The organism is Nitrobacter winogradskyi, assembly GCF_006539545.1.
Lineage (GTDB): Bacteria > Pseudomonadota > Alphaproteobacteria > Rhizobiales > Xanthobacteraceae > Nitrobacter > Nitrobacter winogradskyi_A.
Genome location: NZ_BJNF01000010.1, coordinates 1 through 52,356, shown reverse-complemented (window position 1 = coordinate 52,356; position 52,356 = coordinate 1). Strand labels below are relative to the sequence as shown.

General features: G+C 63.7%; 49 protein-coding genes. 21 read left to right on the top strand and 28 right to left on the bottom strand.

Annotation, left to right across the window (positions count from 1 at the left end):
- From pgeF to lgt, 3 genes are all read right to left on the bottom strand, one after another.
- On the bottom strand, positions 1–769 hold a 769-nt coding region (gene pgeF / locus NWI01_RS02355), incomplete at its 3' end, for a peptidoglycan editing factor PgeF (protein ID WP_141382342.1).
- On the bottom strand, positions 766–1,893 hold the full coding sequence (locus tag NWI01_RS02350; protein WP_141382340.1) for a class I SAM-dependent methyltransferase: 1,128 nt from the start codon (positions 1,891–1,893) through the stop codon (positions 766–768). The genes NWI01_RS02350 and pgeF, both read right to left, overlap by 4 nt.
- Positions 1,886–2,761 carry a prolipoprotein diacylglyceryl transferase gene (gene lgt, locus NWI01_RS02345; protein WP_141382338.1) on the bottom strand — a complete coding sequence of 292 codons (876 nt, stop codon included), beginning with the start codon at positions 2,759–2,761 and terminating at the stop codon, positions 1,886–1,888. Before lgt ends, NWI01_RS02350 begins: the two co-directional genes overlap by 8 nt.
- A 344-nt stretch (positions 2,762–3,105) precedes the next feature.
- On the opposite strand from lgt, the gene NWI01_RS02340 reads away from it, so the two are divergent.
- Positions 3,106–3,363 carry an accessory factor UbiK family protein gene (locus tag NWI01_RS02340; RefSeq protein ID WP_141382336.1) on the top strand — a complete coding sequence of 86 codons (258 nt, stop codon included), beginning with the start codon at positions 3,106–3,108 and terminating at the stop codon, positions 3,361–3,363.
- 21 nt (positions 3,364–3,384) lie between these two features.
- Here the strand turns inward: NWI01_RS02340 and NWI01_RS18755 are convergent, their stop codons facing one another.
- The 3 genes from NWI01_RS18755 to NWI01_RS02325 all read right to left on the bottom strand — a co-directional run bounded on the left by NWI01_RS18755 (position 3,385) and on the right by NWI01_RS02325 (position 4,911).
- On the bottom strand, positions 3,385–3,537 hold the full coding sequence (locus NWI01_RS18755) for a hypothetical protein (protein ID WP_181410342.1): 153 nt from the start codon (positions 3,535–3,537) through the stop codon (positions 3,385–3,387).
- Between the two features lie 425 nt (positions 3,538–3,962).
- A complete protein-coding gene (locus tag NWI01_RS02330; RefSeq protein WP_141382332.1) occupies positions 3,963–4,445 on the bottom strand; it encodes a MaoC family dehydratase in 483 nt (160 codons plus the stop codon).
- A 4-nt stretch (positions 4,446–4,449) separates the two neighbouring features.
- Positions 4,450–4,911: a MaoC family dehydratase gene (locus NWI01_RS02325; protein WP_141382330.1), complete on the bottom strand. Its 462-nt coding sequence runs from the start codon at positions 4,909–4,911 to the stop codon at positions 4,450–4,452.
- 148 nt (positions 4,912–5,059) lie between these two features.
- Between NWI01_RS02325 and NWI01_RS02320 the strand changes: the two genes are divergently transcribed.
- The gene (locus NWI01_RS02320) at positions 5,060–5,356 is read left to right on the top strand and encodes a DUF4282 domain-containing protein (RefSeq protein ID WP_141382328.1); all 297 of its coding nucleotides are present in this window, start codon (positions 5,060–5,062) and stop codon (positions 5,354–5,356) included.
- Positions 5,357–5,550: 194 nt separating this feature from the next.
- Here NWI01_RS02320 and ychF read toward each other — a convergent pair whose 3' ends face one another.
- The 3 genes from ychF to NWI01_RS02300 all read right to left on the bottom strand — a co-directional run bounded on the left by ychF (position 5,551) and on the right by NWI01_RS02300 (position 8,139).
- A complete protein-coding gene (ychF, locus tag NWI01_RS02310; protein ID WP_141382348.1) occupies positions 5,551–6,648 on the bottom strand; it encodes a redox-regulated ATPase YchF in 1,098 nt (365 codons plus the stop codon).
- 180 nt (positions 6,649–6,828) lie between these two features.
- Positions 6,829–7,437 (bottom strand): aminoacyl-tRNA hydrolase, encoded by a 609-nt coding sequence (gene pth, locus NWI01_RS02305; protein ID WP_141382326.1) that lies wholly within the window; start codon positions 7,435–7,437, stop codon positions 6,829–6,831.
- 15 nt (positions 7,438–7,452) lie between these two features.
- A complete protein-coding gene (locus NWI01_RS02300; RefSeq protein WP_141382323.1) occupies positions 7,453–8,139 on the bottom strand; it encodes a 50S ribosomal protein L25/general stress protein Ctc in 687 nt (228 codons plus the stop codon).
- 627 nt (positions 8,140–8,766) lie between these two features.
- On the opposite strand from NWI01_RS02300, the gene NWI01_RS02295 reads away from it, so the two are divergent.
- From NWI01_RS02295 to amaB, 3 genes are all read left to right on the top strand, one after another.
- The gene (locus tag NWI01_RS02295) at positions 8,767–9,267 is read left to right on the top strand and encodes a YbjN domain-containing protein (RefSeq protein ID WP_141382321.1); all 501 of its coding nucleotides are present in this window, start codon (positions 8,767–8,769) and stop codon (positions 9,265–9,267) included.
- A gap of 86 nt (positions 9,268–9,353) precedes the next feature.
- Complete coding sequence (proC, locus tag NWI01_RS02290; RefSeq protein WP_141382319.1) at positions 9,354–10,187, top strand: pyrroline-5-carboxylate reductase; 834 nt, start codon at positions 9,354–9,356, stop codon at positions 10,185–10,187.
- A gap of 106 nt (positions 10,188–10,293) precedes the next feature.
- Positions 10,294–11,802: an L-piperidine-6-carboxylate dehydrogenase gene (gene amaB / locus NWI01_RS02285; protein WP_141382317.1), complete on the top strand. Its 1,509-nt coding sequence runs from the start codon at positions 10,294–10,296 to the stop codon at positions 11,800–11,802.
- 210 nt (positions 11,803–12,012) lie between these two features.
- On the opposite strand, the gene rocD is transcribed toward amaB, so the two are convergent.
- From rocD to NWI01_RS02265, 4 genes are all read right to left on the bottom strand, one after another.
- Positions 12,013–13,230, bottom strand: coding sequence for an ornithine--oxo-acid transaminase (rocD, locus tag NWI01_RS02280; protein WP_141382315.1), 1,218 nt, complete (start codon positions 13,228–13,230; stop codon positions 12,013–12,015).
- A 193-nt stretch (positions 13,231–13,423) separates the two neighbouring features.
- Positions 13,424–14,824 carry an ATP-binding protein gene (locus NWI01_RS02275; protein WP_141382314.1) on the bottom strand — a complete coding sequence of 467 codons (1,401 nt, stop codon included), beginning with the start codon at positions 14,822–14,824 and terminating at the stop codon, positions 13,424–13,426.
- Positions 14,821–15,555 (bottom strand): response regulator, encoded by a 735-nt coding sequence (locus tag NWI01_RS02270; protein ID WP_141382312.1) that lies wholly within the window; start codon positions 15,553–15,555, stop codon positions 14,821–14,823. The genes NWI01_RS02275 and NWI01_RS02270 overlap by 4 nt, the downstream gene beginning before the upstream one ends.
- Positions 15,552–16,061 carry a MarR family winged helix-turn-helix transcriptional regulator gene (locus tag NWI01_RS02265; protein ID WP_141382347.1) on the bottom strand — a complete coding sequence of 170 codons (510 nt, stop codon included), beginning with the start codon at positions 16,059–16,061 and terminating at the stop codon, positions 15,552–15,554. Before NWI01_RS02265 ends, NWI01_RS02270 begins: the two co-directional genes overlap by 4 nt.
- Before the next feature lie 404 nt (positions 16,062–16,465).
- On the opposite strand from NWI01_RS02265, the gene NWI01_RS02260 reads away from it, so the two are divergent.
- Positions 16,466–17,578 (top strand): branched-chain amino acid aminotransferase, encoded by a 1,113-nt coding sequence (locus tag NWI01_RS02260; RefSeq protein WP_141382310.1) that lies wholly within the window; start codon positions 16,466–16,468, stop codon positions 17,576–17,578.
- A 39-nt stretch (positions 17,579–17,617) separates the two neighbouring features.
- Here the strand turns inward: NWI01_RS02260 and NWI01_RS02255 are convergent, their stop codons facing one another.
- The 6 genes from NWI01_RS02255 to uvrC all read right to left on the bottom strand — a co-directional run bounded on the left by NWI01_RS02255 (position 17,618) and on the right by uvrC (position 23,843).
- Positions 17,618–19,090: an MATE family efflux transporter gene (locus NWI01_RS02255; protein ID WP_141382346.1), complete on the bottom strand. Its 1,473-nt coding sequence runs from the start codon at positions 19,088–19,090 to the stop codon at positions 17,618–17,620.
- Between the two features lie 164 nt (positions 19,091–19,254).
- On the bottom strand, positions 19,255–20,277 hold the full coding sequence (gene prmB / locus NWI01_RS02250; protein WP_141382308.1) for a 50S ribosomal protein L3 N(5)-glutamine methyltransferase: 1,023 nt from the start codon (positions 20,275–20,277) through the stop codon (positions 19,255–19,257).
- On the bottom strand, positions 20,277–20,744 hold the full coding sequence (locus NWI01_RS02245; RefSeq protein WP_141382306.1) for a molybdenum cofactor biosynthesis protein MoaE: 468 nt from the start codon (positions 20,742–20,744) through the stop codon (positions 20,277–20,279). Before NWI01_RS02245 ends, prmB begins: the two co-directional genes overlap by 1 nt.
- Positions 20,745–20,766: 22 nt before the next feature.
- Positions 20,767–21,018, bottom strand: coding sequence for a molybdopterin converting factor subunit 1 (gene moaD / locus NWI01_RS02240; RefSeq protein WP_141382304.1), 252 nt, complete (start codon positions 21,016–21,018; stop codon positions 20,767–20,769).
- Complete coding sequence (gene pgsA / locus NWI01_RS02235) at positions 21,015–21,632, bottom strand: CDP-diacylglycerol--glycerol-3-phosphate 3-phosphatidyltransferase (RefSeq protein WP_141382302.1); 618 nt, start codon at positions 21,630–21,632, stop codon at positions 21,015–21,017. The genes moaD and pgsA overlap by 4 nt, the downstream gene beginning before the upstream one ends.
- 132 nt (positions 21,633–21,764) lie before the next feature.
- Positions 21,765–23,843 (bottom strand): excinuclease ABC subunit UvrC, encoded by a 2,079-nt coding sequence (gene uvrC / locus NWI01_RS02230; RefSeq protein ID WP_141382300.1) that lies wholly within the window; start codon positions 23,841–23,843, stop codon positions 21,765–21,767.
- Positions 23,844–24,247: 404 nt separating this feature from the next.
- On the opposite strand from uvrC, the gene NWI01_RS02225 reads away from it, so the two are divergent.
- The gene (locus NWI01_RS02225; protein WP_141382298.1) at positions 24,248–24,868 is read left to right on the top strand and encodes an outer membrane protein; all 621 of its coding nucleotides are present in this window, start codon (positions 24,248–24,250) and stop codon (positions 24,866–24,868) included.
- Positions 24,869–24,981: 113 nt separating this feature from the next.
- Here NWI01_RS02225 and NWI01_RS02220 read toward each other — a convergent pair whose 3' ends face one another.
- The 3 genes from NWI01_RS02220 to NWI01_RS02210 form a co-directional block, all read right to left on the bottom strand.
- Positions 24,982–25,836, bottom strand: coding sequence for a 23S rRNA (adenine(2030)-N(6))-methyltransferase RlmJ (locus tag NWI01_RS02220; RefSeq protein ID WP_141382296.1), 855 nt, complete (start codon positions 25,834–25,836; stop codon positions 24,982–24,984).
- 97 nt (positions 25,837–25,933) lie between these two features.
- Entirely contained in the window at positions 25,934–26,626 is a 693-nt protein-coding gene (locus NWI01_RS02215) for a ribonuclease T2 family protein (RefSeq protein WP_141382294.1), read from the bottom strand.
- Positions 26,627–26,987: 361 nt separating this feature from the next.
- Entirely contained in the window at positions 26,988–27,443 is a 456-nt protein-coding gene (locus NWI01_RS02210; RefSeq protein ID WP_141382292.1) for a hypothetical protein, read from the bottom strand.
- A gap of 265 nt (positions 27,444–27,708) precedes the next feature.
- Here NWI01_RS02210 and NWI01_RS02205 point away from each other — a divergent pair, with 265 nt between their 5' ends.
- The gene (locus NWI01_RS02205) at positions 27,709–27,999 is read left to right on the top strand and encodes a hypothetical protein (protein WP_141382290.1); all 291 of its coding nucleotides are present in this window, start codon (positions 27,709–27,711) and stop codon (positions 27,997–27,999) included.
- Positions 28,000–28,025: 26 nt separating this feature from the next.
- Complete coding sequence (locus NWI01_RS02200; RefSeq protein WP_141382288.1) at positions 28,026–28,556, top strand: DUF3617 domain-containing protein; 531 nt, start codon at positions 28,026–28,028, stop codon at positions 28,554–28,556.
- 57 nt (positions 28,557–28,613) lie between these two features.
- Here NWI01_RS02200 and hisS read toward each other — a convergent pair whose 3' ends face one another.
- The 3 genes from hisS to NWI01_RS02185 form a co-directional block, all read right to left on the bottom strand.
- Positions 28,614–30,230 (bottom strand): histidine--tRNA ligase, encoded by a 1,617-nt coding sequence (gene hisS, locus NWI01_RS02195; protein WP_141382286.1) that lies wholly within the window; start codon positions 30,228–30,230, stop codon positions 28,614–28,616.
- Between the two features lie 221 nt (positions 30,231–30,451).
- A complete protein-coding gene (locus tag NWI01_RS02190; protein WP_141382284.1) occupies positions 30,452–32,116 on the bottom strand; it encodes a pilus assembly protein TadG-related protein in 1,665 nt (554 codons plus the stop codon).
- Between the two features lie 11 nt (positions 32,117–32,127).
- Positions 32,128–32,571 (bottom strand): TadE/TadG family type IV pilus assembly protein, encoded by a 444-nt coding sequence (locus NWI01_RS02185; protein WP_181410341.1) that lies wholly within the window; start codon positions 32,569–32,571, stop codon positions 32,128–32,130.
- A gap of 478 nt (positions 32,572–33,049) precedes the next feature.
- Here NWI01_RS02185 and NWI01_RS02180 point away from each other — a divergent pair, with 478 nt between their 5' ends.
- The 3 genes from NWI01_RS02180 (at position 33,050) to NWI01_RS02170 (ending at position 36,816) form a co-directional block, all read left to right on the top strand.
- Positions 33,050–34,387, top strand: coding sequence for an aspartate aminotransferase family protein (locus tag NWI01_RS02180; RefSeq protein WP_141382282.1), 1,338 nt, complete (start codon positions 33,050–33,052; stop codon positions 34,385–34,387).
- Between the two features lie 119 nt (positions 34,388–34,506).
- Positions 34,507–35,946 carry an EAL domain-containing protein gene (locus NWI01_RS02175; protein WP_141382280.1) on the top strand — a complete coding sequence of 480 codons (1,440 nt, stop codon included), beginning with the start codon at positions 34,507–34,509 and terminating at the stop codon, positions 35,944–35,946.
- 15 nt (positions 35,947–35,961) lie between these two features.
- A complete protein-coding gene (locus NWI01_RS02170; RefSeq protein ID WP_141382278.1) occupies positions 35,962–36,816 on the top strand; it encodes a TIGR01459 family HAD-type hydrolase in 855 nt (284 codons plus the stop codon).
- 215 nt (positions 36,817–37,031) lie between these two features.
- Here NWI01_RS02170 and NWI01_RS02165 read toward each other — a convergent pair whose 3' ends face one another.
- Positions 37,032–37,427 carry a response regulator gene (locus NWI01_RS02165; RefSeq protein ID WP_011315744.1) on the bottom strand — a complete coding sequence of 132 codons (396 nt, stop codon included), beginning with the start codon at positions 37,425–37,427 and terminating at the stop codon, positions 37,032–37,034.
- 268 nt (positions 37,428–37,695) lie between these two features.
- Here NWI01_RS02165 and NWI01_RS02160 point away from each other — a divergent pair, with 268 nt between their 5' ends.
- The 9 genes from NWI01_RS02160 (at position 37,696) to mutL (ending at position 49,434) form a co-directional block, all read left to right on the top strand.
- Entirely contained in the window at positions 37,696–38,679 is a 984-nt protein-coding gene (locus NWI01_RS02160) for a bifunctional riboflavin kinase/FAD synthetase (RefSeq protein ID WP_141382276.1), read from the top strand.
- A gap of 20 nt (positions 38,680–38,699) precedes the next feature.
- Positions 38,700–39,236, top strand: a complete 537-nt coding sequence (locus tag NWI01_RS02155) for a sugar O-acetyltransferase (RefSeq protein WP_375782164.1) — start codon at positions 38,700–38,702, stop codon at positions 39,234–39,236.
- Between the two features lie 170 nt (positions 39,237–39,406).
- Positions 39,407–42,478 (top strand): isoleucine--tRNA ligase, encoded by a 3,072-nt coding sequence (gene ileS, locus NWI01_RS02150; protein ID WP_141382272.1) that lies wholly within the window; start codon positions 39,407–39,409, stop codon positions 42,476–42,478.
- The gene (lspA, locus tag NWI01_RS02145) at positions 42,475–42,972 is read left to right on the top strand and encodes a signal peptidase II (protein WP_141382270.1); all 498 of its coding nucleotides are present in this window, start codon (positions 42,475–42,477) and stop codon (positions 42,970–42,972) included. The genes ileS and lspA overlap by 4 nt, the downstream gene beginning before the upstream one ends.
- A gap of 78 nt (positions 42,973–43,050) precedes the next feature.
- Entirely contained in the window at positions 43,051–43,773 is a 723-nt protein-coding gene (locus NWI01_RS02140) for a hypothetical protein (protein WP_141382268.1), read from the top strand.
- A 314-nt stretch (positions 43,774–44,087) separates the two neighbouring features.
- Positions 44,088–45,482, top strand: a complete 1,395-nt coding sequence (locus NWI01_RS02135; RefSeq protein ID WP_141382267.1) for a M16 family metallopeptidase — start codon at positions 44,088–44,090, stop codon at positions 45,480–45,482.
- A gap of 29 nt (positions 45,483–45,511) precedes the next feature.
- Positions 45,512–46,873 carry a M16 family metallopeptidase gene (locus tag NWI01_RS02130; protein WP_244613611.1) on the top strand — a complete coding sequence of 454 codons (1,362 nt, stop codon included), beginning with the start codon at positions 45,512–45,514 and terminating at the stop codon, positions 46,871–46,873.
- 131 nt (positions 46,874–47,004) lie between these two features.
- Entirely contained in the window at positions 47,005–47,424 is a 420-nt protein-coding gene (gene arfB / locus NWI01_RS02125) for an alternative ribosome rescue aminoacyl-tRNA hydrolase ArfB (protein ID WP_141382263.1), read from the top strand.
- 198 nt (positions 47,425–47,622) lie between these two features.
- Entirely contained in the window at positions 47,623–49,434 is a 1,812-nt protein-coding gene (mutL, locus tag NWI01_RS02120) for a DNA mismatch repair endonuclease MutL (RefSeq protein ID WP_141382261.1), read from the top strand.
- Positions 49,435–49,538: 104 nt separating this feature from the next.
- Here mutL and rsmD read toward each other — a convergent pair whose 3' ends face one another.
- A complete protein-coding gene (rsmD, locus tag NWI01_RS02115) occupies positions 49,539–50,093 on the bottom strand; it encodes a 16S rRNA (guanine(966)-N(2))-methyltransferase RsmD (RefSeq protein ID WP_141382259.1) in 555 nt (184 codons plus the stop codon).
- Positions 50,094–50,254: 161 nt separating this feature from the next.
- A complete protein-coding gene (locus NWI01_RS02110) occupies positions 50,255–52,297 on the bottom strand; it encodes a pseudouridine synthase (protein ID WP_141382257.1) in 2,043 nt (680 codons plus the stop codon).
- Positions 52,298–52,356 lie beyond the last annotated feature (59 nt).

Below are 52,356 nucleotides of genomic sequence, written 5' to 3'. Positions count from 1 at the left end.
AGCCGGCCTCCAGCACGATCGCGTGGACATGGCGGCCGAAATCCGGCTCCTTGCGATGCACCGAGCGGCGGTAGCTGAAGAAGCGCTCGCTGGAATAGGTATCAAGGCCGGTGTCGTCGATCGTCCGCACGCCGGCGCGTTCAAGCCGCATCCGGATGAAGCCGCCGAGGTCGAACATGGCATGGCCGTCGTGCTTTGACGGAATAAAGAACCGCGCGTGGCCCGGATCAGCTTCCGTGAAACGGGTCACGAAGTCGGCGCCGACCTCATAGCTTTGCTGGCGGATCAGCGGCCCGATCGCGGCGGCGATGTCACCGCGACGGCCACCGAGAGCTTCCATCGCATCGATGGTCTGTTCCAGCACGCCCGCCAGCGCGCCCTTCGAGCCGGCGTGTGCCGCACCGATGACGCGGGCGTGCGGATCGGCGAACAGGACCGGCCCGCAATCGGCCGCGGTCACGCCGATCGCAAGTCCCGGCGTTCGGGTCACGATGGCGTCCGCGCGTGGCCGCGATGCGACATCCCAGGCCCGGTCGGCGATCACGGCGTCGGGCGAGTGGACCTGGTAGAGCGACAGGAAGCTCGCCGGCTCAACCTCCATCACCTCGGCCATGCGCCGCCGGTTCTCGGCGACGTGGGCAGGATCATCCTGCGAGCCGATACCCGCATTCAGGCTTGCATAGATGCCTTGCGAAACGCCGCCCTCGCGGGTGAAAAAGGCGTGCCGGAGCCCGGAAACCGTCGAAAGCAGGGTGGATGCCAGCGTCATGGCGTCCTGATCCCACCGCCAAGCGCCTGATCGCTCAGTCCCACCAGCACGGTGAGGCTGGGATCGGACACGCCGATCACCTTGAACATCGACCCCATGCCGCCACGTCCACCTTCGGTCAGACGCTTCAGCGCCGTCGCGATGTCATCGGATAATTCAGGCGTTGCTTTCGCCATCAGGTTGACGGCGCGGGCCTCGATGCCAAGCCGGCGCAGAAATTCGCCTTGCTGCACCGGCCCATGCACACGCGCCCCGACATCCTCGGCGGCGCGGGCAAGCGCCTCGAAATCCACATGGGCTGTCACGTCCACCCGGCCGGGATATTTCAGCGGATCGGCGAAGCTGTGTCTTGAGATAGCCTGAAAGGTATCGCCGGCGTCGCTGCGCACATGGCCGTAATCGATGATCAGCGCCGCGCCGCCGTTATCGCGGACACGGGTTGCGATGGACATCATCCCGGCATCCGGACGCCACTCGAAAATGGCCCCGGCCGGCGCCGCGCGCACCAGGGGCGGCAGCAGCAGATCAAAGCGCGGCGTCGGCTCGGCGCTGACGCCGAACACGAGCTGGCCGCTGCCGTCGATGTCGACGACGCGCTCGTGCCAGCCGCCGTCGCGCCTGACCATCTGATGGACCGGAAGCACGTCGAAATATTCGTTGGCGAGAATGATCGCCGGTCCTTGCGGAACCTCGTCAAGGCTCGTGTGCCATTCGATGTTCGGCGCGTCGGACAGCGCCGCCATCTGTTTCTCCACCAGCACCGGATTGATTTCGACCATATGGACGCTGAGCGACTCATACATCGGCGGCAGCACCCGCAGCGCGCGCAGCGCATCCGCCATCAGGGTGCCGCGGCCGGGGCCGAGCTCGATCAGCCGCAGCGGATCCGGAGAGCCCATCATGCGCCACACCGACGCGGCCCACAGTCCGAGCAGTTCGCCGAACATCTGGCTGACCTCGGGCGAGGTGACGAAATCCCCCTCGCGCCCCAGCGGATCGCGCGCGATATAGTAGCCATGCTCGGGATGGGTCAGGCAAAGCTGCATATAGCGCCAGACCGGCAGCGGACCGGACGTCTTGATCAACTTCTTGATGTCGGTCAGCAGCGGAGAAGGTTCAGTCACGATCGACCTTGGTTGAAGCGCCCGGATTCGGGATCGCTTGCGCATCTGACGCCCGCGAGCCGCGGGACCAGGCGGCGTAGACAATGCCAAGTCCGATGATAACCATCGGTATCGACAATAGCATTCCCATGGTCAATCCGCCCCACAGAAATCCGAGCTGCGGATCCGGCTCGCGGAAGAATTCGGCGACGATCCGCGCCATCGCGTACAGCGTGATGAAGCTGCCAAGAATAAGGCCCGGCCGCTTGAGCGCGCCGAGGCGGATCATCAGCGCGAGGACCGTGAACAGCAGGATTCCCTCAAGCGCCGCCTCATAGAGCTGACTCGGATGACGCGGCAGCGGGCCGCCGTTCGGAAACACCATGGCCCAGGGCAGGCTCGGGTCAGCCGGACGCCCCCACAATTCGCTGTTGATGAAATTGGCGATGCGGCCAAGAAACAGGCCGATCGGCCCGACCGCGGTAGCAACGTCACCGAGCGACAGGATCGGCAGGCCATGCCTGCGGCAGAACAGGATGACCGCCGCGACACAGCCCATGAAGCCGCCGTGAAACGACATGCCGCCGTTCCAGAGCTGGAATATCTGGGCGGGATGGCGGATGAAGTAATCCGGATTGTAGAACAGCACATAGCCGACGCGGCCGCCGACGATGATGGCGATCGTCACCCACAGGATGAAGTCGTCGAGTTGCACCACCGAGATCGGCGCCGGGCCGCCCCACAGCTTCTCGCTCCTGAGCAGGGCCCGCGCATAAAGCCAGCCGAGCATGATCCCGCCGATATAGGCCAGCGCATACCAGCGGATCGCGATCGGACCGAGCGAAATGGCGACGGGATCAAAGACGGGATAGGTGATGAGAAGAAACATCGGATTCGTTCTATCTATAGCGTTTTTGAGCGAAGCATGTCCTCGGGCTGGACCCGAGGATGGATGACCTGTTCGCGTGAAGAAAACGCGTCAGAACAACAATCTGAAGATTCGCTTCTGATTCAATCAGAAGCGAATCTTCAGGCGTCATGCCCGCGCTCGCCGCGGACATCAGGTCTCGAACGGTCCCGTGACGATTGCAAGGGAAATCCCGCCCAGGCAAGGCTTATGACAATTCAAGGCTTGCGATGGCTCAGGCGCTCAGGCGGGCTTGAACTGCCGCGCCGGGATCGCCATTCTCTTCCGGTGACGTGGCGATCTTGCCGCCCACCGGAGACAGCAGGATGACGCAGACCAGCAACCGGTTTTTCGATGAGATCGGCCGGCTTATGAACGATACCGCCGGGGTGGCTCAGGGATTCAAGCGCGAGGTCGACGCGGTGGTCCGCCATCAGGCCGAGAAGATCCTGAGCGATCTCGATGTGGTCAAGCGCGAGGAGTTCGAGGCGGTGAAGGAGATGGCGCGGCTTGCGCGCGAGGACAATGAGGCGCTGAAAGCCCGCATCGCGGCGCTTGAAGCCAGACTCGGCCAAACCGGCTGAGCGGATCGCGTTAAGGCGAGATCAGCGAGGGGCGATGTGCGCGACTGCTGCGCTCTCGAATGAATAGACGCCGTCGGCATACCCCTTCACCACGGTCCAGGTTGCCAGCGTAACCACCAGCATCACCGTCGCGAACAGCGCGCCGACGATCTTCAATCCGTTGCGGTCTGCCATAGCGTCCCTTGCCTCATAGAGCATCTTCGAGAGAGCATCTTCGAGAGAGCATCTTCGAGAGAGCGTTTTCCAGCGAAGCATGTCCTCCTCGGGTTAACCCGAGGAATGGATACCGTTTCGCGTGACGAAAACGCGCCAGATCAAAATCCGTCCGATCAAATCATGGAGCCCCGCTTCTGATCCCCATCTGAAACGGATGAGGGCTCCGAGGACTCGACAAGACCTTCCGGCGGTTCATAATCCCTTAAAGGAAGCTCGTTTTCGAGTGAAATCTCGCCGGACTACGTCGATCGGTCAGCAGATCGTGCAATCGGGCAACACCTTTGAGCATGATCCGATCAGGTTGAATCGGCCCATGCTCGGGAAATGATTGTCTGGTCGCGTTTCTTGCGGCGAACAGGTCATCCACTTCGCCTGAGAATGCCCTAACCCCGCGGATGCCGGCGCGGCGCGAAAACCGACCCCAAAAAGGAAAACACCAGTTCGCCGCGCTGGTTCGTACCGGTGTTGCGCACTTGCATGACACCCCATTCCGGACGGGAGCCGGAAGCTCTCAGCGACTCGACTTCGCTGGCATAGCTGATCGTATCGCCCGCCAGCACCGGCTTCAGCCAGCGCATGTCGCGAAATCCGGGCGAGGGTCCCCACATCCCCGGCTTTTCGCCGCGCGCGACCGCTTCCACCGCCTCACGCCGACTGTCCGCAACCATCAGTTTCATCCAGACCGACGCGACATGCCAGCCGGAAGCCGCCAGGCCGCCGAACAGTGATCTGCGGCCTTCGTCCTCGTCGAGGTGAAACGGCTGCGGGTCGAACTGCGACGCGAACGTCTTGATGCGTTCGCCGGTGAAGGTAAACGAACCGAGGTCGCGGCGCAGCCCGACTTCCATGTCCTCGAAATAGCCCATGAGTTCAGTTCTGCGCCGCCCGCTCCGTACGGAGCCTGATCATGATCGGCGACACCGCCTCGAGCAAGACCTGGCCGGAAGCATTGCGCATGCGCATCGCGAAAGTCACGATTCCCATTTCCGGACGGCTGCGCGACACCCGCGCCGCGGCGACATCGACCTCCAGCATCAGATCGTCGCCCGGCCGAAGCGGTGACAGCCAGCGGACTTCATCAACGCCCGGAGAGCCGAGCGAGGCGGTCCGTCCGATATAGCCGTCGAACATCATGCGCATCATGAGCGAACACAGATGCCAGCCCGAACCTGCCAGCCCGCGCAGCATGGTGTGCTTCGCCGCCTCCTCATCGAGATGCATGGGCTGCGGATCGAACTCGGACGCGAATGCGATGATTTCGTCACGGCTGACATGCCGCGGCCCGAAAGTGCCGAACCGGCCGAGCGGAAAATCTTCAAATGTCAGGGTCATGGCGCGACCTGTTGAAAGACGCCCGATTGTGGCCGCTATTTGCAGCAATCTCAAGCCGTACATCAGCATACCGCAACTCAGTCACCCGACCATCTTTTGGGGTCAAGGCCGGCCGGAACGACTGCGCGGCGCGCGAGGGAAACAGCAAATGTTTGAAATCCGGGATCTGTTTCAGTGGGATCGCTTCATCACACCCACGATCATCAAGGTATTCTATTGGCTGGTCATCGTGCTGATCGTGCTGTCCGGATTGTCCGGCATCTTCGCGGGCCTCTCCTCGATGGCCGTCAGCCCCTTCAGCGGCTTCATCACGATACTTCTGAACGTCGCCGGCGTCCTCGTCGGCATCCTGTTTTCGCGGATTGCGGCTGAATCCATCCTGATCGTATTTCGTATCAACGAACATCTCGGCGCTATCCGCGATCAGGGCGCGACACGGCCGTAGCTCACATCCTTAACTTTTTGATCGAGCATGATCCTATCCGAAAACCGGTTCCCACTTTGCGCTGACGCGGCCCTTCGGGTCGGGATCATGCTCTATAGCGTTTTCGAGCGAAGTGGAATCCGGTTCGCGTGAAGAAAACGCCTCAAAATATAAAGGCAGAGTCTTTCACCGTTTCCATGAAGCGGTGAAAAACTCTAAGTATTGAACCGGAAATGCATGACGTCGCCGTCGGCGACGACGTATTCCTTCCCCTCCAGCCGCAGCTTGCCGGCATCGCGCGCGCCGGCTTCGCCACCGAGCGCCGCATAGTCGGCATAAGCGATGGTCTCGGCGCGAATGAAACCCTTTTCAAAGTCGGTGTGAATAACACCCGCCGCGGCCGGCGCCCTGGTGCCGCGGGTGATGGTCCAGGCACGCGCTTCCTTCGGCCCGACCGTGAAATAGGTGATGAGATCAAGCAGCCGGTAGCCGGCACGGATCAGGCGGTCGAGGCCCGCTTCTTCCAGCCCCAGCGTGTCCAGGAAGTCGGCGCGCTCGTCGCGGGACAGCGTCGCGATCTCGGATTCGATTTTCGCGGAAATCACGACCGCGATCGCGCCTTCCTTCGCCGCATGGTCGAACACGGCTTGCGAGAAAGCGTTGCCGCCCGCCGCCGAGCTTTCCTCCACGTTGCAGACGTAGAGCACCGGCTTTGACGTCAGGAGTCCAAGCATCCGGAAATTGCGCTCTTCTTCCGGCTTGCGCTCCATGCCGCGCGTCGGCTGGCCGTCGCGCAGAAGGTTGAGCGCGCGCTCGACCAGATCAAGCTGCTCCCTGGCCTCCTTGTCGTTGCCTTTCGCCTTCTTCGAGAGATTATCGACGCGCTTCTCGAGGCTTTCGAGATCTGCCAGCATAAGCTCGGTCTCGATGGTCTCGATGTCCGCGAGCGGCGCGATCTTGCCCTCGACGTGGGTGATGTCGGAATCCTCGAAACAGCGCACCACATGCGCGACCGCATCGACCTCGCGGATATTGGCAAGGAACTGGTTGCCGAGCCCCTCCCCCTTGGATGCGCCGCGCACCAGCCCCGCGATGTCAACGAACGTCAGTTGCGTCGGAATGATCTGCGCCGATCTGGCGATCTCCGCGAGCCTGCCGAGGCGCGGATCCGGCACCGCAACGGCGCCGACATTGGGCTCGATGGTGCAGAATGGATAGTTCGCCGCCTGCGCCGCCGCCGTCTCCGTCAGCGCGTTAAAGAGGGTCGACTTGCCGACGTTGGGCAACCCGACGATACCGCATTTGAAACCCATTGCATCCTCAGCATCAATTTTCGTCATGCCCGGCCATGCGCCGGGTATTCACGTCTTCCCTTGACTGGCGCACCCAGGACGTGGATGGCCGGGACAATAAGCGAGCAAAGCGACGCCGTTCTTCGAACGGCTATACCCGGCCATGACGACGTATTCTCCAGCTTTCCCGCGGCGAAGAAATCAGTTCGGCTTCTCTTCGCCGCCGCTATCCGTAAATCCCTTCGCCTGCATCGCCAGATGCACCTTGTTCTGGAACGCCGAGTCTTTGGCGGCAACGAGCAGCGCCGCGTTCTCCGCGACAGTATCCACCAGCGCCTCGACCCAGGAACGTTCGCTTCTGGCGAAGTCATTCAGCACATGCGCATGCACCAGTTCCTTGACGCCGGGGTGACCGACGCCAAGCCGGACGCGGCGATAGTCGTTGCCAATATGCGCCGAGATCGATCGCAGGCCGTTGTGTCCGGCAATGCCGCCGCCGACCTTGACGCGAACCTTGGCCGGCGGGAGTTCGATCTCGTCGTGCAACACCACGACATCGGCTTCCTTCAGCTTGAAGAACTGCACGGCGTCCTGAACCGCGTTGCCGGAGTTGTTCATGTAGGTCGCCGGCTTGAGCAGGATGACGCGCTCGCTGTCGAGCGTGCCTTCGGACGCTTCGCCCTGAAAGCGGCGGCGCCACGGTGCGAAACCGTGACGCCGCGCGATCTCGTCCACGACCATGAACCCGATATTATGCCGATTTCCCTGGTACTTCGCGCCGGGATTTCCCAGTCCGACGAACAGGCGCATGATATCGGTTGTCGCTTACTTCTTCTTGTCGCCACCGCCCGCGGGCGCCTTTGCGCCGGCGGTCGCAGCAGCGGGAGCCGCACCCGCGGCAGGAGCCGCGGCGCCGGCCGCGGCTGCCGCCTTGAGTTCTTCCGCATAGCCTGACGGCGGCACGATGGTCACCAGCGTGACGTCCTCTCGAGCCAGCGGCTTCACGCCGGGCGGCAGCTGAAGATCGGACAGATGGAGCGAGTGGCTGATTTCCAGCGCACCGACATCGGCCTCGATGAATTGTGGAATGCCTTCAGCCGCGCACTCGACATCAATGGCGTGGGTCACGAGATTGACCGTGCCGCCACGCTTCACGCCGGGCGCGACGTCCGCTTTCAGCAGACGAAGCGGAACGCTTACGCGGATGGTGGCGCCTTCGCCGAGCCGCATGAAGTCGACATGGATCGGAAAATCCTTGACCGGATCGAGATAAAAGTCGCGCGGAATCACGCGGTGCTTCTTGCCATCCAGATTGATGTCGAAAATCGTCGTCAGAAAGCGGCCCGCCAGAATGCGCTGACGCAATTCGGGCTCTTCGACCGAGATCGGCTGCGGGGGCTGCTTGTTTCCGTAAATCACGGCCGGCACGCGGCCGGCACGACGCTCGGCCCGGGCGGCCCCCTTGCCGCTCTTCGGACGCGCGGTCGCCTTTAATTCCATGACGGTCGCCATCGATTAGTCCTTGCTTTTCAAAAAGTTAAAGGCCGCAATCGCGGCCCGTTGCACGTCGCCGGCAAGCCTCCAGGGGTGCGGGGGCCGTGAGACGTGGCGGCGTTCTAACCGTAAACACGCGAAATAACAAGGAATTGGGCGGTATTTTTCGGACCCGCGCGGCTGTCGCGGAGCGCCGCCCTACATACAGCGTGCCCCATTACACATTTCGGGGCGGCTCCCCGTGAAGACACTTCGGACGAGTTCATTGTCGCGCGCCAGCGGCGAACCAGGCGCATACCGATCTCCATCGTCGAAGGGTTATCATTCATCGGATGCTTGCCGGACTCGCGGCAGGCGAGTCGCGACCGCAGGACTCGCACGGCGCGAGTCCTGGTGCACTTGTTCACCACGCAAACCATCTTCTTTTTCGATCAGTTGTGGACGACGCGCGCTTTGCCTGTGGACGGACTCGAGGCGGCGTTGCGCCGATTCCGCAAATCACATCACTTGATCCGCGCAGGACATCATCCTCATCCGATCAGCGCGTTGCGATGGATCGCCTGAAAGATCGATGTCCGCCGCGTGCCAGCACCGGCCGTTCTATGCGTGCGTATCAACATAAGCAGAAGCAAGGATCGGGACGGCATGCCGTTGCTCGAAGGCGCTATTGATTCGAAGAACAATCCGCTGGCAGTGGTCGAGGACATCGCCGCCACCAACGATTGGGCGTTCGAGCGTTCAGGCGAAGACGAGATCACCATCGTCTCGAAGGGCAACTGGACCGATTATCAGCTCACCTTCACCTGGATGGGCGAGATCGATGCGCTGCATCTCGCCTGCGCCTTCGACATGAAAATTCCCATAGCCCGGCGCAACGAGGCCCAGCGCGCGATCGCCGCGATCAACGAGCAATTGTGGATCGGCCATTTCGATATCTGGACCCACACGGGGACGATTATGTACCGTCACGCCCTTATTCTGCCTGAGGGGCTGACAGCATCGAATGCACAATGCGCGGAGATGCTGGCAAATGCGATCCACGCTTGCGAGCGCTACTATCCGGCGCTGCAGTTCGTGGTCTGGGCCGGAAAATCCGCCCCCGAAGCGATGACCGCCGCGATGTTCGACACCGCTGGTGAGGCGTAAAGACGTGGATGGCCGGAAGCAAGTCCGGCAATGACGCTGATGCCAGCGATCGTGTGGTGTCTGTTCGCTGAGCCCGGAATCCTGTCATGGTTGAATCACGAACGTCTCTCGCAAACATCTCTGGAGCCGTCGTTCTCGCCGGCGCGGGGAAGATGGGCAGCGCGCTGCTGACAGGATGGCTCGCGCGCGGACTTGATCCGAAGCGCCTCGTCGTGATCGAGCCGTATCCGTCCGACGACATCCGACCGCTCGCCGACAGGGGCATCCGCCTGAACCCCGCGGCAGAGAAAATCAGCGACGCCTCGGCGCTGGTGCTCGCGGTGAAGCCGCAGACCTTTGGCGACGCCGCTCCCGCGCTGCGGCTTCTGGTGAGATCATCGACCCTGGTGGTGTCGATCATGGCAGGCACGACGATCGCCATGCTCGATATGGCCTGCGGCGGCAGCATCGTCCGCGCGATGCCAAATACACCGGCCGCAATCGGACGCGGCATCACGGTCGCGGTCGCCGCGACGAGCGTGAACGACAAACAGCGCGCCATGGCCGACGCGCTGCTGCGCGCGACGGGGGCGGTGGAGTGGATCGATGACGAAGCGCTGATGGACGCCGTCACGGCCGTCTCGGGATCCGGACCCGCCTATGTCTTCCTGCTCGCCGAGGAGTTAGCGCGCGCCGGGGTCAGCGCGGGCCTGCCCGCCGATCTCGCCGCAAAGCTGGCCCGCGAGACCGTCGCCGGATCAGGCGAATTGCTGCATCGATCCGATCTCGACGCCGCGACATTGCGCCGGAACGTCACCTCGCCCGGCGGCACCACGGCCGCGGCGCTCGACATATTGATGGGCGAGCAGGGCATGAAAGAATTGATGACACGCGCGGTCGTCGCCGCGACAAAGCGATCGCAGGAACTGGCGAAGTCGTAGCCTCTCCGCAACCTGCCGCCGGAACGATCGAGCCGTCCAAAGGGTTATTCGAGGGCATACGCCCACCGACGGGTTACCATCGACGGAAACTTTCGAGAAAGCCGCCGTGCTCGCCAGCGAAGTTTCATCCCTGCTCGATCACCTCGGAGTTTCGTCCGATCGCCGGCGCGGCGCGCGCGCCGTACGCTCGCCTCTGACCGGCGAGACCATCGCGCACGTTTTGGATGCAAGCCCCCGGCATGCGACCGAGACCATCGCACAGGCTGAAGCAGCATTTCGGCGATGGCGCGAGGTGCCTCCACCGCGGCGCGGCGAACTGGTTCGCCTGCTCGGTCAAGAGTTGCGCGGCGCCCAGGATGCGCTGGGCCGCCTGGTCACCATCGAAGCCGGCAAGATCGTCCCGGAAGGCCGTGGCGAGGTGCAGGAGATGATCGACATCTGCGACTTCGCGGTCGGGCTGTCGCGACAGCTTTACGGTCTCACCATCGCCAGCGAACGGCCCCATCACCGCATGATGGAGCAATGGCATCCGCTCGGTCCGACCGGCATCATCACCTCGTTCAATTTTCCTGTTGCGGTTTGGTCGTGGAACGCGGCGCTGGCGCTGGTCTGCGGCAATCCGGTGATCTGGAAGCCGTCGGAGAAAACCCCGCTGACGGCGCTGGCGGTGCAGGCGCTGTTCGAACGCGCCGCCGCCAGGGCGGGCGACGTCCCGGATGGCCTGTCCACCGTGCTGATCGGCGGACGCGATGTCGGCGAAACCCTGGTCAGCGATCCACGGGTGCCGCTGGTTTCCGCGACCGGATCGACCGCGATGGGCCGCGAGGTCGGAACGCAACTTGCGCGGCGGTTCGGGCGAAGCATCCTCGAACTCGGCGGCAACAACGGCTCGATCGTCTGCCCCTCGGCGAACCTCGACCTGGCGCTGCGGGCCATCGCCTTCGCCGCCATCGGCACCGCCGGCCAGCGTTGCACCACGCTGCGACGGTTGTTCGTTCATGACAGCATCCACGACGCGTTCATGGCAAAGCTGAAACGCGTCTATGCCTCGGTGCGGATCGGCGACCCGATTGCCAGCGACGATGTTCTGGTCGGTCCGCTGATCGACGCCACCGCTTTCGAGACCATGCAGCGCGCGCTCGATGAAGCGCGAGCGCACGGCGCGCAAGTGCATGGCGGCGAACGTGTCGATGAGCGGCAATTTCCGGACGCGTATTATGTCCGGCCGACGCTGGTGGAGATGCCCGCGCAGACCGGCCCCGTGCTGCATGAGACCTTCGCACCGATTTTATATGTCATGAAATATACCGACCTCGATGCCGCGATCGAGCAGCACAACGCGGTCGCTCATGGTCTATCGTCCTCGATCTTCTCGACCGACATGCGCGAAGTGGAAAGATTCCTCTCAGCGACCGGCTCCGATTGCGGCATCGTCAATGCGAACATCGGCCCCTCCGGCGCCGAGATCGGCGGCGCGTTCGGCGGCGAAAAGGAAACGGGAGGTGGCCGCGAGGCCGGCTCCGACGCCTGGAAAGCCTATATGCGCCGCGTCACCAGCACCGTGAACTACGGCGGCGATCTTCCGCTCGCCCAGGGCGTCCGCTTCGATATATAGAGCATTTTCCGGCGAAGTGGATACCGGTTCGCCGTAAGAAAATGCGACCAGACAACTATTTCTAGAGCATGGTCCGATTCAACTTGATCGGATCATGCTCTAGCGTTTTCAAGCGAAGCATGTCCTCGGGCTTGACCCGAGGATGGAATCCGTTTCGCGTGACGAAAATGCGTTCAATCAGAAACGGGAATCTCGAGATTAAAACGAAGCTCAGGGATGAGCGTCCGCGCGCGCGAGTTCGTCCAGCACTTCAGCGACCCGATCCGTCACCCAGTCGATCTGAGCTTCCTCGATAATCAGCGGAGGCGCAAAACGAATGGTGTTGCGGTGAGTGTCCTTGGTCAGCACGCCCGCCTGCAACAGCTTTGTCGCGACCGTGGCGGCGCTGGCTGAATCGCGATCCAGCTCGACGCCGGCGAACAACCCGCGACCTCGTACCCCGCGGATGACGGGATTTTCGATCGCGCGGAGCCGTGCAAGCAGATGCGAGCCAAGGCGCGCGGATCGCTCGACCAGTCCCTCCTCGATCAGCGTATCAAGCGCGGCGAGTCCGACCGCGGCCGCGATCGGATTACCGCCGAAGGTGCTGCCATGGTCGCCGGGACTGAACACCTGCATCACCTCACGCCGCGCCAGAAACAGCGACACCGGCAGAAGTCCGCCGCCCAACGCCTTCCCCAGCGTCACCGCATCCGGCCTCACGCCGTCGTGCTGGCAGGCCAGCAGCCGCCCGGTGCGGCCGAGGCCGGACTGGATCTCGTCGCAGATCAACAGGACGTCGTGCTCCCGGCAAACTCGCGCGACCTCGGCGAGGTATCCCTGCGGCGGCACGATGATGCCGCCCTCGCCCTGGATCGGCTCGACCAGGAAAGCCGCGGTGTTCGGCGTGATCGCGGCCCGAAGCGCCGCCGCGTCGCCGAACGGCACCGACCTGAAACCGGGCGGAAACGGCCCGAATCCGTCGCGATACTGCGCCACCGACGAGAAGCCGACGATGGCGATGGTGCGGCCGTGAAAATTACCGTCACACACAATGATCTCGGCGAGGCCATCCGGCACGCCCTTGACCTTGTAGGCCCATTTGCGCGCGGCTTTCAGCGCCGTCTCCACGGCCTCGGCGCCGCTGTTCATCGGCAGCGCCAGATCCATCCCGGTCAGACTACAGGCGCGGGCGAGAAAGGCTCCGAGACGATCGGTGAAATAAGCGCGCGAAACCGTGTCCAGTTGCCGCGCCTGGTCGGTGAGCGCCTGCACCAATCGGGGATGGGAATGTCCGAAGCTTGCGGCTGAATAAGCGCCCATCATGTCAACGTAGCGCCGCCCGCCGTCATCCCAGAGGTAGACGCCTTTGCCGCGCACGATCGTCACCGGCAGCGGCGCATAGTTCGTGGCGCCGTAACGCCTTTCCAGTTGAACCGAGCCGTCCATGTCCACCCGCTCCCTCGGTTCGCGTGTGTACCGCAACAAGCCTTTACTTCATGTGGGAGTTCGGAAGGGGGAGCGCCAGATATGACCCGGCCCGAATGGCCGCACCAGCGCAAAGCGGAGACCGCTTTCCGACAGGATCGGCCTCGATCGAGACGGCTCGCGCCAACCGTATCCGCGGGATAGAACGGCTGCGTTACACCGGCACCCGCACGGTTGCGCGCAGGCCGCCCATCGGACTGTCAACGAGCGTGATGTCACCGCCGTGCGAACGCGCGATGTCCCGCGCGATGGCGAGGCCAAGGCCGGAACCGCCCTCGTCCTGATTGCGCGCGCTATCGAGCCGCACGAACGGCTTGAAGACCTCCTCCCGCATGTCCTGCGGGATGCCCGGGCCGTCATCGTCGACCATGACGGTCAGCCATCGATGATCGCGGTGACCGATGATGGCGATCGTGTCGGCATATCGCGCCGCGTTCGACACCAGATTGCCGAGGCAACGCTTGAACGCCGCCGGCTTGACGGTGGCGACGGGAAGCCCATTGAATATCGCCGTCGCGGCGTGACCGTTGCGTTCGGCGTCGCTGCGCAATTCCTCGAGCGCGGCAGCCATGTCGGTCGGCTGCGCCTGCTCGCCGCTGTCGCCGCGGGCGAAGGCGAGATAGGCCTCGAGCATCCCATGCATCTCGTCGACATCCTTCCGCATGCCGTCGACGTCCGGACTGTCGCCGATCAGCGCCAGCTCCAGCTTGAACCGGGTCAGGATGGTGCGCAGGTCATGCGACACGCCGGCCAGCATCGCGGTGCGCTGCTCGATGCTGCGCTCGATGCGCATCTTCATCTCGATGAACGCCTGCGCCGCGCGGCGAACCTCGCGGGCGCCGCGCGGGCGGAAGTTCGGCGCCTCGCGGCCCTTGCCGAAGCTCTCGGCGGCGTCCGCCAGCCGAAGGATCGGCTTGATCTGGTTACGAAGGAAAAGCACCGCGACGAACAGCAGGATCGATGACGTGCCGAGCATCCAGAAAATGAAGATCTCCGAATTCGAGGCATAAGCGGCGCTGCGCTGCGCGAATACCCGCATCACGGCGTCATCGAGCTGGATCCGGATCTCCACCAGATTGGAGCGGCCGACCGTATCGATCCAGAACGGCTTGCCGATCTGCCTGCTGATCTGCACCGACAGTGACTGGTCGAGCAGGGAAAAGAACGGCTTCGGCCCCGGCGGCGGCATATCGCCCGGAGGCAGGAAATCGACCACCAGCCCGAGCCGCTGCTGCGCGATGCCCCGGATCGTCGTGCGGTCCTTGTCCTGCGGGTAGTCCTTATAGACATCGATCAGCGCGGCGACGTCCTGCACCACCGCCGTCGAGAGCCGCCGCGTCACCGTATTCCAGTGGCGCTCCATGAACACGAAGGCCACCACCGATTGCAGCACCACCATGGGAACGATCATGATCAGCAGCGCACGGGCATAGAGGCCCTTGGGCATCCACTTATTGAAGGCGTGCCCGATCCGGCTGTTGGCGACCAGCACACGCCGCAACGCCGTGCGGATCAGCGTCAGACCGGCATCGAGCGTGGCCGTGATCGAGGTCAAGGGGCTGCGACCAGACGATAGCCCACGCCGCGCACCGCCTGGAGGAATAGCGGATTGGCGGGATCGCGCTCGATCTTCCGCCGCAGCCGGTTGATCTGAACATCGACGGCGCGCTCGTTGACGGTACCGCCGCCGTTGAGATCGCCGCGGCGAACCGTCTCGCCCGGCGTGGCCGCAAGCACACGCAGCATTTCGCGCTCGCGATCGGTGAGATGAATGACGTCGTCGCCCTGCCGCAGCTCGCCGCGCTCCAGATGATAGACATACGGCCCGAACGCGATCGATTCGCTTTGCGAGGCCGGCATCGGCATCGTGCGCTTGAGGATATTTCCGATCCGCAGCACCAACTCGCGCGGCTCGAACGGTTTGGCGAGATAGTCATCTGCGCCGATCTGCAAACCCTCGATGCGGTTCTCGGCCTCGTGCAAGGCCGTCAGCATGATGATCGGCACCGGAGACGAGGCCCGGACGGACCGGGCGAGATCGAAGCCGGTTTCGCCGGGCATCATGACGTCCAGGATCAACAGGTCGAAATACAGACCGAGCAGTTTCGAGCGGGCGGCCTTGGCGCTCATGGCGGTGGTGACGCGGTAACCCTCACCCGCCAGAAAGCGCGACAGCAGGTCCCGGATACGCCGGTCGTCGTCAACCAGCAGCAAATGCGGCGCGTCGTCAGCCAGTTTCACCTGCGCCCGCGTAATCCCTGCCGTTTGCGTTTGCATTACCGTCATGCCTTCACCATCTTGCCGTCGGCCCGCAGGATCGCCTCCAGCACCTTGTCGGGATCATCGTGATCGATCATCCCGAGCAAAAATTGACGCACCACCTCGGCGTCGGATGCGTCGAGGCCTCGCAGCGCGCGTTTGATGCGATCGGTCTGAAGGCCGGCGAGCTGCGCTACCAGCGCCTCGCCTTTCGGGGTGGCGAAAAGAAGGCGCTGACGACGGTCGGCGGCACCGGCCTTCTGCACGATATAGCCTTCGTCGAGGAGTTGCTTCAGCACGCGCCCCAACGATTGCTTGGTGATCCGCAGCACATCGAGCAGATCGGCAACGGTGAGCGAAGGGTAACGGTGGACAAAATGCATGACGCGATGATGCGCGCGGCCGAATCCGAATTCTTCAAGCACATGATCGGGATCGCCGACGAAATCGCGATAGGCGAAGAACAGCAGTTCGATGATGTCCCAGCGCGTCTCCTCCGATCGCCCGCCCGACGCTTCCGAGCCGCCAGCCATCGTGGCGACAGGCCTTGCCGGAAAATTTATGTCAGTATTGTTGCCATATTTTGATTTCAATGTTACAACCCGGCCATCAAGTACGAAACATTATATCGTGCCCCACGAATCACGGATGCGGTCTAATCGAACAGCAAGGCCAACGGCTATTCACTTCTAGCGCGTATTCCGCAAAAGTGGATGCCGGTTTTGCGATAAGAATACGCGCAAGTTATTGATTGAGAGCATTTTCCTACGGCTAACCGGGATTCCACTTAGCCGGAAAATGCTCTCGTGCCGATGCGATTTGCCGAGCGGCATTTCGGCCAACATACTGGACTTCGCGCCATCCGCCAGAGCGGAAACCGGCCTTTCGAGGGGCGGTAACGACCCGAAACGAAGACCGTTTCAAGCTGGAGAACACCATGAGAGCTTCGTTCGAAAAAATCGATGGCGCAACGTCGCTGACATTCGATGTTCAACCGGCGGCCGAACCGACGCAGGCGACCGTGCGCGCCGAAAAGCTCGCCAATCCAGGTTTCGGCCGCGTGTTCACCGATCACATGGCCATGGTGAGCTACAATCAGGCGGAGGGCTGGCACGGAGCGAGGGTCGCGGCGCGCGCCAGCTTCCCGCTCGATCCGGCCACGGCCGTCCTGCACTACGCACAGGAGATTTTCGAAGGCCTCAAGGCGTACAAACGTGACGACGGCGGCGTCAACCTGTTCCGACCCGACGCCAATGCGAGGCGCTTTCGCAATTCGGCCGAGCGCATGGCGATGGCGCCGCTGCCCGAGACCGTTTTCATCGAGGCCATCGAGCAGCTCGTGCGCATCGACCAGGACTGGATTCCGGGCGGCGAAGGCAGCCTCTACCTTCGGCCTTTCATGATCGCGAACGAGGTCTTCCTCGGCGTCAAGCCATCCGCCGCGTACATCTTCGCCGTCATCGCCTCGCCGGTCGGCTCCTACTTCAAGGGCGGTCCCGCACCCATCTCGATCTGGGTTTCCGAAAACTACACGCGCGCGGCGGTCGGCGGCACGGGCGCCGTCAAGTGCGGCGGAAACTATGCCGCCAGCCTGCGCGCGCAGGCCGAGGCCATCGATCGCGGCTGCGATCAGGTGGTTTTCCTGGATGCGATCGAGCGGCGCTACGTCGAGGAACTCGGCGGCATGAACGTGTTCTTCGTTTTCGATGACGGTTCGCTCTCGACGCCGCCGCTGGGGACCATCCTGCCGGGCATCACGCGCGATTCGATCATCACGCTCGCAAGGGACTCCGGCACGCCTGTGCGCGAAGAGCCCTATACGATCGACCAGTGGCGCGGCGACGCCGCCAGCGGAAAACTCCGGGAAGCCTTCGCATGCGGCACCGCCGCCGTCATCTCGCCTATCGGCAAGGTGTGTTCGGCGCACGGCGACTTCACCATCAATGGCGGCGTGGCCGGCTCCGTCGCGATGGGCTTTCGCAAGAAGCTGGTCGATATCCAGTACGGCCGCGCGACCGACCCGCACAGGTGGACCCGCAAGGTGCTGTGACCGGCGCGAATTCATCGCAAAATGAAAGCTGTCATGCCGTCACTCCAGTGACGGGATGGCCCGCTTGCGCGGACGATGGCCGCTTGTTTCCGGGCCGGGTTCGCGACACCGCAGCTCCTTCAGCGGCACGAGGCCGAGCCGTTCACGCCTGATCCAGCGCGACATCATCAGGATGGCCACGGCCACGAGGCCCGACGCCAGGCCGATCCAGATGCCGGTACCCTCGAACCCGAGCTTGAAGGCAAACAGCAGGCTCAACGACATGCCGAAGCCCCAATAGCCGAGGCCGGCATAGATCATCGGCACGCGGGTATCCTGCAAGCCGCGCAACATGCCGGCGCCGACCACCTGCGCGCCGTCGGCGATCTGAAACACCGCCGCGCAGGTGAGGAACGACACCGCCAGCCCGATCACCTCGGCGTTCGCCGCATCGTTGATGTCGACGAATGCGCTGATCAACCATCGTGGCGCTGAAATCATCAGCACGCTGGTCGTGGCCATGAAGGAAATCGCCAGTGTAAACGACACCCATCCCGCGCGGGTGATGCCATCGACATCTTCCGCGCCGTAGGCGCGACCGACGCGCACCGTCGCCGCCTGCGCCAGTCCCATCGGCACCATGAAGGACACCGACGCGATCTGAATCGCAATGGCGTGAGCCGCGATCGAGGCCGTGCCGAACTGTCCCATCAGGAACACCGCGGCGTTGAACACCGTGATCTCGAAAGCAAGCGTCGCGCCGATCGGCAGGCCGACCCGCCATAGCGCGAGGAAACGCGGCCAATCAGCGCGCCACCAGTTGCCGAACAGATGATAGCGGCGAAAGCTGCGGCCAAGACTCGCGACCAGCGCCACCCCGGCGAACAGGAAAATGTTCGATAACGTCGTTGCGATGCCGGACCCCAAGAGACCGAGGGGCGGCAGACCGAGATGGCCGAACACCAGCACCCAGTTAGCGGCAACGTTGAACAGGATCGCGGCCACGGTCACCATCATCGCCGACAGCGGCCGCTCAAGCGCGGCGAAGAACGAGCGAAGCACTATGAAACCGAGCGTCGGCAGCATGCCCCATTGCAACGCGCGCACGAACACCTGGGCGTCGGCGGCAAGCCGCGGCTCCTGATGAAACAAAAGCAGGATCGCTTCAGTGTGCCAGAGCAGCAGCCAGCTCGGCGCCGCAATCAGAACCGACGCCCACATCCCCTGCCGGAACGTCCGCCGCACGTCGCGCACCGTATGCAGCTTGCGGCCAAACGCTTCGGCCATCATCGGCGACGCCGCCGTGACGACGCCGATGCCGAAGATCAGGATCGCGAAGTACAGATTAACGCCAAGGGTTCCGGCCGCCAGCGCGGAAGGGCCAACCCGGCCCAGCACGATCACGTCGGTGGTGGTCAGCGCGATTTGCGCGACATTGGTAAGGACCAAAGGCCAGCCGAGCGCCAGCGTCACCCGGAATTCTCCGAGCCAGGCGTCACGCGAAGAGGCGCTGTGGCGGGCGTCAGGCAGCATGGCGCTCCGGCGGTCGGCGTAAAATGGATCGGGCGAGAGCCGGACGATAACCGCGCGGGCTCTCCATGCCTCGTTCATCGAAACGCGCTTATAGCGAATTCGATGGAATCCGATACGGGCTCGCGAAAGACGCCGGATCGCCGCGGATCACGCCGCGCGGGCCATCATGCAGACAGTCCCTTGAGACCCGCCGCATCGATCCAGAACACCTCGCTCTCGGACTCCTCGGTATCGAGCCAGAGCAGATCCGCGTCGGGATAAGCCCTCTTGATCGCCGGCTTGCAGCGACCGACCTCACACAGTAGCCCGCCTCCCGGCGCGAGACGGGTTTTGGCGCCATCAATGATCCGTCGCACCAGATCGATGCCCTCAGTGCCGCCGTCGAACGCCATCCTCGGCTCGGCAAGACATTCCCGGGGCAGTCCAGCCATCCCCTTGGCATCGACATAAGGCGGATTGGAGATGATCAGGTCATAACGCCTGCCCCTCACTGCCGCGAAAAGATCGCCTTGCGCAAGCTGGATACGATCATCAAGGCCGTGCTCGCGGACGTTGCGCGCGGCGACAGCCAGCGCGTCCGCCGACAGGTCGGTCGCATCCACGGTCGCATTCGGAAAGGCGCGCGCCGCCAGAATGGCGAGACATCCCGAGCCGGTGCAGAGATCGAGCACGCGGGTCACGGTGGCGGGATCGCGCAGACGCAATACATCGTCGTCGCCGAAATGCGAGTCCAGGATTTCACCTATGAACGAACGCGGCACGATCACCCGCTCGTCGACATAAAACGGCAGGCCGCGCATATACATCCTGTTGACGAGATAGGCGGCCGGCTTGCGGGTAGCGATGCGCTGTTCGATCCAGCCGAGGATGCGCCGGCCCGCCGCCTCCGGCACCCGCAGGGCGGCCTGCGGTTCGACCTCGTCCGGATGCAACTGCATGGCCTCGCCGACCAGAAAGGCAGCCTCGGCGACCGGATCGGTGGTGCCGTGGGCGAAGGTAACGCGCGCGCGCTGGAGCCGCTCGGCGGCATGGCGAACATAGTCGAAAATCGTCTCGAGTTCGGGAGCCAGATTTCCGGCCGCGACAGGGCTTGCGGCTCCTGCTCCGGACCGCACCGGCGAGCGTTTTCGGCTTGAGCCGGAGGTCGCGGCTTTCGATCGTCCGCCGCGCGCGGCGGTCTTCGCCATCAGGGTTTGGCCCAACGCGCCGCAGCGGTGTCGTCGCGGTCGTGGGCGTCAACCCAACCGGAGCCGGAGGCGCCCTCCTCCCGTTTCCAGAACGGCGCTTTCGTTTTCAGATAGTCCATCAGGAACTCGGCGCCCTGGAACGCGGCCTCACGATGAGAGGACGCGGTTACCACGAGAACGATGTTCTCACCCGGCACGATCCGGCCATAACGGTGGATCACGGTGATGCCGGTGAGCGGCCAGCGCGAAACCGCCTCCTCGGCGTGACGCGCGATCTCGGCCTCCGCCATGCCCGGATAATGCTCGAGCGTCAGCGCGGCGATCGCCTCGCCATCCTCATCACCCCGGCAGATGCCGCTAAAAGTCACGACCGCGCCTATATCGGTGCGGCCGCGCGACAATGCGGCAACCTCATGCGCGAGGTCGAAGTCGGCTTCCTGCAGGCGTATGGTGATGGGAACGGTCATCGACGGAGCCGGAACTGACAAATCAGCCGCCGGTCATCGGCGGAAAGAAGGCGATCTCGCGCGCCCCCGCAATCACCGTGTCCTGGTTGACATGCATCCGGTCAATCGCGGCGCGGATCACCTTCGGTTTCTCGAAGGCGTAGGCATATTCCTCACCCCGCTGCGACAACCACGCGATCAGATCGGCAACCGTCGCGACGGCCGGCGGCGGATCGAGCGCCTCCTCGGCCTTGCCGACCCGCTCGCGCACCCAGGCGAAGTAGAGCACCTTCATTTTTCATCCTCCTCCATGAGGTGGTGAATGCCGGCATGGAAATAGTCCCAGCCTGTATAGATGGTGAGGATCGCCGAAATCCATAACAACAGCAGCCCGATCTGCGTCACGAACGGGAATATCAGGTCGCCGGCCTCCCCCGCGAGAAGAAACCCGATCGCAACCAGTTGCGCGGTCGTTTTCCACTTGGCGAGCTTGGTCACCGGCACGCTGACCCGCAACGCGGCCAGATACTCGCGAAGCCCCGATACAAGGATTTCCCGGCACAGGATCACGATCGCCGCCCACAGCGTCCAACCGTGGATGATGTGATCCGCCGCCAGCATCAGCAGGCAGGACGCAACCAGAAGCTTGTCCGCGATCGGATCGAGCATCTTGCCGAGGGCGGACTGCTGATCCCAGATTCGTGCATAATAGCCGTCGAAGAAGTCGGTCACGGCGGCCGCGATGAACACGCCCAGCGCCACCCAGCGCAGTTGCAACGGCCCGTCCATGACCGATTGCGCATAGACGCAGCCCACCACCACCGGGATCGCGGCGATGCGAGCAAGGGTGAGAATATTCGGCAGCGACAGCATGTGCTTCGCGGTCGCCTGGCTGGTTGCAGTGTTCATTTTATCTTACCAATACCGTCCCGGCGTGAACGTCAACCGGCCGCGCGGCGCAATTTCCGGCCCCGCAACCTGCCCCCGATCTTACTCATTGATCTTAATACAAAAAAGAAGACCAACATCATAACAAACCCGTCACGCCGGCCGGGCGTGAAAAAAATCGAAGATCCGGCGGGCGCTTTCCGCGCTGATGCCCGGAACCTTGCCGAGATCCGCCAGCGAGGCCCGCTCGATCTCCTTCAACGTTCCGAAATGATGCAGCAGCGCGCGCTTGCGCGCCGGGCCGATACCGGGAACCTCCTGCAATCCGGCTTCCCGGATGTCCTTTCTACGCAGCTTGCGATGCGATCCGATGACAAACCGATGCGCCTCGTCACGCAATCGCTGGATAAAATACAAAACGGGATCACGAGGTTCGAGCTTGATGGCCGGACGATCCGGCAGGAACAGGGTTTCGCGGCCGGCATCACGGTCCGGCCCCTTGGCGACCGCCATCAGCGACACCCGGCTCAGGCCCAGCGCATCGACGACCCCGCGGGCGGCGTTGAGCTGGCCGAGACCGCCGTCGATGATCACGATATCCGGCCATTGCGGCGCGGCATCCTGCTCCGCCGCGGCGCGCGGATCGGCGGCTTTCTGGGTCAGCAACCTTTTGAAGCGGCGCTCCAGCACCTCGCGCATCATCGCATAATCGTCACCGGGCGTCAGGCTCTCTGACTTGATATTGAACTTGCGGTACTGATTCTTAAGGAAGCCTTCGGGACCGGCGACGATCATCGCCCCGACCGCATTGGCGCCCTGGATGTGGCTGTTGTCGTAGACTTCGACACGCTGCGGGGGCTGCGGCAGGCCGAGCACCGCCGCCAGGCCCTGCAACAGCCGCGATTGCGTCGCGGTATCCGCCAGTTTACGGCCCAGCGCTTCGCGGGCGTTGGTCAGCGCGTGCGCGACCAGTTCCTTTTTTTCGCCGCGCTGCGGCGTCGAGACCAAGACCTTGCAGCCGGCCTTGATCGACAGCGCGTGGGCGAGCAAGTCGCTTTCCTCGATCCGGTGCGACAGCAGGATCAGCCCGGGCGGGGGCTTGTCATCGTAGAACTGGGCGAGGAATGATCCAAGCACCTCCTCCGGCGTAAACGACTTCTCCGCGCGCGGGAAATAGGCCCGGTTGCCCCAGTTCTGCCCGGTGCGGAAGAAAAAGACCTCGACGCAGAAATAGCCGCCCTCCTGATGGATGGCGAAAACGTCTGCTTCTTCCACCGTGCGCGGGTTGATGCCCTGCTGCGACTGGATCGCCGATAGCGCGGCGAGCCGGTCGCGATACAGCGCCGCGCGCTCGAAAGCGAGGTCGGCCGAGGCCTGCTCCATCGCGCGGGCCAGATCTTCCTTCACCGCGCGGCTGCGGCCGGACAGGAAATCGGTCGCCTCGCGAACCAGGGCCGTATAGCCGGGAAAATCGATCTCGCCGGTGCAGGGGCCGGCGCAACGCTTGATCTGGTACAGCAGGCAAGGCCGCGTCCGGCTTTCGAAAAAGGAGTCGGTGCAGGAGCGCACCAGGAACGCCCGTTGCAGCGCGGTTATGGTGCGGCCGACCGCCCCCGCGGAAGCGAACGGTCCGAAATAGCGGCCCGGCCGCGACTGAGCGCCGCGATGCTTGAGAAGCTGCGGCGCCCAGTGGTCGCCGGTGATCAGAATATAGGGAAACGACTTGTCGTCGCGAAGCTGCACGTTGAAGCGCGGCCGCAACTGCTTGATCAGATTCGCTTCGAGCAGCAACGCCTCGGTCTCGGTCGCGGTCGATACGATCTCGACGGTCGCCGTCGCCGCGATCATGCGCGCGATGCGCATCACCTGGCCGGTCGGCCGCGCGTAGGACGACAGGCGCTTGCGCACGTTTTTGGCCTTGCCGACATAAAGCACGTCGCGGGCGGCGTTCATCATGCGGTAGACGCCGGGCGACGTCGGCGCATGGCGAACCGCATGTTCGATCGCCGCACGTCCGATCGCGAGCGGCGCCTCCGCGACCGCATCCACGGACTCATCCGGAACATCGGGCAGCCGCGCCTCGTCGTCCTCGTCGGTGTCGAGGCTTGCGGGATCGACCTCCTGTTCCGGCTGTTCCGGAGCCATGCCGTCACGCCGCCGCATGTCCGCCGGGGAACCGGGCGGCTGCCCGGGCCCGATCGGCTTCGCGGGATCGGAAGAATCGCTCGTCATGTTCCTCAGCTAAGCCATGAAACCGGCCGATACCAGCGACCTGCCCCTCCCCAAGCGTGGCCTTCGTCCTGCGCAAAGCAGAGGGAGACCGGTTCCAGAGCCTTTATCGCCTCTGAAGGAATCAGAAGCGGGCTCTCGGACACTTTGAATCTGACGCGTTTTCTTCACGCGAACCGGTACCCATCCTCGGGTCAAGCCCGAGGACATGCTTCGCTCGAAAACGCGAGGCGCTGCCACGCCGGTAACACTTTCTTAAGGACAAGAGACGGTCGGGGCACCGTCTTAAGAACCGTTTAACTTAAAACTTTCGATAAATCCTACGTATCGAATTCAGCATTTCGTAGCCATACGGCCCTGGCGCGCGATGCCACGATGAGAAGCGGTAAAGGGTTGGAGTGCCGGAGATGACCAGGATAACGATCGCAGCATTGGCGGCCATGGCGTCAACCGCGCTGATCGGCGCTGCGCACGGAGCCGATTTCTCTTACCGGGAGCCCTACACCGTCAACCAGCCGCTCAACGCCTTCAGCTGGGCGGGACCCTATCTGGGCGGCAACCTGGGATATGCCTGGGGTAGCGTCCAGAACAGCCTCACCAGGCCGGACGGCGTGTTCGGCGGCGTACAAGCCGGCTTCAACTGGCAAAGCGGTCCGCTGGTATTCGGCCTCGAAGGCGACATCCAGGCCAACGCCGCGAACGATACTTTCGCGGCCTGGAAATTCTCAAATCCCTGGTTCGGCACCGTGCGCGGCCGCGTCGGCTACGCATTCAACAACGTCCTGGTTTACGGAACCGGCGGTCTTGCCTTCGGCAAACTGCGCGCCGAGACCTTCGGCCTGTCGGAATCCCACACCAGCGCGGGCTGGACGGTGGGAGTGGGCGCCGAAGTCGGCATCTACCAGAACTGGACCGCGAAGGTCGAGTATCTCTATGTCGATCTGTCGAGCAGCAGTTTCACGATTACGGGCGCGCCTCACAGCTACCAGTCCGGAATGGTCCGCGCCGGCATCAACTATCATTTCTAGAGCATGATCTTATCCGAAAACCGGTTTCCACTTTTCAGGATCATGCTCCAATAACGAGAACAATAATCATCGCTCTCGACTTCCGGCCGCTCACGCGGCCGTTTTTTTTGGGTTCAACCGGCGATCGCTTCGAGCTTGAAGCGGGCTGCGCCGCCCTGGCCCAGCGGTTTCTCCAGTTCGGGAAGGATGGACCTGAGTTCGCCCCTCAACGTCCATGGTGGATTGACGATCAGAAGCCCGGCCGACGTGAGCGGCCCGTCCGCGGTCTGCGGCGCCACGCTGAATTCCAGCCGCAGGCACTTGTCGGCCTCGCCTCCCGTGACGGTACCGACCCTGCGAGCGAGATCGTCCGTCGCCCGGCGTCGCTTTGCCGGATACCACAATACGTAACAGCCGGTCGGCCATTTGGCGAAGGCTCCGGCGAACCCGTCGGAGAGGCGTTCGAACTCGTCCTCGCGCTCGAACGGCGGGTCGATCAGCACCAGCCCACGCCGCTCCTTCGGAGGCACGAAAGCGGTCAGCGCCATCCAGCCGTCGAGATCGACCACATTGGCCTGGGTGTCGCGGCGCAGCGCATCGATCAACTGCTTTCGTGCAACGGGCTCGATTTCGCAGGCGACGATCCGGTCCTGCGGCCGCAGCAAGGCGCGCGCGATCAGTGGCGATCCCGGATAGCATTGCAGCCCGCGCCGGGGATTGAAGGCTCTGACGATATCGAGATAGGGCGCGACCAACGGAGCAGCCGCCTCCGAAAAACGCGCCTGCATCAGCCGCGCGATGCCGGTCAGCCACTCTCCGCCGCGACCCGCCTCCTCGCCGGCCAGATCGTAAACGCCCGCGCCGGCGTGAGTATCGATGACACGGAAGGCCGCTGGTTTCTCGTGCAGATAGGTCAGGACGCGGACCAGCACGATATGCTTGATGACGTCGGCGAAGCTGCCGGCGTGAAAGGCGTGGCGGTAATTCATGGGCGGAAGCCTTTACGCTACTCGCCTCAAGCCGCAAAGCGCTGCGTCCTGCCGGACGCACCACGGACCATCGCGGCCCGGTACAGGCAGCCACCGCTCAGCCGCCGCGCACAGGCGGCATCACCACCTGGTCCCGACGGCAGGCGCGCCGGTCGATTTCCTCACAGGCGCGGAATTGCAGGTCCTTGTTCATGCAGATCCGCACCTCGCTGAGCCTGGTCCGGTCGCACATCACCGCTATCGCGGAACGGCTGAGGCCCGGATTGTCCTTGACGAAGGCCTCCTCGACGGCATCGGCCGTAATGCTTTTCGGTGCGGCGAGATCGACGAATTCCGCCGGGATCTTCACAGCGGCGCGCGCCTTGCGGATGGTTTCGAAATAGGCCTGCGCGCTCAGCCCTGAGCAGGTGCCGTGCTTGTCCCACTGGCTGTAGATCAGCCCCGGCGCCGGCATCAAATCCAGCATCGAAGCCATGATGCGGCGATCGAGCCGCGGCGCCGGGCGCTGGCAATAATCAGGAAAGCCGTGCTCGTATTGCGGCCAAAGACCGTGCACCACGAACGAGAACGACCGCTCGCCGCACTGGGTCTGCTGCGATCGGCCGGCATTGCCGCGTTCCTCCGCGGCGGCGCAGAACGAAGGAGACCATGACAGCGACAGCACATAGAAATCGAAAGCGCCGGGCGCGTTTTGTCGCTGGTCTTTTGCCAACGCATCGGCGGTCCACCCCGCAAGCAGGATCAGCCACGACAAAACAGACGCGGCCGCCGCGCGAGACACCCATCTCATGACGCCAACTCCTCAGCCCAGCCGGAATCAGGTTCTCATGCAAAATCCGAGAACGAGAGAACCAGCCATCATAGCATAGCGACCAGAGGTCGGGATATTTCTAGAATCTTTCCGCTTCCGGAATGAGAATCAATCTCTTTGGTTGACGCGCCTTTTTAACGCAAGATGGCCGTCCGCTCGAAAAACAACATAGTATCGATTGCAGGCATTCTCTTTACGGCGGATTCCGCCAGGCCGGAAATGATCTGGATCAAATGATATCTGGATCGAATCGATTCAGATATCACGATGTGGTCGACTTCAGTATGTTGAGCAGCGGGATGCGGGCGGCAAACCGCTGCACGCTTTTCGTTGTCCCGCTTTACGGTTGGGCGGTGAGACAACCCGGATTGTAGGCCCAGTTGCGATCGAGGCCGACCACGCACCACTCGACGCCCTGCCCCATGCTGGCGATCCCGCCATCCTCGACAATGGAATAATGCACCGTGCGGACTATGCCGTCGCTGACCATCGCCTCGGCGGTGCAGTAGCGGCGCGGGATGTTGTCGGACTCCCTCGGCCGAAACGCCCTTTCATGGACATTGCCATAAGCGGTGATGCGCAGCGGGGAATTCCAGAACTTCCGTTCCTTCTCCCAGAATTGCGTCGTGATGGTCGGCAGCCCCGCCTCACAGCGTGGCAACTGCCCTTCATAGCTCGGCCCGAACACGGGAAAATTGAACGCTTGCGCAACCGGCATCGCGGCGAACAGACCCAACGCCGCGCCAAACGCCACGCCGACGGCGGATTTCTTCAATAATGTGACGAGGTTACGCATGGGAGGTCCGCCAATGATCCGAACCCCGTAACGGTGCCGCGAAGCACGCGCAAGGTCAAGTGCGGCGACGCAACACCCGTCTCCTAACTCCGGGATGAGCGGCCAGGCGTTCTTTTCACGGCCCGCTCCGCGTTCTAGAGCATCGCTTCTGATTGAATCAGAAGCGATGCTCTAGTTTGTTGTTCTGACGCGTTTTCTTCACGCGAACCGGTATCCACTTCGCTCGAAAACGCTATAAGGTCGGACCGCAACAATGGAGATGAGGATGAGACTGTTCGGAGCGGCCTTGCTGGCGGCGATGACCGGCTCGCTGGTTTTCGGACCGGCGCGGGCCGATTGGGTGCCTCCGCTCAAGGGCAACGACACCGGGGGAATCATCTCCTATTCGCTGGCCGGGGCCGGTGATGTCCGCGTGATTGCGGCCCATCACTGCGCGCGCTACGGTAAGGTGGCGAAATTCCTCGGCGTCCAGGCCTATCCCGGCGGCTACGTCTCGTTCGCTTGCCGCTGGGTGCCCTATGGTCCGGACCAGCCTCCGCTGCAAACCCGCTACTGAACTGTTACGCCCTCACGGAGCCTGCGATGCGACAATCATCTCGTCTCTCGATGTTCCTCCTGCCGCTGGTTCTGCTTTCCGCCGCTCCGGCGCTCGCGGAGGTGCAACTGCCGCTCCGCAAGGCCGGGCTTTGGGACGTCAAGGTGGACCATGCAGGCGGCCGAATGCCGGGAGTCGCGGTTCAGCAATGCACCAGCGAGGCCGTGGACCGCGAATTCACCTCGGATTTCGCGCCCTCCGCCAGGCAGAACTGCTCGAAGGCCGACGTCCAGAAAACCGCGACCGGCTATGTGATGGATTCAGTCTGCACCATGGGCGGCACGACGGTGACGTCGCACGCCGAAGCCACGGGCGACTTTGACTCCGCCTACACGGTGAAGGTCGCCGCGCGCAGCAAAGGCGGCAAGTTTGGAGACCGGGACAGCAAAATCACCATCGCGGCGAAATGGGTCGGCCCCTGCAAGGAGGGACAGACGCCCGGCGATGTCGTGATGCCCGGCGGCTTCAAGATGAACATGCGCGACTTTGAAAAATTCAAGTCGATGGCGCCGCATTAGATGAGGGCTTACACTTTTCCAAGCCGTCATGGCCGGGCATAGCCGTTCGAAGAACGGCTAATCCCACCTCACGTCATGGCGCGCGAGCAGCTTCCGCACCTCGGTGACGAGATCGCTCTCGCCGGCCTCTATCTGCGCCTCGGCCTGTTTCTTCAGATACTCAGCGCGGTCCTCAATGGAGGTCAGCCCGGCGCCGGCGATCAGGTCCTTGATCAGCACCTTGCCGTTGGCTTTCTCATCCGTGCCCTGAATGATCGCGCAAGGCGAATTACGCTTGTCGGCGTACCTCATCTGCTGGCCAAGCGAATGCTTGGGATTTCCGAGATAAAGCTCCGCACGGATACCGGCATTGCGCAAGTCGGCGACCATCTTCTGGTAGCTCGCGATGTCGCCGCCGAAAACCGTGACCACCACCGGACCCGGCTGCGGTTTTGTGTCGAGCTTGTCGAGCATGGTGAGCGCCGCCTGCAACCGCGACACGCCGATGGAAAAGCCGGTCGCGGGCACGGGCTCGCCGCGAAAGCGCGAGACCAGACCGTCATAACGCCCGCCGCCGCCGACCGAGCCGAAGCGAACCGGGCGACCCTTTTCGTCCTTGGTTTCGAGCAGAAGTTCAACTTCGAAAACGGGGCCAGTATAGTATTCGAGGCCGCGCACGACGGAGGGGTCGATTCGAACTCTGCCGTCTCCGTATCCGGATGCAGAAAGCAGTTCAGAAATTTGCCGAAGCTCCGATATTCCATCGTCGAAAACTTTGGCTGAATCGCCCAATTTCTCGCGGACGAACTTCAGGGTTTCAAACACACTGTTGAACGTTACTTTGCGATGCCACTTTTCCCCATCAGACGAGGAAAAGGTAAGAACATCTCTTGGGCGCGCTTGCTTCTCGTCAGTCGTTGCACAATCCGTGAGAACGGCACCCACGCCAAACACCGAAATCACTGTTTCAATGTCCCGCTCCGAGAGACCCGCGCCCTTCGTAAAGTCGCCACTCTCATCTTTACGACCTTGGCCCAACAAAAGTCGCACGCCTTCGACACCGAACTTGTCGAACTTATCCATCGCTCTTAGAATTGTGAGCTTGCGCGCGGCATGATCCGCGCCACCAAGGCCAATGCTATCTAAAATTCCATCAAGCAATTTACGATTGTTGACCTTTACGACAAATTGACTCGCTGGAATGCCCAGCGCCTCCATGGTGTCGGCCGCCATCATGCACATCTCGGCGTCGGCGGCGGGCGACGCTGAGCCGACCGTATCGGCATCGAACTGCATGAACTGGCGGAAGCGTCCCGGTCCCGGCTTCTCGTTGCGGTAGACATAGCCCGCACGATAGCTGCGATAGGGCAGCGCGAGGTTCTGGAAATTCTCCGCCACATAACGCGCCAGCGGCGCGGTGAGATCGTAGCGCAAGCTGATCCACTGTTCGTCGTCGTCCTGAAACGAGAACACGCCCTCATTGGGCCGGTCCTGATCGGGCAGGAATTTGCCGAGCGCGTCGGTGTATTCAAACGCGGGCGTCTCGACCGGCTCGAAGCCGTAACGCTCATAGACCGCGCGGATTTTCTCCACCATCCGCCGCGTGGCGGCGATGGCGGCGGGCCCGCGATCCTCCAGCCCGCGCGGCAGGCGGGCGCGAAGTTTCTGCGGCTTTTTCGGCTTTTTGTCGGACATGGGCGCTCGTTTGTAAGTCAGTAGTGACTTACAGTCGGGTTACCAGCGCGGGCGCAACCGGGCAAGCAGAAGCCTCCACACATCATGGCCGGGCATAGGTTCGAAGAACGGCGTCGCTTCCGCTCGCCTATGTCCCGGCCATTCCCGTCTTGCTTACCGATCAGCCTCAAGACGTGGATGCCCGGCACGAGGCCGGGCATGACGAAATCCTGGTAGCAGCGTCAATTCACCAGCACCGCGCCGTCGCAGCGAATGCCGGCGACCCAGACATCCGCCTGCCCGATGCCGATGCCGAGCGTCGCCAGAACCTGCGCCAGCACCTGATCGATCGACCCGGTCGCGCCGCTGATGATCCCCGCCACGGTCGACCCGAGGCCGGGAATCGGCAGGCCGAGCGGCCCCACATTCACCTTGAGCGAGAGATCGCCGAGCAGGCTCGCGGTCAGCGACGAGGTGAAATCGGTGGTGGTCACGGTCTTCTTCGTCCGCGCGACGATGTCGGAATAGCTGAACGACACCGGCGTCGGCTGGGTGTTGCCCATGCCGGCATGGGCGCGGCCGGTCACGGTGATCGCGCCGAGATTGACCAGCGTCGCCGCGCCCGGATCCGGCTTGCTGGTGAAGTTGGTCATTTCGGCCGTTGACACATCGCCGATCCAGGCATCGACGATGCCGGGAGTGACGCCGAGCGTGACGCTGGAGGTCGCAATGTCCGGCCGGCCGCAACTCACGCGATCGAGCGTTGCGGTGCCGGAGGCGACCTCGACATAGAGCGGGAGATTGACGGCCGACACCGCGCCGGTGCCGATCAGCTTGATCGTGACCAGCACGCGGGTCTGCGCGGTATGCACGCTCGCGCCTTCGGTCCCCACCGTCATCCAGCTTTTGCCCTGAGGGCGCTCGCCGATCGTCGCCCTGACGGAGACGGCGGCGATGCCGGGCAATCCGAGATCGGCCCCGGCCGCGATCTGGTTGGTCCCGTTGGCGATGGCGCCGGTCGCCGAGAGCAGATCGAACACCGAGACGCCGACGCCTGTTTTCGGTTTTGAGCCGACCGTCATCGGCATATAGGGGCCGACGTCGAGCAGCTTTCCGGGCACGATCGTGGTGGACAGCCCGGCCAGCGCCAGCGAGATATTCGACAGCGCGGCGGTGGCGGCATTGATGCCGTTCGCCGCCTGCTGCGCGCTCAGCATCGCAGCCACGATGTCGGCGACCTTCACCTCGCCTGAGAGCATCGAGTCGTAGGTAACGCCGGTCAGGTCGAGACGAGTCGCCAGCGCGTTGAGGAAATCAAAGGCGTCGATGCGGGCGTTGATCAGCGACTGGTAGTCCATCACCGAAAGCGACAGCGTCGTTCCCAGCATCCGGCCGAGAACCGTGTTGAGCAGGCCACCATTAAGCGCGAGCAGGCGCGAGCCGATCGCGAACGAGGCAAGCGCGGTGCTCGCGGCCGTCGCCCTGCTGGTGATATCGAAGTGGTTGCTGCCGCCCGCGAACATGCGGGCAAAATAAAGCGGCGTCTCGGTGCGTAGCGTGACCCGCGCCGCGTTGGGCGCGCCGGTCGCGGGGGTGACGAAGCGCGCCTGCGGCGTCAGCGCCGCGTTCGCGGTGAAGGTGCCGAGTTCGACGGACAGCAGCGCGCTCGCCGGATAGCCGTTGGCCGTGACGGTGGCGGCGGCCGCGCTCGCGGCCTTGCCGAGGTTGCCGGCGGCGACAATGGCCGCGAGGTCGGCGGCGCTCTGCGCCTTGCGGCGATCGGCATAGATCGCGCCGACATCCACGCCGAGCGCGGTGCAGCCGAGCACCAGCACCATGCACCCGGCTCCCATGATCGCGAAGTTGCCGCGCGTGTCCGAGATGAAGCGCCGAAGCAGGTTTCGCACAGCAAGCCTCCTCAGAAGCCGCCGAACGGAATCGCCGCCGACCGCACGATGATCGAGGGCGGCGCCGGCACGAACGGCATGGTAAAAATGATGCTGTCGGATGCGTCGTAATTGACCGTGACCACGAAGACGCCGCTGCCGGACGTCGCCGCGCTCATGGTGAGATGGCCGGGCTGCAGAAGAGGATAAGACGCGGCATTCGTCGTGACGTAGTTTTCAGCGAGGCTCGTGCGTTCGGTCTCGTTCAGGCCCGCGACCGAGGAACGCGCGGCTTCCGCGGCCAATTGCTGCACGCCATGCACCATGGTGAGGTAAGCGCCGAACACCACGATGCCTGCCACCAGCACCAGGAACAGCGGCAGAAGCATCGCGAACTCGACCGCGGACGCGGCGCGGGTGCAGCGCGCGACGCGCAGCAGCAGGGCCGAGGTGTGGCGTAGGGAGCAACCTGTCATGCGGCCTACTGAGCCACACAACTATTAAGTGTATATTAATCTGAAAATAAACCTCAGGTAGTATTAACTCCAACCAAAGAGCCGTTGCTACCTCATGGGGGCTCTCCCGCATTTTCAACACACACCCCGTCCAGACTGGGACATCCGGGCCGGATCGTCCGAGTCCGGAGTCCACGCTTCCACCGACGCGAACTGCATTCCCACGAGCGCGTCTTCTTCACGCGAACCGGTGTCCACTTCGCTCGAAAACACGTAGATTGTTGTTGACGCGTTTTCTTCACGCGAACCGGTGTCCACTTCGCTCGAAAACGCTATAGGTGTAATTCAAGCCCGGACATTCGCTGCCTTTTCGAATCCACGGCATCGCCACGGAAGGCGCAGCATCATCATGAAGCGACTTCCGACGCCCGGATCGCGCCGCCAGCGCCAACGCCGAACCTTATCCGCAACGCGCTGAAACCAAGTGAGGGGATCCCCGATGTCAGACAAGAACCTTGCCCTCAACGTCCCGAACGATCTTTCAGCGTACTGGATGCCTTTCACCGCGAACCGCGCCTTCAAAAAAGCCCCGCGACTGATCGCCGGCGCCAAGGACATGCATTACATCACCACCGATGGCCGCAAAGTCCTCGACGGCGCGGCCGGCATGTGGTGCTGCAACGCCGGCCACGGCCGCGCCGAGATCTCGGCGGCGATCGCCAGACAGGCCGACGCGCTGGACTTCGCGCCGCCGTTCCAGTTCGGCATCCCGCAGGCATTTGAACTGGCGAACCGCGTCTCGGAACTCGCGCCGGAGGGGCTCGATCATGTGTTCTTCTGCAATTCCGGATCGGAGGCCGCGGACACCGCGCTGAAACTGGCGCTGGCCTATCACCGGATCGCCGGCCAGGGGAGCCGCATCCGCCTGATCGGCCGCGAGCGGGCTTATCACGGCGTCGGCTTCGGAGGCACCGCGGTCGGCGGCATCGTCAGCAACCGAAAGATGTTCGGCTCCCTGCTCACCGGCGTCGACCATCTGCAATCCACCTACAACCGCGAGAAGCAGGCGTTCAGTAAAGGCGAACCGCAATGGGGCGCGGAACTCGCCGACGAACTGGAGCGCCTCGTCGCCCTCCACGGCGCAGAAACCATCGCCGCCGTGATCGTGGAGCCGATGGCCGGGTCGACCGGCGTGCTGCCCGCGCCGAAAGGCTATCTCAAGCGGCTGCGCGAGATCACCCAGAAGCACGGCATCCTCCTGATCTTCGACGAGGTCATCACCGGCTTCGGCCGTCTCGGTCACGCCTTCGCCGCCGAGCGCTACGGCGTGCTGCCCGACATGATCACCTTTGCAAAGGGGGTGACCAACGGCGCGGCCCCGATGGGCGGCGTGCTGGTGCACAAGACCATCCACGACGCCTTCATGACCGGCCCCGCGAACGCCGTGGAGGTATTCCACGGCTACACCTATTCGGCGCATCCGCTGGCCTGCGCCGCGGGGCTCGCTACGCTCGACATCTACCGCGCCGAGGAACTGTTCGAGCGCGCGCGCAATCTTGAGCCGAAATTCGCGGACGCGGTGATGAGCCTGCGCGAGGAACCTAACGTGGTGGATATCCGCACCGTCGGCATCACGGCGGGCATCGAGCTCGCGCCCAACGAAAACGGGCCGGGCGACCGCGGCTTTACCGCGCTGAGAGCCGGCTTCCACGATTACGATCTGATGATGCGCATCGCGGGCGACACGCTGGCGCTTACCCCGCCGCTGATCATCAGCGAGGATCAGATCGGCGAGATCGTCGACAAGACCGCCAAGGTGATTCGCGCCGTCGCCTGAATGATCGGCCCGATTTCGGCGGACAACAGCAGAAGACCTATCCGCCGAATCAGCGATAATGGTAGTGAGAGGGACCGGAAGCGCCGGAGATCGCTCCGCGCCGGAAGCATTCACGCCAGATGATCCGCATTTCCACGATTTTCATTGCCCTCTGCATGGTGCTGGTCTCCATCTCGGTGGGCATCGTGCTCTATTCGCTCGTCGGCCTGCGCGCCTCGGAGTGCGCGGTCGTGACGCTGGCCGTCCTGACCGTCCTCATCCTCTACAACGCGGTCTCGATGCGAATGCGCGGCCGCAGCACCGCCGAAGGCCAGATCGCGGATCTGTCGCGGGGTGTGGCCGACCTGGCCCGCCAGGTCTCCGATTTCGGACGCCGCCTCGCGGCAGCCGAAAGCAAGATCGTCCAGGCGAATTCCGCGGCTTCGAACCGCAATCAATCCGGACTTCAATCAGCGCTCGGTGAGATCAACGAACTGGGCGGGCTGGTCAAACAGCTTGCCGCCATGGTCGCCGCTCATGATGACATGCTGACGGCCTTGCCATCCGCCGCTTCCGCGCCCGCGGTCGAACCGGCGCCACCGGCAAGACCCTCGGATCGCGAGGTCCTTGCAAGGGCGATTTCGGCCCCGCCTGCGATTATTCGAACGACCGCCAGTTCCGCGCGATCCCATAACGACGCACAGACCCTGGCTACAATCAAAAACGCCATCGAGACCAACGGCGTCGATCTCTTCCTGCAACCGATCGTCACGCTTCCGCAGCGCAAGGTGCGCTACTACGAAGCGATGACGCGACTGCGCAATGCCGGCGGCGCTTACCTCGCAGCCGGCGACTTCATCCCAGCCGCCGAATCGGCCGGCTTGATGGGAAAGCTGGACAACACGGTCTTGTCCCGCTGCACGCAGGTTCTGCAGCGCCTTCACGCGCGCAACAAGGATGCCGGCCTGTTCTGCAACATCGCCGTGGCGTCGCTTGGAAATCGAGAGACCTTCGGGCAGTGCCTCGACATCCTCGAAGCCAATCGCGCGTTGGCCTCCTCGCTGATCCTCGAATTCAAGTACAATACGCTGCGCGGCCTCGGCACCACCGAAAGCGAGCACCTCGCGGCGCTGGCGCAACTCGGCTGTCGATTCTCCGTCGACCATGTCACCACCCTGCGGATCGAGCCACGCGAGCTGGCCGACCGTGGCGTCCGCTTTATCAAGATGCCCGCCTCGTTGCTGCTGGATCCGAAACAGACGTCGACCTCCGATATCCATCCGGCCGACATGTCTGATCTGCTGGGACGCTTCGGCATCGACCTGATCGCGGAACGGATCGAAGACGAGAAAGCGGTCGTCGATCTGCTCGACTACAATGTTCGCTTTGGCCAGGGTTTCCTGTTCGCCGTGCCGCGGCCGCTACGCCAGGAGGCGGCGGAAGAGCCAGCCGATAAGGCGAAGCCCCGCGCCAGCGGTCCTGCCGGAACCAACACTCAGGGCGGCGTGATAAAAACCGAACATTCGCCTCGCGTGACCGGCAACGCCGCACTGGCGCGCCGCTCCGGCGACGCTGCCTGAAAGCATCCCGCCGCCATGACCATTCTTCGTTTCATCGACCATCTGCGCGAGTTCGCGGCCGAAAGGGACGTGGTGCTGTGCGACGTCTGGGGCGTCGTCCACAACGGGGTCATGTCGTTTCCGGAGGCCTGCTCCGCGCTGAAAACGTTCCGCGACCGGGGCGGCACCGTCATCTTCATCACCAATGCGCCGCGTCCGGCCGACTCCGTGCGGCGGCAGTTGCGCAGGTTCGGCGTTCCGGACGACGCCTATGACGGCATCGCTTCATCCGGCGACCTGACCCGGAGCTACGTCGCCGAGCATCCGGCCAAGGCGATTTTCTGGCTCGGGCCTGAGCGCGACAGCGCGATCCACGAGGGCCTCGATCCGGTGTTCGCGCCGATCGAGCGCGCCGACTACATCATCTGCACCGGCCCCTTCGACGACGAGACCGAGACCGCGGAGGACTATCGCGCCCTGATGATGCAGGCGCGCGAGCGCAAGCTGCCGCTGATCTGCGCCAATCCCGATATCGTCGTGCAAAGCGGCGACCGGCTGCTCTATTGCGCCGGCGCCATCGCGGAACTTTATCGCGAACTCGGCGGTGAGGTGGTGTTCTACGGCAAGCCGCACCGGCCGATCTACGAGCGCGCCATGGCCCTGGCGCGAGAACGGCGCGGCGACGACACCCCATTGAACCGCGTACTGGCCATCGGCGATTCCGTACGCACCGACCTCATGGGCGCGCACGCCTTCGGCATCGACCTGGTGTTCCTGACGCGCGGCATCCATTCCGGGGAATTCGCCGGCGTCGACCAGCTCGATCCCGCCTCCGTCAAGGAACTGTTCGGCCGCCCGCCGCGAGCGCTGATGCGCGAACTGAGGTGGTAAGGCTCACTTCTGAGAGTGAACTCTGCGATTTCCATTCTTCATGGCCAGGCATAGGCGTTCATCGACCGGCGTCGCTTCCGCTCGCCTATGGTCCCGGCCATCCACGACCTTCTCGCTGAATCGCAGCCGAGACGTGGATGCCCGTGACAAGCACGGGCATGACGGAAGACCTATCGTCAGGGCCAAAATCGAACCCACGTCAAATGCCGGCAGATTTATGCCGGGACGTTGTCGGGAAATACCGCTTCGATCTTGTTTTTCAGCGTCGCCGCGTTGAACGGCTTGACGATGTAGTTGTTCACCCCGGCTTTCTTGGCGGCGATGACGTTCTCGGTCTTGGACTCGGCCGTGACCATGATGAACGGCGTCGTGGCGAGATTGGGATCGGCACGGACTTCCCTGAGCAGATCGTAGCCGGTCATCGGCTCCATGTTCCAGTCGGAGATCACCAGGCCGTATTTCTTGGTGCGCATCTTGTTCAGCGCCGCCGAGCCGTCGCTGGCGTCGTCGATATTTTCGAACCCAAGCTGCTTGAGCAGATTGCGGATGATGCGGATCATCGTGTTGTAGTCATCCACCACCAGAATGGACATTGAAAAGTCAACTGCCATGGTGAGCCCCCCTGCACGCCAGATTCTGTGTGTGCCGAAATTCGTCCAGGGCCCGCTGAAGCGGGTCCATCCTCGAAGCAAGTACCGGTATCTTCCGCCCGGTCACTCGCTTTGCGAGTAGACCAGCATGATTACCACCAGCCCTTAAACAGCGCGTTAACCGGATGCCGAAGTCCGCGAGTGTCCCGCCGGAGTGCAAGCTGACTTGACTTCGATCCGGCCGCGGCATCACGGTCCGCCGCTGGAACCGTTCGATGAATTCTTACAAATGACCTCGAAATTCACCATTATCCGCGATACCGCTGCCGCTGACGCCGTCCCCAGGGGAGGCGTGGTGGCGATGGGCAATTTCGACGGCGTTCATCTCGGGCATCGCGCGGTGATCGCAGCCGCGCTCAGGATGGCGCGCTTGCGCGCAAAGCCCGCCTTCGCGGTGACCTTCGAGCCGCATCCGCGCAAATTCTTCAGCCCGAATACCCCGCAGTTCCGCCTGACCGACGAAACCAGCAAGCTGCGGCTTCTGGCCGGCACGGGTCTCGCGGGCGCCGTGGTCATGACCTTCGACGCCACGCGGGCCGGCACGACGGCGCAAGATTTCATTCACCATGACCTGATCGAACGTCTCGGAGTGAGCGCCGTCGCCGTTGGATATGATTTCCATTTCGGCAAGGGCCGGGTCGGATCGCCGAGCCTGCTCGTCAGCGAGGCCCCGCGCCTCGGGATCGAAGTGGACGTGCAGCCCCATGTCGACTTTGATGAGCGTCCGGTTTCGTCCAGCGCCATCCGCATGGCGTTAGCAGAAGCCCAGATCGCGAACGCCACCGCGATGCTCGGCGGACCGTGGTTCGTGACCGGCGAGGTGATCCACGGCGAGAAGCGCGGGCGCGGTCTCGGCTATCCCACCGCCAATATCCGCCTCGACCGGGATTGCGGCCTCAGGCACGGCATCTATGCCGTGCGCGTCGGCTGCGGCAAGGGAAAGGATCATCGGCGCTTCGACGGCGTCGCGAGTTTCGGCCGCCGTCCGACATTCGATAACGGTGCGCCGCTGCTCGAAGTGTTCCTGTTCGACTTCCAGGGCGACCTCTACTGCGCCATGCTGGATGTCGCCTTCATCGGCTTCATCCGCGAGGAACTGAAGTTCGACGGCGCCGAGGCTCTGGTGCGTCAAATGGATGATGACGCCACCCGCGCCAGAATCCAGCTCGCGGCCGCGCCTGATGCATTTCCACAACTGGGAGAGATCGGCTGACCAAGACCGAAAAGCAAAAAATGCTGGCCGGCGAACTCTATCGCCCCGGTGATCCGGAGATTCAGGCCGAGCAGCACGCTAACAAGGCATGGCTCGCGCGCTACAACGCAGCGATAGCGCTGCCCGCCGTCGAACGCCACGCACTGCTCGCGCAGCACCTTGGCCGCGTCGGCGCGGACGTCGTGATCCGGCCGCCGTTCTTCTGCGATTTCGGCTACAATATCTTCTTGGGCGACGGCGTATTTCTCAACTTCAACTGCGTTATTCTCGACGTGGTTCATGTCACGATCGGCGATCGCACCCAGATCGGGCCAGCAACCCAGATCTATGCCGCCGATCACCCCCGTGATAGCCTGACAAGGCGCGACGGACTGGAGTTCGGCCGGCCTGTTCGAATTGGCTCCGATGTCTGGATCGGCGGCGGCGCGATCATCCTTCCCGGCGTCGCGATCGGCGACGGGGCAGTGATAGGCGCCGGCAGCGTGGTGACGCGGGATGTCGCGGCCGGCGTCACGGTGGCGGGAAATCCTGCGCGCCGTATCGCAGGCAGAAGCTGAATCACGACGAGCGCTTTGCCATTGCCCCGGCCGCCTGCTATGGAAAGCTCCATGTTTGCGCGGCGCACCATCATAAGCATTAGCGGCCCGGCTTCCGCCTGAGCTTCGCTCGGCGCAAGACCGGGATCGCCTCCCCTTTCCGCGCCACTCAGCAAAAGCCAGAAGTTCTTATGTCCGACAAGCCGCAGAAGTCCGTCGCCAAAACCGACGCCCCCGATTATGCCAAAACCCTGTTTTTGCCGCAGACGGAATTTCCGATGCGCGCCGGGCTGCCGCAGCGCGAGCCGGACATCCTGAAGCGCTGGACCGATATCGATCTTTACGGGCAGTTGCGCGCGCGCGCGAAAGGGCGGCCGAAATTCGTGCTGCACGATGGCCCGCCCTACGCCAACGGCAGCATCCATATCGGCCACGCGCTCAACAAGATCCTCAAGGACGTCGTCACCAAGAGCCAGCAGATGCTGGGCCACGATTCCAACTACGTGCCGGGATGGGATTGCCACGGCCTGCCGATCGAATGGAAGATCGAGGAGGAGAACTACCGCTCCAAGGGCAAGACGAAGCCGAACTTCAAGGACCCCGCGGCGATGGTCGCGTTCCGCAAGGAATGCCGCGCCTATGCGGAGCACTGGCTGAACGTGCAGCGCGAACAGTTCAAGCGTCTCGGCATCGTCGGCGACTGGGATCATCCCTACGCCACCATGACCTATCCGGCCGAAGCGCAGATCGCGCGCGAACTGATGAAGTTCGCCGCCAACGGCACGCTCTATCGCGGCTCCAAGCCGGTGATGTGGAGCGTGGTGGAGAAGACCGCGCTGGCCGAAGCCGAGGTCGAATACGAGGATCACACCTCGGACACGGTGTGGGTGAAATTTCCAGTGACCTCGCCGGCGCACGGCGCGCTGGCGCAGGCGAGCGTGGTGATCTGGACCACGACTCCGTGGACGCTGCCGGGCAACCGCGCCATCAGCTTCTCGAACAAGATCGCCTATGGTCTTTACAAGGTCACCGATGCCCCCGCCGATAACTGGGCGAAGACCGGCGATGTTCTGATCCTCGCGGACAAACTCGCCGGGGACGTGTTCAAGCAGGCGCGGGTCACGGCCTACGAGAAGCTTCGTAATATTCCAGCCGACGCGCTGGACGCGGTGGAATGCGCGCATCCGCTGAAAGGCCTGTCCGGCGGCTACGACTTCACCGTCCCCCTGCTCGAAGGCGATCACGTCACCGACGACACCGGCACCGGGTTCGTTCACACCGCGCCCGGACACGGCCGCGAGGATTTCGATATCTGGACGGCGAATGCGCGCGAACTCGAGGCGCGCGGCATCAATTCGACCATTCCCTACACCGTGGACGAGAACGGCGCGCTGACCACGCAGGCCCCCGGCTTCGAAGGCCGACGCGTCATCGACGACAAGGGCAATAAGGGCGACGCCAACGAGGCCGTTATCAAGGCGCTGGTCGAACGCAACATGCTGCTGGCACGCGGGCGTTTGAAGCACCAGTATCCGCATTCGTGGCGCTCCAAGAAGCCGGTGATCTTCCGCAATACGCCGCAGTGGTTCATCGCGATGGATCGTCCTTTTCACCTCCCCCTTGAGGGGGGAGGTCGCCGCGCAGCGGCGGGTGGGGGTGAAGCGACAGTCGATCACCCCACCCCGACGCCTTCGGCATCCAGCCTCCGCGCCCGCGCCTTGCAGGCCATCAGCGTCACCCGATGGGTGCCGCCGGCCGGGCAGAACCGCATCACCGGCATGATCGCCAACCGTCCCGACTGGGTGATCTCGCGCCAGCGCGCCTGGGGCGTGCCGATCGCGGTGTTCGTGCGCGAGAAAGGCGATGGCTCCGCCGAAGTTTTGGTCGACGACGCCGTCAACCAGCGCATCACCGACGCCTTCGAGCAGGAAGGCGCGGACGCCTGGTACGCCGAGGGCGCGCGCGAGCGTTTCCTGGGCGATCGCGCGGGCGAGGACTGGACCAAGGTCGACGATATTCTCGACGTCTGGTTCGACTCCGGCTCGACACACGCGTTCGTGCTGGAAGATGCGGTGCACTTTCCCGGCCTCAGGGAAATCAAGCGCAAGGCCGATGGCGGCCAGGATACCGTGATGTATCTGGAAGGCAGCGACCAGCATCGCGGCTGGTTTCACTCATCGCTGCTGGAAAGCTGCGGCACCCGTGGCCGCGCGCCTTACGACGTGGTGCTGACGCACGGCTTCACGCTCGACGAGAACGGCCGTAAGATGTCGAAATCACTCGGCAACACCGTCGATCCGCAGAAGGTCATCAAGGATTCGGGCGCCGACATCCTGCGGCTGTGGGTCTGCGCGACGGATTATGCCGACGATCAGCGCATCGGCCCCGAGATTCTCAAGAACACCATCGAGACCTACCGCAAGCTGCGCAACACCATCCGCTGGATGCTCGGCACGCTGCATCACTTCGATCGCGGCGAGGCGGTGGCGTTCGCCGACATGCCCGAGCTTGAGCGGCTGATGCTGCATCGGCTTGCGGAACAGAGCGCGGTGGTGCGCCGCGCCTATGCCGAGTTCGATTACAAGACCGTCGTCGCAAGTCTCGCGGCCTTCATGAACACCGAACTGTCGGCGTTCTATTTCGATATCCGCAAGGACACGCTTTATTGCGATCCGCCGTCGTCGCCGGCGCGCAAGGCGGCGCTCACCGTGATCGACAAACTTTGCGATGCGGTCGTCAAATGGCTGGCGCCGGTGCTGTCGTTCACGACCGAAGAGGCGTGGCGGCTGTATCGGCCGGATGCGGAGCCGTCCGTGCATCTGACGCTGTTCCCGGAGAGCTTCGACAATTTCCGGGACGACGCCCTGGCCGCGAAATGGGAGACCGTCCGCGCCGTGCGCAGCGTCGTCACCGGCGCGCTGGAGCTGGAGCGCGCCGCCAAGCGCATCGGCTCCTCTCTCGAGGCCTCGCCGATCGTCTATGTCGCCGACCGCGCGATGCTCGGCACGCTGTTCGACATCGACCTTGCCGAGGTCTGCATCACGTCAAACTTTGAAGTGCGCGAGGGCGACGCCCCTGCCGACGCGTTCCGCCTGCCGAACGTCCAGGGCGTCACCGTGGTGGTCGAGAAAGCCGTAGGCGCCAAATGCGCCAGGTCGTGGAAGATCCTGCCGACCGTGGGCAGCGACAGCGAGTACCCCGATGTATCGCCGCGCGACGCGCGGGCGCTGCGGGAGTGGAAGGCGCTGGGAGTCACCGTGTGACTCCGGCGGTTCGCTCCGGCATCATTGCGGCCGTCGTGGCGCTGATCGCCGATCAGGCGTCCAAGCTCTGGCTCCTGTTCGCGTTCGATATCGGCCGTCGCGGCGCGGTCAGGGTCACGCCGTTCTTCGATCTGGTGCTCGCCTGGAACACGGGTATCAGCTACGGCTGGTTCCAGACCGACAGTCCGGTGGGCGCTGCGGTCCTGCTCGTGGTCAAGGCTCTCGCGGTGGTGCTGCTGGCTGTATGGATGGCGCGGTCGCATACCCGCATGGCCACCATCGGCCTCGGCCTGATTATCGGCGGCGCCATCGGCAACGCCATCGACCGCTTCGCCTATGGCGCGGTGATGGATTTCGCGCTGTTTCACCTGCAATACGCCGGTCAGACCTATAGCTGGTATATCTTCAACCTTGCTGATGTGGCGATCGTTGTCGGGGTGATCGCCCTGCTGTATGATTCCTTCATCGGGACGTCCGCCGCAAAAGCGCCCTGATCACGGACGATAGGAACTTGCCCGGATGTAGCGCGGCTTTTGCTGCGATCCGCTGAAAAGCTGAACAGGATGAACGCGATGCGCAACACCGAACAAAACGGTTGGGATGTGCTCGGGGCCGCGGCAACGCTGCTGCGCGGCGCTCGTCTGGCGACGGTTGCCGCGGGGCTCGCCGTCGTGTTGTCGGCCGGCATGGCGCATGCCCAGGACGACGACAACACCTTCGAGGAAGGCATCATCAAGAAAGTGATGCGGGGCCTCGGCGCCACCAGCATGGAAAACTCGGATATCGAGTACCGGGAGCGATCGCCGCTGGTGATTCCGCCCAGCACCCAATTGCCACCGCCGGGCTCGGGCTTGGCCGCCACCGAAACCAGCGATCCGAACTGGCCGAAGGACCCCGACGTTCAGCGTCGCAGGGAGGCTGCCGCCGCCAGGAAGGACCGCACGCTGCTGTTGCCCTGGGAAAACGGACAATCGATCCTGCCCAGCAAGCTCGCCAAGGGTTCGGCCGCCGCAAAGCGGGCCGAGACGAACCAGGGGAGTGATGAGGGCAGTTCGATCAATAATCCGTCGCTCAGCCCTTCAAAGCTCGGCTTCGTCGGCAAGCTCAGCAATCTGTTCGGCGGCAACAAGACGGAGACGGCCCCGTTCAAAGGCGAGCCGGAGCGTGAAAAACTCACGCAGCCGCCGGTGGGCTATCAGACCCCGTCGCCGAACTTCGCTTACGGCACCGGTCCGAAGGAAGCCCTTGGCAACACCTATACCGATGTCAACACCGGCAAGGAACGCACGTACTAGAGTCCTAACCGTTTCATGGAAACGGTAACGGACTCTTGCTTTGATGTTTGACACGTTTTCTTCACGCGAACCGGACGCGAAATCCTGTTTCTCGACAGTTCAGAGCGGAAACGCGCTGCCGGACGGGCACGAGCGGTCAAATTCAATCCCGCCGGAGCGTTCCTTTGAATGGAATCTGAAGGGGTATCGCCGTTTTGGTTTGACGTATCCACGTCAACCCTGTCCACTTCACGCAAGCACTCCAGCAAGGATTGGCTCCAGCAAAGGATCGACGGTAACGTGACCCCTCAGACAAATTGCCGCCGGTGCGCGCCATGATCGCGGCGCGACGAGTGGCCCTCCCCGGCTTCGCGGCACTGGCCGTGTATCTTGCGGCCCTGCTGGCCTCGCCGCCGGCGCCGGCGCAGACCGTCACCTCCCCGCCTCCTGTCACGTTCACGCTGGCCAACGGGCTCGCGGTCGTGGTCATTCCCGATCACCGCACGCCGGTGGTCACCCAGATGATCTGGTACAAGGTCGGTTCGGCGGACGAAACGCCCGGCAAATCGGGACTCGCGCATTTCCTCGAGCACCTGATGTTCAAGGGTACCGCCAGGTATCCGGCCGGCGAGTTCTCCCAGACCGTGCTGCGCATCGGCGGCGAAGAGAACGCCTTCACCAATTTCGACTACACCGGTTACTATCAGCGCGTACCGCGCGATCAACTCGCATCCATGATGGCGTTCGAGGCCGACCGCATGACCGGCCTGGTGCTGAAGGACGAAAACGTGCTGCCCGAGCGCGATGTCGTACTCGAGGAGTACAACATGCGCGTCGCCAACAATCCGGATGCGCAGCTCGTCGAACAGATCATGGCGGCGCTGTATCTCAACCATCCCTATGGCCGCCCCGTGATCGGCTGGCGCCAGGAGATCGAAAAGCTCACGCGGGAAGATGCGCTGGCCTTCTACAAACGATTCTACGCGCCGAACAATGCAACTCTGGTGATCGCAGGCGACGTGGACGCGCAGAAGATCCGTCCTGAAATCGAGAAGACGTTCGGACAGGTGCCATCGCAGCCCGCCATTCCGAGCGCCCGTATCCGTCCGCAGGAGCCGCTCCCGGTCGCGCCGCGGACGGTCACGCTCGCGGACGCCCGCGTCGAGCAGCCGATGCTGCGGCGCTATTACCTCACGCCCTCCGCGACCACCGCTGCCGCGGGCGAAAGTCCCGCGCTGGATGTGCTCGCGCAATTGATCGGCGACGGCAGCAATGCCTATCTCTACCGCGCGCTCGTCGTCGACAAGCAGCTCGCCGTCAGCACCAACGCGACCTATCAGGGCACCGCTGTCGATGCGAGCTATTTCGCGATCGCGGTCGCGCCGAAGCCTGGCGCGGACTTTACTCCGATCGAGCAGGCCATCGATGCCGTGATCGAAAATCTCATCAAGAACCCGATCCCCGCGGAGGACCTCGAGCGCGTCAAGACCCAGCTGATCGCGCAGGCGGTCTACGCTCAGGACAGTCAAACGACACTGGCGCGCTGGTACGGCGCGGGCGTCACGGTCGGATTGAGCGTCGACGAGATCAGGAACTGGCCGGACCGCATCCGTGCGGTGACCGCCGCGCAGATTCAGGACGTCGCGCGGAAGTGGCTGGTCAAAACGCGCTCGGTCACCGGGTATCTCATCAAGGACACCACGCCGGCGCGCGAGGAGAAACGATCGTGAGACGCCTTGGTACTGGTGCAGGGCGCGGCCTGCTCGCCGCCATATGTTTCGCGGTCATCAGCTTCGCCGCCGTCCCCTCTTTCGCCGCGACGAAAATCCAGCATCTGGTGACGCCCGGAGGCATCGAGGCCTGGTTCGTTCAGGACGCCACCGTGCCTGTGGTGGCCATGGAATACGCGTTCGCGGGCGGCGCGGCGCAGGACCCGCCCGATAAGCCGGGCGTCGGCCATCTGGTCGCCAGCCTGCTGGACGAGGGCGCCGGGGATCTCAACTCCAAGACCTTTCGTGAACGGATGGAGCGCCGGGCCATCGAGCTCAGCTTCACGATCCAGCGCGACCGGCTCCGCGGCTCGTTGCGGATGCTCAGGGAACACAGCGACGAAGCGTTCGGCCTGCTGCGGCTCGCTTTGACCTCGCCGCGCTTCGACGCCGATGATGTCGAGCGCATCCGTTCGCAGATCCTGTCCCACCTGCGCCGCAACTCGACCAATCCGAACGCACTCGCCGGCCGCGAATTTCTCAAGCTGGCATTCGGCGATCATCCCTACGGTCATCCCTCGCACGGCACGCTCGAAAGCGTTCCGACGATCAGGATCGACGACCTCAAGGATTACGTGCGGCGGGTGGTGGCGCGAGACAAGTTGAAGATCACGGTCGTGGGCGATATCGAGCCGGCGGCTCTGGCAAAGATGCTGGATCAGACCTTCGGAGGCCTGCCGGCGAAGGGCGACCTCAGGCCCGTGCCCGACGTCATCGCCGCGAAGCCGCCGCAAAAAGCCTTCGTTCCGCTCGACGTGCCGCAGACCGTGGTCATGTTCGGAGGCGCCGGCGTCAAGCGTCACGACCCGGATTTCATGGCGGCCTACATCAACAACCACATTCTCGGCGGCGGCTCGCTGTCGTCGCGGCTGTATCGCGAAGTGCGCGAAAAGCGTGGCCTCGCTTATTCCGTCTCGCAATCTCTGCTGTGGATGGACCATTCGGCGCTATTCGCCGGCACCACCGGAACCCGCGCCGACAGGGCCGGCGAGAGCATCGACGCCATCAACAGCGAGATCCGGCGCTTTGCCGAGAACGGGCCGACGCAGCAAGAGCTCGACGAAGCCAAATCCTATGTGAAGGGGTCGCAGATGCTGGAGCTCGATACCTCATCGAAGCTCGCCACCGGCCTGTTGCAGTATCAGACGGATAATCTGCCGATCGACTACATCGAAAAGCGCAATTCCATCGTCGATGCCGTCACCCTCGACCAGGCGAAAGCCGTCGCGAAGCGGTTGTGGGGACAGGGACTTCTCACCGTGGTCGTGGGGCGCTCGCCTCAGGCGGCGGCGCAACCCGCGGAGACGCAGCCGACCGCAACTCCGCCCGTGTCTCCACCCGCCGCGCATTAGATTTTTTGTTTGACGCGTTTTCTTCACGCGAACAAGGTCATCCATCCTCGGGTCAAGCCCGAGGACATGCTTCGCTCGAAAACGCTATAGACTGTACGCTTTCGCGGGCCGGATAAGCCCTGGTGAGTGCCATGCTGCGGATCACCCGCACGATCGTCATCGATGAAAACGACATCGAGATCAGTTTCATTCGCGCCTCGGGTCCGGGCGGCCAGAACGTCAACAAGCTCTCGACCGCCGCGCAGCTGCGCTACGATACGCGCCGCCTGACGCTCGACCCTGATATCGCCGCGCGGCTCGCCCAACTCGCGGGGCAGCGGATGACCAGGGACGGCGTGATCGTCATCCACGCCCAGCGCTTTCGCACCCAGGAACGCAACCGCGCGGACGCCACCGACCGCCTGATCGAATTGCTGCGCCAGGCCGCGATCCGGCCGACCCCGCGCCGCGCCACCAAGCCGACCCTCGGCTCGAAGCAACGCCGGCTGGCGGGCAAGAAGCGCCGCAGCGATGTGAAGGCGAAACGGGGGCGGGCGGCCGAGGAGGATTAGGTATCGGCCAGCGTTGGAAATCCCTTCAGGCACGCCCCTCCTAATTCTTGTCATGGCCGGGCCTGTCGCGGGAGCATGATGGCGGCAAGGGCTTCGCCTGCAGGGACAAACATATCAATTCGGGGCATCCGGTTTTGCCCCCATGCAATCGGCGCGGCGAACGCTTACACTCGGCCGTAGCCAGAATCGAGCCGTGCCATGCCCGTCCGCCAGCTTCCCGAGACCGTCGTCAACCGCATCGCCGCGGGTGAAGTGGTCGAGCGTCCGGCAAGCGTCGTCAAGGAGCTGGTGGAAAATGCGATCGACGCCGGCGCGACCCGCATCGATGTCTTCACCGACGGCGGGGGACGGCGGCGGATCGGCGTCACCGACGACGGGGCCGGCATGGCGAAGGGCGACCTCGCGCTGGCGGTGGATCGCCATGCCACCTCGAAACTGGACGACGAGGATTTGCTGGGCATCCGTACGCTGGGCTTTCGCGGCGAGGCGCTGCCCTCGATCGGAGCGGTGGCCAGACTCTGCATCACCACACGCGAGGCAAGCGAGCCGCATGCGTGGTCGCTCACGGTGGAAGGTGGACGAAAATCCGAGATCATTCCGGCCGCGCTGACCCAAGGCACGCGCGTTGAAGTCGGCGATCTTTTTTACGCAACGCCCGCGCGGCTGAAGTTCCTCAAGACCGATCGCACCGAGGCCGAGGCGATCCGCGAGGTTGTGCGGCGGCTGGCGATGGCGCGGCCGGATATCGGCTTCACCCTCGCAGGCGAAGAGCGCGCGCCGGTGACATGGACGGCCGCGCTGCCCGGAGCGGCCGGACGTTTGACGCGACTGGGCGACATTCTCGGCGGAGACTTCCGCGCGGCCGCCATCCCGGTACGCGCCGAACGCGAGGGCGTGATCGTCGAGGGGTTCGCCGCCGCGCCGTCGCTGACCCGCGCGAACGCGCTTGGTCAATACCTGTTCGTCAACGGCCGTCCGGTGCGTGACAAGTTGATCCTCGGCGCGGTGCGCGCGGCCTATTCCGATTACCTGCCGCGCGACCGTCACCCGGTGGCGGCTTTGTTCGTCACAGCCGATCCGCGGGAGATCGACGCCAATGTCCATCCCGCAAAGACGGAAGTGCGGTTCCGGAACGCCGGGCTGGTGCGCGCGCTGATCGTGCATGCGCTGAAGGAGGGTCTCGCGCGCGAGGGACGACGCACCGCCGCGAACAGCGACGGCGCGGTGCTCACGGCTTTCCGTCCCTCGGAGTCTCCACGCCCCGCTAATTGGGATTGGCGGCAATCGCCCGCCGCGCCTGCCGGTGCGCGGCCATGGGGCGGCGGACCGCCCGCGGCCGCCTTCGCCGAAGCCGGCCAGGCCGCGCTTGATGTTGGCGCGCCCAGCGCCGACGTGCGCTTTGACGCACATCCCCCTCTTGATCTGGTCGATCGGCCGCTCGGCGCGGCGCGCACCCAGATCCACGAAACCTACATCGTGTCGCAAACCCGCGACGGCCTGATCGTCGTGGATCAACACGCCGCGCACGAACGCATCGTTTATGAGCGGTTGAAGACGGCGCTGGCGCGGGACGGCGTGCAACGGCAGATCCTGCTGATCCCCGATATCGTCGAACTGGATGAGGCGACCGTCGAAAAGCTGATCGACCGCGCAGTTGAACTGGAAAAATTCGGCCTCGCCATCGAGTCCTTCGGGCCCGGCGCGGTCGCCGTGCGCGAGACGCCGTCGCTGCTCGGCAAGATCAACGCGGCCGCGCTGCTGCGCGATCTCGCCGACCACATGACGGAATGGGAGGAGACGCTTCCGCTCGAACGACGGCTGATGCATGTCGCAGCCACGATGTCCTGTCACGGCTCGGTGCGCGCGGGACGAATTTTCAAGCCGGAAGAAATGAACGCGCTGCTGCGCGAGATGGAAGCCACGCCCAATTCAGGTCAGTGCAATCACGGCCGCCCGACCTACGTGGAATTGAAGCTCGACGATATCGAGAAGCTTTTCGGACGGCGGTGAAGCTAGAGCCTTTCCGCTTCTGATTGAATCAGAAGCGGGCTCTATGATTTTGTTCTGTCGCGTTTTCTTCACGCGAACCGGTATCCACTTCGCTCGAAAACGCTCTAACCCGCCCGTAGGAACACGAATTCGGTATCGTCATAGGCGCGACGTTCGAGTTCGCGAAATCCCTCCGGCGCGGCGAAGCCAGCGGCTTTGGCCTCCTCGACAACGAGCAGCGCCTTGTCGGTCAGCCAGCCCCCGTCGCGCAGCGAGCCGAGCGCCTTTTCGGCCAACTGCATCCGGTACGGCGGATCAAGAAACACCAGCGAGAACGGCATGAGGGGATGCGCGGGCCCGAGATAGGTCGCGTCGCGGCGATAGACCTTCGTCACACCGCCGAGCCCCAAAGCCTCGACGTTGTTGCGCAGCAGAGCGCGCGCCTCGGCACCGTTATCGACGAACAGCGTGAACTTCGCGCCGCGCGACACCGCCTCGATGCCGAGCGCGCCGGTGCCCGCAAACAGGTCCAGCACGCGCGCATCCGCGACCGGATCGTCATAGGCATGAACAAGGATATTGAACAGCGACTCACGCAGCCGATCGGCCGTAGGACGTATCTGCTGCGTCGATGGCGACGCGAGGTTGCGGCCCTTCAGCCGCCCGCCGACGACACGCATCAGGCTTTTCCTGCAATTCGCAGGTGCAGACCCGGTAGATCGTCATGCGCGGCTTTATGCCGGGCATCCACGTCTTTTAATGACCGCGAAGGAACAGACGTGGATGGCCGGGACAAGCCCGGCCATGACACCCTGAGCAAAGGCGCGCTCATTGCATTTGCCTACCCATCCTTCGGCGTCAAGTCGCGCTTGCCATGATAGCCGCGCTTCGGCCGGCGCGGCGGTCCATAGCCATTGGCCTCCGCTTCGTTGCGCGCCCGCGCCTCATCGCTGCCGGTCCGCTGCACCACGACGCTGCGGCCCTGGCGATCCTCGATCAGCGAACGCTTGGCCCTCGCCTTGTTGTCTTTCTTGGAGCGCAGCGGCGTGCCGTCGCGGCCGAGCTTGACGGCCCCGGCTTCGGCCGCGGCGCTGGCGAGATCCATGTTGGCGAGCGCGGCGATTCTGTCGCCGAGCTGCTCGCGCAGCACGCGCGTCTTCACCTCCTCGACCTCACCTTCCGCGATCTCGGCCAACTGGAACGGCCCGTAGGAGATACGGATCAGCCGGTTCACCTCGAGCCCGAGATGCGCCATCACGTTGCGCACCTCGCGGTTCTTGCCCTCGCGGATCGCAAAGGTCAGCCACACATTCGCGCCCTGATCGCGCTCCAGCGTGGCGTCGATCGAGCCATACTTGACGCCGTCGACCTCGACGCCGTTCTTCAAGGCATCGAGTTGCGCCTGCGTCACCTCGCCATGGGCGCGGACCCGATAGCGCCGCAGCCAGCCGGTGTCGGGCAGTTCCAGCGCGCGGGCCAGGCCGCCGTCATTGGTCAGGAGCAGCAGTCCCTCGGTGTTGAAGTCAAGCCGGCCGACGCTGATCAGGCGCGGCAGACCTTCGGGCAGATGATCGAATACCGTCGGCCGGCCTTCGGGATCGGCATGGGTCGTCATCAGGCCGCGCGGCTTGTGATACAGGAACAACCGCGTGCGCTCGCGCTCCGGCAAGGGCTCGCCGTCAACCGTGACGACGTCGCGCGCGATGACATCGAGCGCCGGCGAGTTGATGATACGACCGTTGACGGCAACGCGGCCTTGCGTGACCATCTCCTCCGCGTCGCGTCGCGAGGCAAGACCTGCGCGCGAGATCACTTTCGCGACGCGTTCACCGGCTTTCTTTGGTTTCGGCTCGGCCCGCGCGCCGCGCCGCTCGGTTTCAGGCGCGCGTTCGCGATAGGCGCCGCGTCCCCCGAACGCCGGACGTTTTGCGAAAACCTGGCTATCGTCCTCATTGTCACGACGCGGACGATCGTCACGATCATTGCGACGGGGACGGTCGTCGCGAGCGTCGCGGCGCGGGCGCTCCTGCCAGGCATTGCTGGCACCACGAGGACGGTCGCCGTCGGGACGATCCTGTCGCGGGCGATCGAAGCGAGGACGATCATCGGAGCGACGGTCATAACGCGGACGGTCGCCTTGCGGACGATCAAACTTGCGGGGACCGCGATCGGCGCCCGCAGCTCGCTCAACGCGATCCTCGCGTGGCTTCGAAAATCGTGGACGCCCCGCGCCGTCACGAGACGGTCGCGACCCGCCGCGATCATCACGCGGGCCGGCGTCACGTTTCTGCCACGGCTTGTCGCCGCTTCTGTCGCGCCCCTCCCGGTCGCCGAACTCCTTGCGCGGTCCGCGCGGACCACGGTCGGGTCCACCGCGTGAGAACGCCTTCTTGTCACCGAAGGGGCGATCCCCGCGCGGCGTATACGGACGTTTCTCGCCACCACCCTCGCGCGGCGGACGCGCGCCATAAGGCCGATCACCTTGCGGCCGCGCACGCTGCGGACGGTCGCCGTCTTTCCGAAAGCTCTCGCCGCGTGGCGTGTAGGGACGCTTCTCGCCGCCGTCGTCGCGATTGAACCGAGGCCGCGCGGTCGCGCCATCTCGCTTGCCCGCATAGGGTTTGCCCGCGCCCGCATACGGCCTGGCATAGGGCTTCTTGCCCGAAGCCTTCGCGCCATCGGACTTGCCGGCATAGGGCCGTTTATCACCATCGCTTCTGTCGGACTTTCGGGTATCGGACTTGCCAGCCAAGCCACGCCTGGCGAGCTTCTTTTCCGGGCCTCGCGGCGCGCCCGATCGGCCCCTGGGTTTACCCTTGTCGCCAGAGGGCCGATCAGGCCGGCCACGCGGGCGCGCATTGTCATCGTCGTTATCGCGGGGCATGAATGATCTCGCTACGGACACAAGGGCCGACTAGAGTCTTTGATGTTTTGACGCGTTTT

Coding starts and splice junctions, on each gene's coding strand:
- NWI01_RS02170 (WP_141382278.1), top strand. CDS start 35,962: ATGACCATTCTTCGTTTCATCGACCATCTGCGCGAGTTCGCGGCCGAA.
- pgsA (WP_141382302.1), bottom strand. CDS start 21,632: ATGAACACTGCAACCAGCCAGGCGACCGCGAAGCACATGCTGTCGCTG.
- NWI01_RS02295 (WP_141382321.1), top strand. CDS start 8,767: ATGCCGTTGCTCGAAGGCGCTATTGATTCGAAGAACAATCCGCTGGCA.
- NWI01_RS02270 (WP_141382312.1), bottom strand. CDS start 15,555: ATGACGGTAATGCAAACGCAAACGGCAGGGATTACGCGGGCGCAGGTG.
- rsmD (WP_141382259.1), bottom strand. CDS start 50,093: ATGCGTGTCGTCGGCGGGCGGCTGAAGGGCCGCAACCTCGCGTCGCCA.
- NWI01_RS02175 (WP_141382280.1), top strand. CDS start 34,507: ATGATCCGCATTTCCACGATTTTCATTGCCCTCTGCATGGTGCTGGTC.
- NWI01_RS02180 (WP_141382282.1), top strand. CDS start 33,050: ATGTCAGACAAGAACCTTGCCCTCAACGTCCCGAACGATCTTTCAGCG.
- ileS (WP_141382272.1), top strand. CDS start 39,407: ATGTCCGACAAGCCGCAGAAGTCCGTCGCCAAAACCGACGCCCCCGAT.
- NWI01_RS02325 (WP_141382330.1), bottom strand. CDS start 4,911: ATGACCCTGACATTTGAAGATTTTCCGCTCGGCCGGTTCGGCACTTTC.
- NWI01_RS18755 (WP_181410342.1), bottom strand. CDS start 3,537: ATGGCAGACCGCAACGGATTGAAGATCGTCGGCGCGCTGTTCGCGACG.
- moaD (WP_141382304.1), bottom strand. CDS start 21,018: ATGAAGGTGCTCTACTTCGCCTGGGTGCGCGAGCGGGTCGGCAAGGCC.
- NWI01_RS02155 (WP_375782164.1), top strand. CDS start 38,700: ATGCTGGCCGGCGAACTCTATCGCCCCGGTGATCCGGAGATTCAGGCC.
- NWI01_RS02260 (WP_141382310.1), top strand. CDS start 16,466: ATGAGAGCTTCGTTCGAAAAAATCGATGGCGCAACGTCGCTGACATTC.
- proC (WP_141382319.1), top strand. CDS start 9,354: ATGGTTGAATCACGAACGTCTCTCGCAAACATCTCTGGAGCCGTCGTT.
- NWI01_RS02220 (WP_141382296.1), bottom strand. CDS start 25,836: ATGAATTACCGCCACGCCTTTCACGCCGGCAGCTTCGCCGACGTCATC.
- NWI01_RS02160 (WP_141382276.1), top strand. CDS start 37,696: ATGACCTCGAAATTCACCATTATCCGCGATACCGCTGCCGCTGACGCC.
- NWI01_RS02140 (WP_141382268.1), top strand. CDS start 43,051: ATGCGCAACACCGAACAAAACGGTTGGGATGTGCTCGGGGCCGCGGCA.
- NWI01_RS02210 (WP_141382292.1), bottom strand. CDS start 27,443: ATGCGTAACCTCGTCACATTATTGAAGAAATCCGCCGTCGGCGTGGCG.
- NWI01_RS02135 (WP_141382267.1), top strand. CDS start 44,088: ATGATCGCGGCGCGACGAGTGGCCCTCCCCGGCTTCGCGGCACTGGCC.
- mutL (WP_141382261.1), top strand. CDS start 47,623: ATGCCCGTCCGCCAGCTTCCCGAGACCGTCGTCAACCGCATCGCCGCG.
- NWI01_RS02110 (WP_141382257.1), bottom strand. CDS start 52,297: ATGCCCCGCGATAACGACGATGACAATGCGCGCCCGCGTGGCCGGCCT.
- NWI01_RS02320 (WP_141382328.1), top strand. CDS start 5,060: ATGTTTGAAATCCGGGATCTGTTTCAGTGGGATCGCTTCATCACACCC.
- NWI01_RS02215 (WP_141382294.1), bottom strand. CDS start 26,626: ATGAGATGGGTGTCTCGCGCGGCGGCCGCGTCTGTTTTGTCGTGGCTG.
- NWI01_RS02255 (WP_141382346.1), bottom strand. CDS start 19,090: ATGCTGCCTGACGCCCGCCACAGCGCCTCTTCGCGTGACGCCTGGCTC.
- NWI01_RS02245 (WP_141382306.1), bottom strand. CDS start 20,744: ATGACCGTTCCCATCACCATACGCCTGCAGGAAGCCGACTTCGACCTC.
- prmB (WP_141382308.1), bottom strand. CDS start 20,277: ATGGCGAAGACCGCCGCGCGCGGCGGACGATCGAAAGCCGCGACCTCC.
- ychF (WP_141382348.1), bottom strand. CDS start 6,648: ATGGGTTTCAAATGCGGTATCGTCGGGTTGCCCAACGTCGGCAAGTCG.
- pth (WP_141382326.1), bottom strand. CDS start 7,437: ATGCGCCTGTTCGTCGGACTGGGAAATCCCGGCGCGAAGTACCAGGGA.
- NWI01_RS02225 (WP_141382298.1), top strand. CDS start 24,248: ATGACCAGGATAACGATCGCAGCATTGGCGGCCATGGCGTCAACCGCG.
- lgt (WP_141382338.1), bottom strand. CDS start 2,761: ATGTTTCTTCTCATCACCTATCCCGTCTTTGATCCCGTCGCCATTTCG.
- hisS (WP_141382286.1), bottom strand. CDS start 30,230: ATGTCCGACAAAAAGCCGAAAAAGCCGCAGAAACTTCGCGCCCGCCTG.
- NWI01_RS02165 (WP_011315744.1), bottom strand. CDS start 37,427: ATGGCAGTTGACTTTTCAATGTCCATTCTGGTGGTGGATGACTACAAC.
- arfB (WP_141382263.1), top strand. CDS start 47,005: ATGCTGCGGATCACCCGCACGATCGTCATCGATGAAAACGACATCGAG.
- NWI01_RS02265 (WP_141382347.1), bottom strand. CDS start 16,061: ATGGCTGGCGGCTCGGAAGCGTCGGGCGGGCGATCGGAGGAGACGCGC.
- NWI01_RS02185 (WP_181410341.1), bottom strand. CDS start 32,571: ATGACAGGTTGCTCCCTACGCCACACCTCGGCCCTGCTGCTGCGCGTC.
- NWI01_RS02340 (WP_141382336.1), top strand. CDS start 3,106: ATGACGCAGACCAGCAACCGGTTTTTCGATGAGATCGGCCGGCTTATG.
- NWI01_RS02200 (WP_141382288.1), top strand. CDS start 28,026: ATGCGACAATCATCTCGTCTCTCGATGTTCCTCCTGCCGCTGGTTCTG.
- NWI01_RS02300 (WP_141382323.1), bottom strand. CDS start 8,139: ATGGCGACCGTCATGGAATTAAAGGCGACCGCGCGTCCGAAGAGCGGC.
- rocD (WP_141382315.1), bottom strand. CDS start 13,230: ATGGACGGCTCGGTTCAACTGGAAAGGCGTTACGGCGCCACGAACTAT.
- NWI01_RS02205 (WP_141382290.1), top strand. CDS start 27,709: ATGAGACTGTTCGGAGCGGCCTTGCTGGCGGCGATGACCGGCTCGCTG.
- uvrC (WP_141382300.1), bottom strand. CDS start 23,843: ATGACGAGCGATTCTTCCGATCCCGCGAAGCCGATCGGGCCCGGGCAG.
- NWI01_RS02330 (WP_141382332.1), bottom strand. CDS start 4,445: ATGGGCTATTTCGAGGACATGGAAGTCGGGCTGCGCCGCGACCTCGGT.